The sequence below is a fragment of the Streptomyces sp. NPDC029164 genome (assembly GCF_055563995.1).
Map to the genome: position 1 here is coordinate 1 of NZ_JBVHWW010000042.1, position 54,898 is coordinate 54,898.

The 54,898-nt window shown below is 71.9% G+C and carries 53 protein-coding genes, 2 tRNA genes and 1 pseudogene (1 of these 56 cut by a window edge); 33 read left to right on the forward strand and 23 right to left on the reverse strand.

All coding sequences use genetic code 11. From position 1 onward, the window contains the following. The 9 genes from ACZ4VT_RS32005 to ACZ4VT_RS32045 all read left to right on the forward strand — a co-directional run. A partial coding sequence (locus ACZ4VT_RS32005) for an acyl-CoA carboxylase biotin carboxyl carrier protein subunit (RefSeq protein WP_467954922.1) occupies positions 1–504 on the forward strand: 504 nt, incomplete at its 5' end. Positions 505–515: 11 nt separating this feature from the next. Then, complete coding sequence (locus ACZ4VT_RS32010) at positions 516–1,436, forward strand: hydroxymethylglutaryl-CoA lyase (RefSeq protein ID WP_467954978.1); 921 nt, start codon at positions 516–518, stop codon at positions 1,434–1,436. A gap of 7 nt (positions 1,437–1,443) precedes the next feature. Continuing rightward, positions 1,444–2,604, forward strand: coding sequence for an acyl-CoA dehydrogenase family protein (locus tag ACZ4VT_RS32015; RefSeq protein ID WP_467954923.1), 1,161 nt, complete (start codon positions 1,444–1,446; stop codon positions 2,602–2,604). 141 nt (positions 2,605–2,745) lie between these two features. Then, positions 2,746–3,783, forward strand: a complete 1,038-nt coding sequence (locus tag ACZ4VT_RS32020) for an ABC transporter substrate-binding protein (protein ID WP_467954924.1) — start codon at positions 2,746–2,748, stop codon at positions 3,781–3,783. Between the two features lie 72 nt (positions 3,784–3,855). Further along, complete coding sequence (locus tag ACZ4VT_RS32025; RefSeq protein WP_467954925.1) at positions 3,856–4,761, forward strand: siderophore-interacting protein; 906 nt, start codon at positions 3,856–3,858, stop codon at positions 4,759–4,761. A 145-nt stretch (positions 4,762–4,906) separates the two neighbouring features. After that, positions 4,907–6,397 (forward strand): pyridoxal phosphate-dependent decarboxylase family protein, encoded by a 1,491-nt coding sequence (locus ACZ4VT_RS32030; RefSeq protein WP_467954926.1) that lies wholly within the window; start codon positions 4,907–4,909, stop codon positions 6,395–6,397. Beyond that, entirely contained in the window at positions 6,381–7,682 is a 1,302-nt protein-coding gene (locus tag ACZ4VT_RS32035) for a lysine N(6)-hydroxylase/L-ornithine N(5)-oxygenase family protein (RefSeq protein WP_467954927.1), read from the forward strand. Before ACZ4VT_RS32030 ends, ACZ4VT_RS32035 begins: the two co-directional genes overlap by 17 nt. Further along, positions 7,679–8,266 carry a GNAT family N-acetyltransferase gene (locus tag ACZ4VT_RS32040; protein WP_467954928.1) on the forward strand — a complete coding sequence of 196 codons (588 nt, stop codon included), beginning with the start codon at positions 7,679–7,681 and terminating at the stop codon, positions 8,264–8,266. Before ACZ4VT_RS32035 ends, ACZ4VT_RS32040 begins: the two co-directional genes overlap by 4 nt. After that, positions 8,263–10,044 carry an IucA/IucC family protein gene (locus ACZ4VT_RS32045; RefSeq protein ID WP_467954929.1) on the forward strand — a complete coding sequence of 594 codons (1,782 nt, stop codon included), beginning with the start codon at positions 8,263–8,265 and terminating at the stop codon, positions 10,042–10,044. The genes ACZ4VT_RS32040 and ACZ4VT_RS32045 overlap by 4 nt, the downstream gene beginning before the upstream one ends. A gap of 263 nt (positions 10,045–10,307) precedes the next feature. On the opposite strand, the gene ACZ4VT_RS32050 is transcribed toward ACZ4VT_RS32045, so the two are convergent. Continuing rightward, the gene (locus tag ACZ4VT_RS32050) at positions 10,308–11,906 is read right to left on the reverse strand and encodes a beta-N-acetylhexosaminidase (protein WP_467954930.1); all 1,599 of its coding nucleotides are present in this window, start codon (positions 11,904–11,906) and stop codon (positions 10,308–10,310) included. Positions 11,907–11,957: 51 nt separating this feature from the next. Between ACZ4VT_RS32050 and ACZ4VT_RS32055 the strand changes: the two genes are divergently transcribed. The 3 genes from ACZ4VT_RS32055 (at position 11,958) to glmS (ending at position 15,100) form a co-directional block, all read left to right on the forward strand. Beyond that, positions 11,958–12,842, forward strand: coding sequence for a DUF4429 domain-containing protein (locus tag ACZ4VT_RS32055; protein ID WP_467954931.1), 885 nt, complete (start codon positions 11,958–11,960; stop codon positions 12,840–12,842). Between the two features lie 96 nt (positions 12,843–12,938). Further along, positions 12,939–13,214 (forward strand): hypothetical protein, encoded by a 276-nt coding sequence (locus tag ACZ4VT_RS32060; protein ID WP_467954932.1) that lies wholly within the window; start codon positions 12,939–12,941, stop codon positions 13,212–13,214. A 68-nt stretch (positions 13,215–13,282) separates the two neighbouring features. Continuing rightward, positions 13,283–15,100: a glutamine--fructose-6-phosphate transaminase (isomerizing) gene (gene glmS, locus ACZ4VT_RS32065; RefSeq protein WP_030388548.1), complete on the forward strand. Its 1,818-nt coding sequence runs from the start codon at positions 13,283–13,285 to the stop codon at positions 15,098–15,100. A 98-nt stretch (positions 15,101–15,198) separates the two neighbouring features. On the opposite strand, the gene ACZ4VT_RS32070 is transcribed toward glmS, so the two are convergent. Both ACZ4VT_RS32070 and ACZ4VT_RS32075 read right to left on the reverse strand, forming a co-directional pair. Further along, a complete protein-coding gene (locus ACZ4VT_RS32070) occupies positions 15,199–15,765 on the reverse strand; it encodes an acetate uptake transporter (RefSeq protein ID WP_467954933.1) in 567 nt (188 codons plus the stop codon). A gap of 98 nt (positions 15,766–15,863) precedes the next feature. Continuing rightward, the gene (locus ACZ4VT_RS32075) at positions 15,864–16,397 is read right to left on the reverse strand and encodes a universal stress protein (protein ID WP_319722977.1); all 534 of its coding nucleotides are present in this window, start codon (positions 16,395–16,397) and stop codon (positions 15,864–15,866) included. Positions 16,398–16,719: 322 nt separating this feature from the next. Between ACZ4VT_RS32075 and ACZ4VT_RS32080 the strand changes: the two genes are divergently transcribed. The 4 genes from ACZ4VT_RS32080 to ACZ4VT_RS32095 all read left to right on the forward strand — a co-directional run bounded on the left by ACZ4VT_RS32080 (position 16,720) and on the right by ACZ4VT_RS32095 (position 19,596). Beyond that, positions 16,720–17,175 (forward strand): hypothetical protein, encoded by a 456-nt coding sequence (locus tag ACZ4VT_RS32080; RefSeq protein ID WP_467954934.1) that lies wholly within the window; start codon positions 16,720–16,722, stop codon positions 17,173–17,175. Positions 17,176–17,551: 376 nt separating this feature from the next. Further along, the gene (locus ACZ4VT_RS32085; protein ID WP_030718170.1) at positions 17,552–18,721 is read left to right on the forward strand and encodes a helix-turn-helix domain-containing protein; all 1,170 of its coding nucleotides are present in this window, start codon (positions 17,552–17,554) and stop codon (positions 18,719–18,721) included. 105 nt (positions 18,722–18,826) lie between these two features. Then, positions 18,827–19,429, forward strand: coding sequence for an oligoribonuclease (orn, locus tag ACZ4VT_RS32090; RefSeq protein ID WP_351588178.1), 603 nt, complete (start codon positions 18,827–18,829; stop codon positions 19,427–19,429). 94 nt (positions 19,430–19,523) lie between these two features. Further along, positions 19,524–19,596 (forward strand) — tRNA-His (locus ACZ4VT_RS32095). Between the two features lie 52 nt (positions 19,597–19,648). Here the strand turns inward: ACZ4VT_RS32095 and ACZ4VT_RS32100 are convergent. After that, positions 19,649–20,674 carry a LacI family DNA-binding transcriptional regulator gene (locus tag ACZ4VT_RS32100; protein ID WP_467954935.1) on the reverse strand — a complete coding sequence of 342 codons (1,026 nt, stop codon included), beginning with the start codon at positions 20,672–20,674 and terminating at the stop codon, positions 19,649–19,651. Positions 20,675–20,815: 141 nt separating this feature from the next. Here ACZ4VT_RS32100 and ACZ4VT_RS32105 point away from each other — a divergent pair, with 141 nt between their 5' ends. Genes ACZ4VT_RS32105 through ACZ4VT_RS32120 form a run of 4 tightly spaced genes read left to right on the forward strand, consistent with a single transcriptional unit; the run spans position 20,816 to position 25,269 of the window. Continuing rightward, a complete protein-coding gene (locus tag ACZ4VT_RS32105; protein ID WP_467954936.1) occupies positions 20,816–22,114 on the forward strand; it encodes an ABC transporter substrate-binding protein in 1,299 nt (432 codons plus the stop codon). A gap of 7 nt (positions 22,115–22,121) precedes the next feature. Then, positions 22,122–23,117: a carbohydrate ABC transporter permease gene (locus ACZ4VT_RS32110; protein ID WP_467954937.1), complete on the forward strand. Its 996-nt coding sequence runs from the start codon at positions 22,122–22,124 to the stop codon at positions 23,115–23,117. Beyond that, positions 23,114–23,938, forward strand: coding sequence for a carbohydrate ABC transporter permease (locus ACZ4VT_RS32115; RefSeq protein ID WP_362808446.1), 825 nt, complete (start codon positions 23,114–23,116; stop codon positions 23,936–23,938). The genes ACZ4VT_RS32110 and ACZ4VT_RS32115 overlap by 4 nt, the downstream gene beginning before the upstream one ends. Further along, positions 23,935–25,269, forward strand: coding sequence for a GH1 family beta-glucosidase (locus tag ACZ4VT_RS32120; protein WP_467954938.1), 1,335 nt, complete (start codon positions 23,935–23,937; stop codon positions 25,267–25,269). The genes ACZ4VT_RS32115 and ACZ4VT_RS32120 overlap by 4 nt, the downstream gene beginning before the upstream one ends. Before the next feature lie 21 nt (positions 25,270–25,290). On the opposite strand, the gene ACZ4VT_RS32125 is transcribed toward ACZ4VT_RS32120, so the two are convergent. Continuing rightward, a complete protein-coding gene (locus ACZ4VT_RS32125; protein ID WP_467954939.1) occupies positions 25,291–26,106 on the reverse strand; it encodes an SDR family oxidoreductase in 816 nt (271 codons plus the stop codon). Between the two features lie 80 nt (positions 26,107–26,186). Between ACZ4VT_RS32125 and ACZ4VT_RS32130 the strand changes: the two genes are divergently transcribed. Then, on the forward strand, positions 26,187–26,765 hold the full coding sequence (locus ACZ4VT_RS32130) for a TetR/AcrR family transcriptional regulator (protein WP_467954940.1): 579 nt from the start codon (positions 26,187–26,189) through the stop codon (positions 26,763–26,765). Between the two features lie 18 nt (positions 26,766–26,783). Here the strand turns inward: ACZ4VT_RS32130 and ACZ4VT_RS32135 are convergent, their stop codons facing one another. Further along, positions 26,784–27,605 carry an NAD(P)H-binding protein gene (locus ACZ4VT_RS32135; protein ID WP_467954941.1) on the reverse strand — a complete coding sequence of 274 codons (822 nt, stop codon included), beginning with the start codon at positions 27,603–27,605 and terminating at the stop codon, positions 26,784–26,786. Between the two features lie 109 nt (positions 27,606–27,714). Between ACZ4VT_RS32135 and ACZ4VT_RS32140 the strand changes: the two genes are divergently transcribed. Beyond that, positions 27,715–28,218, forward strand: a complete 504-nt coding sequence (locus ACZ4VT_RS32140) for a MarR family winged helix-turn-helix transcriptional regulator (protein WP_467954942.1) — start codon at positions 27,715–27,717, stop codon at positions 28,216–28,218. A gap of 919 nt (positions 28,219–29,137) precedes the next feature. On the opposite strand, the gene ACZ4VT_RS32145 is transcribed toward ACZ4VT_RS32140, so the two are convergent. From ACZ4VT_RS32145 to ACZ4VT_RS32160, 4 genes are all read right to left on the reverse strand, one after another. Continuing rightward, a complete protein-coding gene (locus tag ACZ4VT_RS32145) occupies positions 29,138–29,437 on the reverse strand; it encodes a DUF3303 family protein (protein WP_362852734.1) in 300 nt (99 codons plus the stop codon). Between the two features lie 100 nt (positions 29,438–29,537). Further along, complete coding sequence (locus ACZ4VT_RS32150) at positions 29,538–30,131, reverse strand: NADPH-dependent F420 reductase (RefSeq protein WP_467954943.1); 594 nt, start codon at positions 30,129–30,131, stop codon at positions 29,538–29,540. Positions 30,132–30,438: 307 nt separating this feature from the next. After that, the gene (locus tag ACZ4VT_RS32155) at positions 30,439–31,833 is read right to left on the reverse strand and encodes a sensor histidine kinase (protein WP_467954944.1); all 1,395 of its coding nucleotides are present in this window, start codon (positions 31,831–31,833) and stop codon (positions 30,439–30,441) included. Positions 31,834–31,840: 7 nt separating this feature from the next. Then, positions 31,841–32,530, reverse strand: a complete 690-nt coding sequence (locus ACZ4VT_RS32160) for a response regulator transcription factor (RefSeq protein WP_467954945.1) — start codon at positions 32,528–32,530, stop codon at positions 31,841–31,843. Between the two features lie 79 nt (positions 32,531–32,609). On the opposite strand from ACZ4VT_RS32160, the gene ACZ4VT_RS32165 reads away from it, so the two are divergent. Further along, positions 32,610–33,158 (forward strand): hypothetical protein, encoded by a 549-nt coding sequence (locus ACZ4VT_RS32165; RefSeq protein WP_467954946.1) that lies wholly within the window; start codon positions 32,610–32,612, stop codon positions 33,156–33,158. A 31-nt stretch (positions 33,159–33,189) separates the two neighbouring features. On the opposite strand, the gene ACZ4VT_RS32170 is transcribed toward ACZ4VT_RS32165, so the two are convergent. From ACZ4VT_RS32170 to ACZ4VT_RS32180, 3 genes are all read right to left on the reverse strand, one after another. Further along, positions 33,190–33,834: a class I SAM-dependent methyltransferase gene (locus ACZ4VT_RS32170; protein ID WP_467954947.1), complete on the reverse strand. Its 645-nt coding sequence runs from the start codon at positions 33,832–33,834 to the stop codon at positions 33,190–33,192. Between the two features lie 176 nt (positions 33,835–34,010). After that, positions 34,011–34,889 (reverse strand): spermidine synthase, encoded by an 879-nt coding sequence (locus ACZ4VT_RS32175; protein WP_467954948.1) that lies wholly within the window; start codon positions 34,887–34,889, stop codon positions 34,011–34,013. A gap of 34 nt (positions 34,890–34,923) precedes the next feature. Beyond that, positions 34,924–35,325, reverse strand: a complete 402-nt coding sequence (locus ACZ4VT_RS32180) for a hypothetical protein (protein ID WP_467954949.1) — start codon at positions 35,323–35,325, stop codon at positions 34,924–34,926. A 241-nt stretch (positions 35,326–35,566) separates the two neighbouring features. On the opposite strand from ACZ4VT_RS32180, the gene ACZ4VT_RS32185 reads away from it, so the two are divergent. After that, complete coding sequence (locus ACZ4VT_RS32185; RefSeq protein ID WP_467954950.1) at positions 35,567–36,886, forward strand: tetratricopeptide repeat protein; 1,320 nt, start codon at positions 35,567–35,569, stop codon at positions 36,884–36,886. A gap of 9 nt (positions 36,887–36,895) precedes the next feature. Here ACZ4VT_RS32185 and ACZ4VT_RS32190 read toward each other — a convergent pair whose 3' ends face one another. Together ACZ4VT_RS32190 and ACZ4VT_RS32195 are read right to left on the reverse strand one after the other, a co-directional pair. After that, positions 36,896–37,237 carry a VOC family protein gene (locus ACZ4VT_RS32190; protein WP_362808487.1) on the reverse strand — a complete coding sequence of 114 codons (342 nt, stop codon included), beginning with the start codon at positions 37,235–37,237 and terminating at the stop codon, positions 36,896–36,898. 538 nt (positions 37,238–37,775) lie between these two features. Continuing rightward, positions 37,776–38,372: a histidine phosphatase family protein gene (locus tag ACZ4VT_RS32195; RefSeq protein WP_467954951.1), complete on the reverse strand. Its 597-nt coding sequence runs from the start codon at positions 38,370–38,372 to the stop codon at positions 37,776–37,778. A 221-nt stretch (positions 38,373–38,593) separates the two neighbouring features. Here ACZ4VT_RS32195 and ACZ4VT_RS32200 point away from each other — a divergent pair, with 221 nt between their 5' ends. Genes ACZ4VT_RS32200 through ACZ4VT_RS32210 form a run of 3 tightly spaced genes read left to right on the forward strand, consistent with a single transcriptional unit; the run spans position 38,594 to position 42,698 of the window. Beyond that, positions 38,594–39,733, forward strand: a complete 1,140-nt coding sequence (locus ACZ4VT_RS32200) for a hypothetical protein (protein ID WP_467954952.1) — start codon at positions 38,594–38,596, stop codon at positions 39,731–39,733. Next, positions 39,730–41,361 carry a hypothetical protein gene (locus ACZ4VT_RS32205; RefSeq protein WP_467954953.1) on the forward strand — a complete coding sequence of 544 codons (1,632 nt, stop codon included), beginning with the start codon at positions 39,730–39,732 and terminating at the stop codon, positions 41,359–41,361. The genes ACZ4VT_RS32200 and ACZ4VT_RS32205 overlap by 4 nt, the downstream gene beginning before the upstream one ends. Further along, positions 41,358–42,698, forward strand: coding sequence for an AAA domain-containing protein (locus tag ACZ4VT_RS32210; protein ID WP_467954954.1), 1,341 nt, complete (start codon positions 41,358–41,360; stop codon positions 42,696–42,698). The genes ACZ4VT_RS32205 and ACZ4VT_RS32210 overlap by 4 nt, the downstream gene beginning before the upstream one ends. Positions 42,699–42,875: 177 nt before the next feature. Here the strand turns inward: ACZ4VT_RS32210 and ACZ4VT_RS32215 are convergent, their stop codons facing one another. Next, positions 42,876–43,355 (reverse strand): MarR family winged helix-turn-helix transcriptional regulator, encoded by a 480-nt coding sequence (locus ACZ4VT_RS32215; RefSeq protein ID WP_467954955.1) that lies wholly within the window; start codon positions 43,353–43,355, stop codon positions 42,876–42,878. 113 nt (positions 43,356–43,468) lie between these two features. Between ACZ4VT_RS32215 and ACZ4VT_RS32220 the strand changes: the two genes are divergently transcribed. The 4 genes and pseudogenes from ACZ4VT_RS32220 to ACZ4VT_RS32235 all read left to right on the forward strand — a co-directional run bounded on the left by ACZ4VT_RS32220 (position 43,469) and on the right by ACZ4VT_RS32235 (position 45,463). Continuing rightward, a complete protein-coding gene (locus tag ACZ4VT_RS32220; RefSeq protein WP_467954956.1) occupies positions 43,469–44,038 on the forward strand; it encodes an NADPH-dependent FMN reductase in 570 nt (189 codons plus the stop codon). Between the two features lie 224 nt (positions 44,039–44,262). Next, positions 44,263–44,604, forward strand: a complete 342-nt coding sequence (locus ACZ4VT_RS32225; RefSeq protein WP_362808519.1) for a hypothetical protein — start codon at positions 44,263–44,265, stop codon at positions 44,602–44,604. Positions 44,605–44,789: 185 nt separating this feature from the next. After that, positions 44,790–45,399 (forward strand): annotated as a pseudogene (locus tag ACZ4VT_RS32230) (bifunctional DNA primase/polymerase). Next, positions 45,390–45,463, forward strand: a tRNA-Lys gene (locus ACZ4VT_RS32235). Before ACZ4VT_RS32230 ends, ACZ4VT_RS32235 begins: the two are co-directional and overlap by 10 nt. A gap of 78 nt (positions 45,464–45,541) precedes the next feature. Here ACZ4VT_RS32235 and ACZ4VT_RS32240 read toward each other — a convergent pair. Continuing rightward, entirely contained in the window at positions 45,542–46,777 is a 1,236-nt protein-coding gene (locus ACZ4VT_RS32240; RefSeq protein WP_467954957.1) for a M6 family metalloprotease domain-containing protein, read from the reverse strand. Between the two features lie 346 nt (positions 46,778–47,123). Between ACZ4VT_RS32240 and ACZ4VT_RS32245 the strand changes: the two genes are divergently transcribed. Then, entirely contained in the window at positions 47,124–49,043 is a 1,920-nt protein-coding gene (locus ACZ4VT_RS32245; RefSeq protein WP_467954958.1) for a putative bifunctional diguanylate cyclase/phosphodiesterase, read from the forward strand. 68 nt (positions 49,044–49,111) lie between these two features. Here ACZ4VT_RS32245 and ACZ4VT_RS32250 read toward each other — a convergent pair whose 3' ends face one another. The 3 genes from ACZ4VT_RS32250 to ACZ4VT_RS32260 all read right to left on the reverse strand — a co-directional run bounded on the left by ACZ4VT_RS32250 (position 49,112) and on the right by ACZ4VT_RS32260 (position 50,955). Continuing rightward, complete coding sequence (locus tag ACZ4VT_RS32250) at positions 49,112–50,422, reverse strand: tachylectin-related carbohydrate-binding protein (RefSeq protein WP_467954959.1); 1,311 nt, start codon at positions 50,420–50,422, stop codon at positions 49,112–49,114. 69 nt (positions 50,423–50,491) lie between these two features. Next, positions 50,492–50,767, reverse strand: coding sequence for a hypothetical protein (locus tag ACZ4VT_RS32255; RefSeq protein WP_467954960.1), 276 nt, complete (start codon positions 50,765–50,767; stop codon positions 50,492–50,494). A 5-nt stretch (positions 50,768–50,772) separates the two neighbouring features. Continuing rightward, entirely contained in the window at positions 50,773–50,955 is a 183-nt protein-coding gene (locus ACZ4VT_RS32260) for a hypothetical protein (protein WP_467954961.1), read from the reverse strand. A gap of 265 nt (positions 50,956–51,220) precedes the next feature. Between ACZ4VT_RS32260 and ACZ4VT_RS32265 the strand changes: the two genes are divergently transcribed. Next, the gene (locus ACZ4VT_RS32265; RefSeq protein WP_467954962.1) at positions 51,221–52,207 is read left to right on the forward strand and encodes a helix-turn-helix transcriptional regulator; all 987 of its coding nucleotides are present in this window, start codon (positions 51,221–51,223) and stop codon (positions 52,205–52,207) included. Here the strand turns inward: ACZ4VT_RS32265 and ACZ4VT_RS32270 are convergent. From ACZ4VT_RS32270 to ACZ4VT_RS32280, 3 genes are all read right to left on the reverse strand, one after another. Beyond that, positions 52,204–52,440 (reverse strand): DUF397 domain-containing protein, encoded by a 237-nt coding sequence (locus ACZ4VT_RS32270; protein ID WP_467954963.1) that lies wholly within the window; start codon positions 52,438–52,440, stop codon positions 52,204–52,206. The genes ACZ4VT_RS32265 and ACZ4VT_RS32270 overlap by 4 nt on opposite strands. Further along, complete coding sequence (locus ACZ4VT_RS32275; RefSeq protein WP_467954979.1) at positions 52,388–53,248, reverse strand: helix-turn-helix domain-containing protein; 861 nt, start codon at positions 53,246–53,248, stop codon at positions 52,388–52,390. Before ACZ4VT_RS32275 ends, ACZ4VT_RS32270 begins: the two co-directional genes overlap by 53 nt. A 155-nt stretch (positions 53,249–53,403) precedes the next feature. After that, on the reverse strand, positions 53,404–54,898 hold the 3' portion of the coding sequence (locus ACZ4VT_RS32280) for a glycosyl hydrolase family 18 protein (protein WP_467954964.1). The gene runs 203 nt beyond the window's last position; the window shows 1,495 of its 1,698 coding nt (coding positions 204–1,698); its start codon lies off the right edge, out of view; the stop codon is at positions 53,404–53,406.

Sequence of the window (54,898 nt, forward strand, 5' to 3'; positions counted from 1 at the left end):
CCTCTTCTCTCCCTTCCTGCCCCCCCCCTCCCCCGTGTGTTTGGGCCTCTCCCCCCCCCCCCCCCCCCCCCCCCCCCCCCCCCCCCGGCCCGCGGCCGGATCCTCAACCGCACCCCCGACACCGTCACGGTCGAACTCGACGGCGTCACGCACCGCTTCAGCCACGCCACCTCACCGGAGGGGACCTGGCTCGGCCGCGACGGCGACAGCTGGCACGTCCAGCACCACGACCCCGTATCCGCCCAAGGCGCGGCGAGCGGAGGGGCTGACACCCTCGCCGCCCCCATGCCCGGCACCGTCACCGTCGTCAAGGTGGCCGTCGGCGACAAGGTGGCGGCCGGGCAGAGCCTGCTCGTCGTCGAGGCCATGAAGATGGAGCACGTCATCTCCGCCCCGCACGCCGGCACCGTCACCGAGCTCGACGTGACCCCCGGCACCACGGTCGCGATGGACCAGGTCCTGGCCGTCGTCACCCCCGACGAGGACGAGGAGGGGGCCGCGTGAACAGGCTGCCCATGACCGTCCCGGTCCCCGGCCTCCCGGCCCGGGTCCGGATCCACGAGGTCGGCGCGCGCGACGGGCTCCAGAACGAGAAGGGCGCCGTACCCACCGAGGTCAAGGCGGAGTTCATCCACCGCCTGGCCGCCGCCGGGCTCACCACCGTCGAGGCCACCAGCTTCGTGCACCCCAAGTGGGTGCCGCAGCTGGCCGACGCCGAGGCGCTGTTCCCGCGGCTCGCGGACCTCGACGGGGTGGCCCTGCCCGTCCTCGTCCCCAACGAGCGCGGCCTGGACCGGGCGCTCGCGCTCGGGGCCACCCGCATCGCCGTCTTCGGCTCGGCCACCGAGACCTTCGCCTCCCGCAACCTCAACCGGACCGTCGCCGAGTCCCTCGCGATGTTCGAGCCGGTGGTGGCCCGCGCGAAGCAGGAGAAGGCGCACGTCCGCGGCTACCTCTCGATGTGCTTCGGCGACCCCTGGGAGGGCCCCGTCCCGGTCCACCAGGTCGTACGGGTCGCGAAGTCCCTGCTCGACCTCGGCTGCGACGAGCTGAGCCTCGGCGACACCATCGGCGTCGCCACTCCCGGCCACGTCCAGGAACTGCTCGGCGGCCTGAACGAGGCGGGCGTCGGCACCGACCGCATCGGCGTGCACTTCCACGACACCTACGGCCAGGCCCTCTCCAACACCCTCGCCGCGCTCCAGCACGGCGTGACCACCGTCGACGCCTCCGCAGGCGGCCTCGGCGGATGCCCGTACGCGAAGAGCGCCACCGGCAATCTCGCGACCGAGGACCTGGTGTGGATGCTCGACGGCCTCGGCATCGAGACCGGGGTCGATCTGGCCGCCCTCACCGCCACGAGCGTGTGGATGGCCGAACAGCTGGGGCGTCCCAGCCCCTCACGAACCGTCCGCGCCCTCTCCCACAAGGAGTAGTCACACCATGTCCCTCGACCACCGGCTCACCCCTGAGCACGAGGAACTCCGCCGCACCGTCGAGGCGTTCGCGCACGACGTCATCGCCCCGAAGATCGGCGACCTGTACGAGCGGCACGAGTTCCCGTACGAGATCGTCGCCGAGATGGGCCGCATGGGCCTGTTCGGCCTGCCCTTCCCGGAGGAGTACGGCGGCATGGGCGGGGACTACCTCGCCCTCGGCATCGCCCTGGAGGAGCTGGCCCGCGTCGACTCCTCGGTCGCCATCACCCTGGAGGCGGGCGTCTCCCTGGGCGCCATGCCCCTCTATCTCTTCGGCTCGGAGGAGCAGAAGAGGGAGTGGCTGCCGAAGATGTGCTCCGGCGAGATCCTCGGTGCCTTCGGTCTGACCGAGCCCGGCGCGGGCTCCGACGCCGGCGGCACCCGCACCACGGCCGTCAAGGACGGCGACGAGTGGGTCATCAACGGCTCGAAGTGCTTCATCACCAACTCCGGCACGGACATCACCGGTCTGGTCACGGTCACCGCCGTGACGGGCCGCACGGCGGACGGCCGCCCGGAGATCTCCTCGATCATCGTCCCGTCCGGCACCCCGGGCTTCACGGTGGCCGCGCCCTACTCCAAGGTGGGCTGGAACTCCTCGGACACCCGCGAGCTGTCCTTCGACAACGTACGGGTGCCCCTGGCCAACCTGGTGGGCGCGGAGGGCCGCGGCTACGCCCAGTTCCTGCGGATCCTCGACGAGGGCCGGATCGCCATCTCGGCGCTCGCGACCGGGCTCGCGCAGGGCTGTGTGGACGAGTCGGTGAAGTACGCCAAGGAGCGGCACGCCTTCGGCAAGGCGATCGGTGACAACCAGGCCATCCAGTTCAAGCTGGCCGACATGGAGATGCGCGCCCACATGGCCCGCATCGGCTGGCGCGACGCGGCCTCCCGGCTGGTGGCGGGCGAGCCCTTCAAGAAGGAGGCGGCGATCGCGAAGCTGTACTCCTCGACGGTCGCCGTCGACAACGCCCGTGAGGCGACCCAGATCCACGGCGGCTACGGGTTCATGAACGAGTACCCGGTGGCCCGCATGTGGCGGGATTCCAAGATCCTGGAGATCGGCGAGGGCACGAGCGAGGTCCAGCGCATGCTGATCGCCCGTGAACTGGGCTTCTCCGCCTAGTCGCAGGGATCGTCCAGGTCCGGGTGGAACGAGGGGGCCCGAAAACTTAGGGCCCCCTTATCGTTTTCGGCCAAGGTTAGGCTAACCTTCCTCACGAACGGCTCAGTGGCCGCCCGGATACGCACGAAAACGGACATCGACATGCCCAAGTCCCGAACCTCCTCCTTCACCCGCCGCGGTTTCATCGCGGCAGGCGGCGCCCTCGGCCTCGTCGCGGCGCTCGCCGCGTGCGGTGGCACCGACTCGGCGAAGGGCGACGGCGGCAAGGACAACGGCGCTGCGGCCTCCGGCCCCTGGACCTTCAAGGACGACCTCGGCAAGGAGGTCAGCACCAAGTCGAAGCCGAAGAACATCGTCGCCTTCACCGGCACCGCCGCCGCGCTGTACGACTACGGCGTCCAGGTCAAGGGCGTCTTCGGCCCGACGAAGACCGCGGACGGCAAGCCCGACGTCCAGGCCGGCTCCATGGACATCTCCAAGGTCGAGATCCTCGGCAACGTCTACGACGAGTTCAACGTCGAGAAGTACGCGGCCCTCCAGCCCGAGCTGCTCGTCACCAACACCTGGGACGGCACGTACTGGTACGTCCCGGAGGCCTCCAAGGACAAGATCCTGAAGCTGGCCCCGGCCGCCGCGGTCTCCGTGGGCGGCGACGCCACCCTCGACAAGGCGCTGGAGCGCACCGCGGACCTCGCCAAGTCCCTGGGCGCCGACATGAACGCCAAGACCGCCGTCGACGCGAAGGCCCGCTTCGAGGCCGCCGCCGCGAAGGTGCGCGAGGCCACCAAGGCCAACCCGGGCGTCAAGGTGCTCGTGGGCTCCGGCTCCGCCGACCTGTTCTACGTCTCCACCCCGGACACCTCGGCCGACCTGAAGTACTTCAAGCAGCTCGGCGTCGAGTTCGTCACCCCGGAGAAGCTGGACGAGGGCGGCTTCTTCGAGAGCCTCAGCTGGGAGAACGCCGGCAAGTACAAGGCCGACGTCGTCCTGCTCGACAACCGCACCGGCACCCTGCAGCCGGAGGAGCTGAAGGCGAAGGCCACCTGGGCCGAGCTCCCGGCGGTCAAGGCCGGCCAGATCACCCCGCGCGTCACCGAGCCGATCTACTCGTACGCCAAGTGCGCCCAGATCCTCGAGGACCTCGCGAAGTCCATCCAGAACGCCAAGAAGGTCAGCTGACCCGGTCGACCCGCGGCGCCCGGTGACCCCGGGCGCCCGTAGGCCGTTCCGACTTCCAGGGGGATCCTCCGCATGACCGTCACCGCGTCCGGCGACACCGCTCCGGCCGTCGCCCACTTCAGGTTCTTCGCACTCGAAGTGGTCCGCACGCGCCGCCTCGGCCACTCGTTCCTGCGGGTCACGTTCGGCGGGGAGTCCCTCGCGGGCTTCCGCTCGGGCGGCTTCGACCAGAGCCTGTCGCTCTTCCTGCCCCCGTCCGGACGGGAGCACACCGTGCTCCCGTCCACGGACGAGGACACCTGGTTCGCCGCCTGGCGCGGGATGCCGGACGAGGAGCGGCCGGTGATGCGCTCCTACACCGTGCGCGAGCAGCGCCGTACGCCCGAGGGGGCGGTCGAGGTCGACATCGACTTCGTCCTGCACGGCGATGCCTCGCCGGCCTCCCGCTGGGCCGGGCGCGCGGTCGCCGGCCGCCGGATCCTGGCCATCGGCCCGGCCGTCGCGGAGAACAAGTCCGTTCGCTTCCAGCCGCCGGCCGCCACGGACGCGATCTGGATGTACGCGGACGAGACCGCCCTGCCGGCCGCGGCCGCGATCCTGGACCGGCTGGGCGCCGGGACCCGGGTCCGGGCCTGGTTCGAGGTCCCGCACGAGGACGACCGGATCGCGCCGGCCACGCTCGCCGACGCGGACATCACCTGGATCGTGCGCGAGGGCCACGGCCGGGAGCGGACCGAGCAGGTGCTGAGCGTGCTGCGCTCGGCCGAACCGCCCGCCGCCGAGGTCCCGTACGTCTGGCTCGCGGGCGAGGCCGGCACCATTCGCGCGGTGCGCCGCCACTTCGTGCAGGAACGATCCGTCGACCGCCGCGCGGTGCGTTTCACCGGCTACTGGCGGCTCGGCGCGAGCGAGGAGCAGCTTCTCGCCGAGGCGTACGCCGGCAAGGCGCCGAGCGAGGACCCGGCGTCCGAGCTGTAGTCGACTCCCGTACTCCGTGAGGCCGTTGAAGAGGGGCCCTGGCTTTCAGTCAGGGCCCCTCTTCATTTGGCCTATTAGTTTAGGTTAGGCTAACCTAAACATCACACCCCACCCTCCCCTTCTCCCCCTGCCCGGAGGAAAGTTGATGCGCTCGCATCTGCTGAACGAGACGACCGCGGACCTCTACCGGCGTTCCGTCACCGAGGGCGTCGACCGCGTCGCCGCCAAACTCGCGACCACGGAACGGCCCCACACCGGTATATCCGTCGGCGAACTCGCCCCGGTCATCAACGGGATCGACCTCGACAAGCCGCTCGCGGACGCGGCGGCCGTCCTGGACGAGCTGGAAGACGTCTACCTGCGCGACGCGGTGTACTTCCACCACCCGCGCTACCTCGGGCACCTCAATTGCCCCGTCGTGATCCCCGCGGTGCTGGGCGAGGCCGTCCTCTCGGCCGTCAACTCCTCCCTCGACACCTGGGACCAGTCCATCGGCGGCACGCTGATCGAGCGCCGCCTCATCGACTGGACCGCCCAGCGCATCGGCCTCGGCCCCGCCGCGGACGGCATCTTCACCTCCGGTGGCAGCCAGTCCAACTTCCACGCGCTGCTCCTCGCCCGTGACGAGGCCTGCCGGATCGTCATGAAGCGGGCCCTGGACGAGGGCACCGAGCTCACCAAGGCCGAACTCCTCCCCAAGCTGCGCATCTTCACCTCCGAGGCCAGCCACTTCAGCGTGCAGAAGTCGGCCGCCATGCTCGGCCTCGGCTACGAGGCCGTCATCTCGGTGCCCGTCGACCGCAACCGCCGGATGGACACCGCGGTGCTCGCCCTGGAACTGGAGGAGTGCGCCGCCGAAGGCCTCTTCCCGATGGCCGTCGTCGCCACCGCCGGCACCACCGACTTCGGGTCCATCGACCCGCTCCCCGAGATCGCCCGCCTGACCGCCGAGCACGCCGCGTGGATGCACGTGGACGCCGCGTACGGCTGCGGACTGCTGGTCTCCCCCACCCGCCGGCACCTCCTCGACGGCATCGAGCACGCCGACTCGGTCACGGTCGACTACCACAAGTCGTTCTTCCAGCCGGTCAGCTCCAGCGCGATGCTGGTCCGCGACCGCGACACCCTCAAGCACGCCACGTACCACGCGGACTACCTCAACCCGCGCCGCATGGCCGAGGAGCGCATCCCCAACCAGGTCGACAAGTCCATCCAGACCACGCGCCGGTTCGACGCGCTCAAGCTCTGGATGACCCTGCGCGTCATGGGCGCCGACGGCGTCGGCTCGCTCTTCGACGAGGTCATCGACCTGGCCGCGACCGGCTGGGACCTCATCGACGCCGACCCGCGCTTCGAGGTCGTCGTCAAGCCGCAGATCTCCACCCTCGTCTTCCGCTTCCTGCCCGGCCGGGAGGTCCCCGCCGACCTCCTCGACGAGGCCCAGCTCCACGCCCGCAAGGCGCTCTTCGCCTCCGGCGAGGCCGTCGTCGCCGGGACGAAGGTGGACGGGAAGCAGTACCTGAAGTTCACCCTCCTCAACCCGCAGACCACGACGGCCGACATCGCTGCCGTCCTCGACCTCCTCGCCGCACACGCCGAGCAGTTCCTGGGAGAATCCCTTGCCGTCCACCACTGAGACCCACGACTTCATCGGTATCGGCCTCGGTCCCTTCAACCTGGGACTCGCCTGCCTCACCGCGCCGATCGACGAGCTGAACGGCCTGTTCATCGAGTCGAAGCCGCACTTCGAGTGGCACGCGGGGATGTTCCTGGACGGCGCGCACCTGCAGACGCCGTTCATGTCGGACCTGGTCACCCTCGCCGACCCGACCTCGCCCTTCTCCTTCCTGAACTACCTGAAGGACCAGGACCGGCTGTACTCGTTCTACATCCGGGAGAACTTCTACCCGCTGCGCGCCGAGTACAACGACTACTGCCGCTGGGCCGCCGACCGGCTCGACAACGTCCGGTGGTCCACCTCCGTCACCGAGGTCACCTACGACGAGCGGGCCGGCCTCTACGAGGTCCACACGGACCAGGGCGAGACCCACCGGGCCCGCCGCCTGGTCCTGGGCACCGGCACCCCGCCGCACGTCCCCCCGTCCTGCGAGGGCCTCGGCGGCGACTTCCTGCACAACTCCGCCTACATGCGGAACAAGGCGGAGCTGCAGAAGAAGAAGTCCATCACGCTGATCGGCTCCGGCCAGAGCGCGGCCGAGATCTACTACGACCTGCTCGCCGAGATCGACGCGTACGGCTACCAGCTCAACTGGGTGACCCGCTCCCCGCGGTTCTTCCCGCTGGAGTACACGAAGCTGACGCTGGAGATGACCTCCCCGGAGTACGTGGACTACTTCCACGCCCTCCCCGAGGACACCCGCTACCGGCTGGAGACCCAGCAGAAGAACCTCTTCAAGGGCATCGACGGCGACCTGATCAACGCCATCTTCGACCTGCTCTACCAGAAGAGGATCACCATGCCGGGGCAGGTGCCGACCACCCTGCTGACGAACACCTCCCTGAACAGCACGGCGTACGACACCACCACGGGCACCTACACCCTGGGGCTGCGCCAGGAGGAGCAGGAGCGCGACTTCACCCTCGCCTCCGAGGGCCTGGTCCTGGCCACCGGCTACAAGTACCAGGTGCCCGAGTTCCTCGCCCCGGTGCGCGAGCGGCTGAACTTCGACGGCCGCGGCCGCCTCGACGCCGGCCGCAACTACAGCGTCGACACCACGGGCCGCGGGGTGTACCTGCAGAACGGCACCACCCACAACCACTCCCTGACCTCGCCCGACCTGGGCATGGCCGCGTACCGCAACGCCTACATCGTGGGCGAACTCCTCGGCCGCGAGTACTACAAGGTCGAGAAGTCCATCGCGTTCCAGCAGTTCGCAGCCCCGGAAGGCACGCACGCATGAGCACCACCGACATCCTCTTCAGCCGGACGGACGCGGCCCTCGGGACCTTCGCCGTCCGCCCGCTGGACCCCTTCGCCGACGCGGAGCTGCTGCACGGGTGGGTCACGCACCCCAAGGCCTCGTTCTGGATGATGCAGGACGCCTCGCTCCCGGACGTCGAGCGCGAGTACATGCGGATCGCCGCACACGAGCACCACGACGCCTTCATCGGCCTCCACGAGGGCCGCCCGGCCTTCCTGATGGAGAGCTACGACCCGAGCGAGCTGGAACTGGTCGGCCTGTACGACGCCCAGCCCGGCGACGTCGGCATGCACTTCCTCGTCGCGCCGAGCGACCAGCCCCTCAGCGGCTTCACCCGCGCCGTGATCACCACGGTGATGGCCGCCCTCTTCGCCGACGCGGAGACGGAGCGCGTCGTCGTCGAGCCCGACGTCCGCAACACGGCGGTGCACGCCCTCAACGCGGTGGTCGGTTTCGTCCCCGAGCGCGAGATCCGGAAGCCGGAGAAGGAAGCCCTCCTCAGCTTCTGCACCCGCGCCCGGTTCGAGGCCGCCACCGGCATCACCCAGGAAGTGTCGATATGAGCCTGGCCGACGCCGTCTCCCACCTCTCCCCCGAGCTGTGGGCCCGCGCGAACCGCGCGCTGGTCCGCAAGGCCCTCGCGGAGTTCTCCCACGAACGCCTCCTGACGCCGAAGCCGCTGGGCGACTCCTGGTACTCGGTCCTGAGCGACGACTCCACGGTGGAGTACCGGTTCAAGGCCGTCCTGCACGCCCTCGACCACTGGTCGGTGGACGAGTCCTCGGTCACCCGCCTGCAGGACGGCGCGGAGCTCCCGCTGGACGCGCTCGACTTCCACATCGAGCTGCGCGAGGCGCTGGGCCTGAGCCCGGAGGTCCTGCCCGTCTACCTGGAGGAGATCTCCTCCACCCTGGCCGGCACGGGCTTCAAGTACACGAAGCCGCAGGTCTCCTCCGACGTCCTCGCGAAGTCCTCCTTCCAGGACATCGAGACGGGCATGACCGAGGGCCACCCCTGCTTCGTGGCGAACAACGGCCGTCTCGGCTTCGGCGTGCACGAGTACCTCTCGTACGCCCCGGAGACGGCGAGCCCGGTCCACCTGGTGTGGCTGGCGGCCCACAAGGACGTCTCCACCTTCACGGCGGGCGCGGGCCTGGACCACGACTCCTTCGTCCGCGCCGAGCTGGGCGAGGAGGCCGTCGCCGGCTTCGCCGCGCAGCTGGAGGCCCTGGGCCTGGACCCGGCCGACTACCACCTGCTGCCGGTCCACCCCTGGCAGTGGTGGAACAAGACCACGGTCACCTTCGCCGCCGAGATCGCCAACCGGCGCCTCGTGCTGCTGGGCGAGGGCTCGGACGCGTACCTGGCGCAGCAGTCGATCCGTACGTTCTTCAACCGGAGCGCGCCGGAGAAGCACTACGTCAAGACGGCCATCTCGGTCCTCAACATGGGCTTCATGCGCGGTCTCTCGGCCGCCTACATGGAGGCCACGCCGGCCATCAACGACTGGCTGCACCAGCTGATCGAGGGCGACGAGGTCCTGCAGTCGGTGGACTTCTCGATCATCCGCGAGCGCGCGGCGATCGGCTACCACCACCGCCAGTACGAGCGCGCCACCGACCGCTACTCGCCGTACCGCAAGATGCTGGCCGCGCTGTGGCGCGAGTCCCCGGTGAACTCCCTCAAGGGCGACGAGCGCCTCGCCACCATGGCCTCGCTCCTGCACGTCGACGCCGAGGGCAAGTCCTTCGTCGGCGCCCTGATCGAGGAGTCGGGCCTGACGCCGGCGCAGTGGCTGCGCCACTACCTGCGGGCCTACCTGGTGCCGCTGCTGCACTGCTTCTACCAGTACGACCTCGCGTACATGCCGCACGGCGAGAACACGATCCTCGTGATCGAGGGCGGCGTGGTGAAGCGGGCGATCTTCAAGGACATCGCCGAGGAGATCGTGATCATGGACCCGGACGCGGTGCTGCCGCCCGCGGTCGAGCGGATCCGCGCGGACGTCCCGGAGGACATGAAGCTGCTGTCCGTCTTCACGGACGTGTTCGACTGCTTCTTCCGTTTCCTGGGCCCGATCCTGGCGACGGAGGGCATCTGCGAGGAGGACACCTTCTGGCGGGCGGTGGCCGACTGCGGTCACGCGTACCAGGAGTCGATGCCTCAGCTCGCGGAGCGCTTCGCGCGGTACGACCTGTTCGCGGAGGAGTTCCAGCTGTCCTGCCTGAACCGCCTCCAGCTGCGGAACAACAAGCAGATGGTCGACCTGTCCGACCCGTCCGCCGCCCTGCAGCTGATCGGCACCCTCAAGAACCCCGTCGCGGCCTTCGCCCGGCGGTGACCCACGGGGCGGGGGCGGTATCGACACGGTCCCTCGGTACCGCCCCCTCCCCCACGGCGCGACGGCGTGGCCGCGAAGCCCGGACTGGCCCTCTTCGCGGCCGCGCCCTCGCGTGGGCGTTCCCCGAACCGCCGGAGGCGGCGTCCGCGGCACCCCCGTTGCCGCGGAAGCCGCCTCCGGCTTTCGGTTCCCCGGCCCCCTCCGCGCCAAGTGTGCGCCCGCAGGCAGGCGTTGTGGAGTCGATTTCTAGAAATGTTTTCTAGTTATCTCGCCCAGGGAACGTCCGGGGCCCGGTAGAAGCCGATGCCCTGTGCGTCGAGGCGGGGCTGCTGGGCCGCCAGCCGGCGGCTGTACGAGGTCCAGTCCAGCGAGCCCGCAGGGGACCAGCCGAGCTCCGCCAGGCCCAGGACCCGCGGGAACGCCATCAGCTCCCAGTCCGCGCGCGTCGCGACGTTCTCCGTCCACAGCGGGGCCTCCACCCCCAGGACGGCGGACTCCGGGACCCCGGCCAGGTAGGCCCCCGGGTTCCAGGAGTACGACCGCCGCACCGGTACGTACCCGGCCCACGCCAGCCCCGGCTTGGTCGCCGCCTCGTACTTCATGTCCAGATACAGCCGGTCCGCCGGCGACAGCACCAGCGGGTGGCCCGCCTTCGCCGCCGCCACCACGGCCGCCCGGTCCGCGGCCGGGGTCTTGTCGTGGCCCCAGTACTGGAGCACCGCCCCCTGCGCCGGCCGCGCCGTCGCCAGCTGGTGCCAGGCCATCACCGTCTTCCCGTACCGGCCCACCACCGCCTGCGCCCGGTCCATGAAGGCCGCGTAGTCCGCCGCCGGCGTCACGTGCGCCTCGTCGCCGCCGATGTGCAGGTACCGGCCGGGGGTCAGCTCCGCCAGCTCGCCGAGCACCTCGTCGATGAACTCGTACGTCCGCTCCTTGGCCACGCACAGGGAGCTGAAGCCCACCTTGGTCCCGGTGTACCGGGCCGGGGCCTTCCCGTCGCAGTTCAGCTCCGCGTAGGAGGCGAGCGCCGCGTTCACGTGCCCCGGCATGTCGATCTCGGGGACCACGTCCACGTACCGCGCCCCCGCGTAGGCCACCAGCTCCCGGTACTCGTCCTTCGTCCAGTGCCCGCCGGGCCCGCCGCCGACCTCGCTGCCGCCCCCGTACTCCGCCAGCCGCGGCCAGGTGTCGACCGCGAGCCGCCAGCCCTGGTCGTCGGTCAGGTGCAGGTGCAGCGTGTTCACCTTGTACTGGGCGAGCTGGTCCACGTACCTCTTGACCTGCTCCACCGAGAAGAAGTGCCGCGCGATGTCGACCATCGCCCCCCGGTACGCGAAGCGCGGCCGGTCGGTGACCGTCCCGCCCGGCACCGTCCCGGGTCCGGCCACCGGCACCAGCTGGCGCAGCGTCTGCCCCGCGCGGAAGAGGCCGGCCGGGGTCCGCGCGGTGAGGGTGATCCCGTCGGGGCCGGACTCCAGCCGGTACCCCTCGTCGCCCAGGCCCCCGGCCTCCTCGTCGATCCTGAGCCGGATCCCGTCCCCCTGCGCCCCGTCGACCACCGGCAGCGGCAGTCCGCTCGGGCCGCGCAGCTGCTCGGCGAGGAGCTCGCCCACCCGGCGGACCTCCTCGTCCGCTCCCCGGCCGGTACGGATGACCGTGCCCGCCCCGAAGGAGTACCCGGGCCCCTCCGCGCGCACGGAGACCGGCGCGGGCAGCAGCCGCTCGAAGGGGGCGAGGGCCGCGGGCGGATCGTCGCCGGGTCTGGCGTCGTCGCCGTGGGCGGCGGTGCAGGAGACGGAACCGCCCACGAGGCCGAGGGCCAGCAGGGCGCCGAGCGTGCGTCGCAGTCGCAGGACTCTCATGGCCCAGGTATAGGCCAACTGGCCCGTCCGTGACGGTGGGAGAATCGCCGGATGGCGGAAATCATCCAGAAGGACGGCACTTGGAGCTTCGACGGGGACGCGGTGCGCATCGTGCCGGGCCGCGACAAGGGGGTGGCGCTGTTGCGGCAGACCCTCGGCGAGGTGGTCGTACCGCTGCGCGCGCTCGCGGGGATCTCGTACGAGCCCAGCCGCAAGGCGGGCCGGCTGCGGCTGCGGCTGCGTGACGGCGCGGACCCCCTGCTCCAGGTGACGGGCGGACGCCTGCCGGAGGCCTCCGACCCGTACCGGCTGACCGTGGAGTCGGACCGCAGCGGGGTCGCGGAGTACTTCGTGGACGAGGTGCGCAACGCCCTGCTGCTGGACCAGGTGGACACCGGCCCGGTGGACACCTACCTGCTGCCGGGGCCGGCCGTGCCGATCGCGGTGGGCGCGGGAGACGGGACGGCGGCCTTCGACGGCGACCGGGTGGCCCTGGACTGGAACTGGACGACGGAAGAGGCCAAGCGCTCCGCCGGGCCGCGGGAATTCCGGATCGCCGACCTGCGCACGGTGGAGTGGTCCCCGTCGAAGGGGCTGGAGAACGGCTGGCTGCGCTTCACCCTGACGGGCGCCCCGCCGGCCCCGGCACCCAAGTACGACCCGCACACCGTGGAGCTCTTCGGTTTCAAGAAGGACCCGCTGATGGCCCTGGTCGCGGCGGCCGTGGCCGTACGGATGCCCCACCCGGCGGCGCCGCAGGAGGGCCCGGCCGACGCGGTCGCCGCGCCCGCGGAGCTCTCCCCGGCGGCCGCCCCCGCCGAGGACCACGACGCCCTGCTGCGGCGGCTGCGCGAGCTGGGCGATCTGCACCAGGCCGGGGTTCTGACGGCCGAGGAGTTCGCTGCGGCGAAACAGGCTGTTTTGCGGCGTTTCTAACCGGAGTCACGCATTCGCTGGTCCAGACCAGGGGGATCCTGCCCGGATTCGGGCAGGATCTTTGCGTTCGGCGCCGTTAGCCGCCAATATCTACGAGTGCTCGATCGCCGCTCGTCGCATGACGACCTCGTCGACCACCTGGTGCGCAGCACCGCGCTGCAGCGCGGTGAAGCCGCCCGGGTGGTACTCGACGTGCTCGCCTACTTCGACGAGACGACCGAGGAGTTCGTCCGCCGCCGCCACCGGGAACTGCAGTCCGGCGGAGCGGTGAACGCGGAGATCTTCGAGCGGATCGCGGCCGAGCTGCCGCACCGCGCCGTGGCGCCTCCGGAGCTCTCGCTCCGGCAGCTGCGCCGCATCGTCTACGGCTGAGCCGCCGGCGGCCGCGGGCGCGGCTGCGGGCGAGCACACGAACCGAACTTCAGGAGGGGCAAAACCGTATGTGCGGAATCGTCGGTTACATCGGCAAGCGTGACGTGGCACCGCTGCTGCTGGAGGGCCTGCAGCGGCTGGAGTACCGCGGATACGACTCCGCCGGCATCGTCGTGAACAGCCCGAAGGCGTCCACCCTGAAGGTGGTCAAGGCCAAGGGCCGCGTCCGCGAGCTGGAGTCCCGCGTCCCCAAGCGCTTCGCCGGCACCACCGGCATCGCCCACACCCGCTGGGCCACGCACGGCGCCCCGAGCGACATCAACTCGCACCCGCACCTGGACGCCGAGAACAAGGTCGCCGTCGTCCACAACGGCATCGTCGACAACGCCTCCGAGCTGCGCGCCAAGCTCGAGGCCGAGGGCGTCGTCTTCGTCTCGGAGACCGACACCGAGGTGATCGTCCACCTGATCGCCCGCTCCGAGGCCGAGTCCCTGGAGGACAAGGTCCGCGAGGCCGTCAAGGCGATCGAGGGCACCTACGGCATCGCCGTCATGCACGCCGACTTCGCCGACCGCATCGTCGTCGCCCGCAACGGCTCCCCGGTCGTCCTCGGCATCGGCGAGAAGGAGATGTTCGTCGCCTCGGACGTCGCCGCCCTGGTCGCGCACACCCGCCAGGTCGTCACCCTCGACGACGGCGAGATGGCCACCCTGAAGGCCGACGACTTCCGGACCTACACCACCAGCGGTGCCACCACCACCGCCACGCCGGAGACCGTGGAGTGGGAGGCCGCCTCCTACGACATGGGCGGCCACGACACGTACATGCACAAGGAGATCTCCGAGCAGCCCGACGCGGTCGACCGCGTGCTGCGCGGGCGGATCGACGACCGCTTCAACACCGTGCACCTGGGCGGCCTGAACCTGGACCCGCGCGAGGCGCGCGGCATCCGCCGGGTCAAGATCCTCGGCTGCGGCACCTCGTACCACGCGGGCCTCATCGGCGCCGGCCTCATCGAGGGCATGGCCCGCATCCCCGCGGACGCCGAGCCGGCCTCCGAGTTCCGCTACCGCAACCCGGTCGTGGACCCCGACACCCTCTACATCGCGGTGTCGCAGTCCGGTGAGACCTACGACGTGCTCGCGGCCGTGCAGGAGCTCAAGCGCAAGGGCGCCCGCGTCCTCGGCGTGGTCAACGTGGTCGGCTCCGCGATCGCCCGCGAGGCCGACGGCGGCGTGTACGTGCACGCCGGCCCCGAGGTCTGCGTCGTCTCCACCAAGTGCTTCACCAACACGGTCGTGGCCTTCGCGCTGCTCGCCGTGCACCTGGGCCGCATCCGGGACCTGTCGGTCACCGACGGCAAGCGGATCATCGAGGGCCTGCGCAAGCTGCCCGCGCAGATCCAGGAGATCCTCGACGGCGAAGAGGACATCAAGAAGCTCGCGGCCGAGTTCGCCGAGGCCAAGTCGATGATGTTCATCGGCCGGGTGCGCGGCTACCCGGTGGCCCTGGAGGCCTCCCTCAAGCTGAAGGAGATCTCCTACATCCACGCCGAGGCCTACCCGGCCTCCGAGCTCAAGCACGGCCCCCTCGCCCTGATCGAGCCCTCGCTGCCGACGGTCGCGATCGTTCCGGACGACGACCTGCTGGAGAAGAACCGCGCGGCGCTGGAGGAGATCAAGGCCCGCAGCGGCCGGATCCTGGCGGTCGCCCACCGCGAGCAGGAGAAGGCGGACCACACCATCGTGGTCCCGAAGAACGAGGACGAGCTGGACCCGATCCTGATGGGCATCCCGCTCCAGCTGCTGGCGTACCACACGGCCCTGGCCATGGGCCGGGACATCGACAAGCCGCGCAACCTGGCGAAGTCGGTCACCGTCGAGTAGCCGACGGCCCCCGTCACATGAGTCGGCCCCCGTGCGCGGTGCGCACGGGGGCCGATCTCATGGGGTCCCTGCGGATCCCCCGCGGATCCCGGTGGTGCTCAGCTCGCGGCGACCGCGCCGCGCCGGGACTTGCCGACGGCCATCGGCCAGTGCGCCAAGGCCGCGGTGGCCCCGTACCAGGCCAGCAGACCGGACACGGCGGCGACCCAGCCGCCCGCCTTGGCGAGCCCGCCACCTTCCATGAAGGAACCTATCGCCAGCAGGACGAGCGACAGGGTCAGCAGGCCGTAGACGCCCTGGCTGAACAGACCGCTCGCGGCGGCGACCGTGAGGGTCAGCGCGAGCATCGCGAACAGGACAAGAAACGTTCCGGCGGCTTCGTCGGAGACCGAAGCCCCCGCGCCCTTGGCCCAGGTGAACCAGAAGATGCCGAGGCCCGCGAACGCGGTGCCGTTGAACCCGTTGCCGCCGCGGTACTCCAGGAGCCCGAGGAGGAACAGGGCCGCGCCGCCGACGTACATCGCGAGCGACACGGAGTTGGCAGCGGACACACCGTCGATGACACCGGTGTGTCCGATACCGAACGCGAGAAGGGTGAGACCCAGGGCGATGTTCCCGAGGGTCGAAGTCGAGGCCGTGCTTCCCGCAGAGACACCATTGTCCACGGCGGGCTCCCTTCGATCTGCAGTTGTTTGCTGCGTCCCAGCAGCATTTATCTACCCTTTACACGAGGGCACAACCGCACAATCGGCTTAACAGAGGGTCACGGAATGACAACAACGGGTCGCTGCGCGCGCTTCGCGAGACGGCCGGCCACCGACCCGAAGATCCGGCCCACGATCCCGTGCGTGGAGCCGACCACGATGGCGTCCGCCGAATACTCCCGGCCGACCTCCTCCAGCTCATGGCAGATGTCACCACCCCGCTCGACCAGGATCCACGGCACTTCGGCCAGATAGTCCGCGCAGGCGAGCTCCAGCCCGAGCACCTCGGTGCGGTGGTCCGGCACGTCCACGAAGACGGGCGGCTCACACCCCGCCCACACGGTGGTGGGCAGCCGGTTGGCGACGTGGACGATGATCAGACCCGATCCGGAGCGCCGCGCCATCCCGATCGCGTACGCGAGGGCGCGCTCACTGGACGTGGATCCGTCGAATCCCACAACGACCCCGTGCCGGAAGGCCGGATCGCAGGGCAGGCGTGTCTGTTCCACCGCGCGCAGATCGGCGGCCGACGCGGGGTCGGCGAGGCGTTTGCGCTTGCGGTCCGCGGGTTCGGAGAATTCGTGACCGGCCATGGGTGTCTCGGCGAAGAGGTCCTTGGAGGAAGGAACAGGGGCGAAATCGGCGACGCAGGGTGACGGAGCTCTGTCCGGGAAGCATCTTCCCAAGCCCATACCCACCAGGGTACGGCGACACTCCTGTCCTGCACAGGGCTTGCCGCCCTTGGAGAGCGTCCCAGGGAGCATGCCGGAGCGAGCGCTCCTTGGCAATGACCACTGTCCCCTACAGCCAGTGACGAGACGGGGCGTCGCCACCCGTGCGCGCAGTGACCGAGCCGCGCCGCGCGGCGTTGGACACGAGTCCGACCGTCCAGGAAGAGCCCGCAGGGAGCACGCCGTGCCCGGTCATCCGGTTCACCCCGTCCAGCCAGCTCAGCCGACGCAGTCCGTCCGGTCCCTCCAGCCCGCCGACCCGGGCCCGCACTTCACCTCGTCGCCGCGTCCGGGACGCCACTCGCCCCTTCACCCGTCCGTGCAGTCCGCCGGGCGCGCCCATGACGACCCCGCGGGTGACGTGGTGCGCTGGGCCGCCTTCAGCTGCCTGCTCGTCCCCGTGGTCCTGGTCGTCTACGGAACCTCCTTCGGCGGGGCGGCCGTCGCGACCCTCGGCCTGCTGGCCGTGACGGCCGCGTGCCGGGTCCTGCTGCGCCACTCGGAGAAGGCGGAGCGGGCCGCGGCGCGGGTCCTGGCGGAGGAGCGGCCTCCGCCGTCCCGGCACCGCCGGCACTCGCGCGGCGGGGCCGGGAACCGCCGCGGCTGCCACGGCTCCGGCGCCGGGTCCCCGCACGACTGACTCATTCGCACACCCACACACGCATGTTTTCAGCCAACTTCCCGGCAGGGTGCCCTCCTTGCCGGAATGTCCCCCCACCCCCCTCACCACCAGCGACTACGAAGCCCTGGGGGCGTAGAGGCCCTACGGGTACTGGCCACAGCCGGGTCGCGGACTTCCCATTCGGGTAGCGGAGCGGAACGCTTACTGATCGAATGCTTTTCGCCAAGTTGAGAAGTCGACATAGCGCTGCGTGCTGAACTTGTCACGCCGACACCACGGGACGCAGTAGATTCGATCATGTATTTACGGCGGGGGATCCACGTGCAAGGCCGAGGGGAAACGTGCAGGTGCGACCAGACCAAGGAGTCGCGACACCCAAGGGGGGCTTAGCGCCATGAGCCAGGATTCCACCGCCGTCGTCACAGACGCCGGCCGGAAGCTCGCGGGGCGTCGCCGCAGGGAGATCGTCGCGGTGCTGCTCTTCAGCGGCGGACCGATCTTCGAGAGCTCCATTCCACTTTCCGTGTTCGGCATTGACCGGCAGGACGCGGGAGTTCCACGCTATCGACTGCTCGTGTGCGCCGGTGAGGACGGTCCGCTCAGGACCACCGGCGGACTCGAACTGACCGCGCCATACGGGTTGGAGGCGATCGCCCGGGCAGGCACGGTCGTCGTTCCCGCCTGGCGCTCCATCACCTCACCGCCGCCTCCCGAGGCGCTGGACGCACTGCGTCTGGCGCACGAGGAGGGGGCCCGGATCGTCGGACTGTGCACGGGAGCCTTCGTGCTCGCCGCCGCCGGTCTGCTGGACGGCCGGCCCGCGACGACGCACTGGATGTACGCGCCGACGCTGGCCAAGCGGTACCCGTCCGTCCATGTCGATCCGCGCGAACTGTTCGTCGACGACGGCGACGTGCTCACGTCCGCGGGCACCGCGGCCGGAATCGACCTGTGCCTGCACATCGTGCGCACGGACCACGGCAGCGAGGCGGCCGGGGCCCTGGCCCGCAGGCTCGTCGTGCCGCCGCGCCGCACGGGCGGACAGGAGCGCTATCTCGACCGGTCGCTGCCGGAGGAGATCGGCGCCGACCCGCTGGCCGAGGTCGTCGCCTGGGCGCTGGAGCACCTCCACGAGCAGTTCGACGTGGAGACCCTGGCGGCCCGCGCCTACATGAGCAGGCGCACCTTCGACCGCCGGTTCCGCTCGCTCACCGGCAGTGCGCCGCTGCAGTGGCTGATCACCCAGCGGGTGCTCCAGGCACAGCGGCTGCTGGAGACCTCCGACTACTCGGTCGACGAGGTCGCCGGGCGCTGCGGGTTCCGCTCGCCGGTCGCCCTGCGGGGTCACTTCCGGCGGCAGCTGGGGTCCTCCCCGGCCGCCTACCGCTCCGCCTACCGGGCACGCCGGCCGCAGGCCGACGTCGCGCAGGTGGCCGAGATCTCGGGGCCGGTTCCGCACCAGCGCACTCCGCAGCCCCACCGGGCGGCGGCGGCCCTGGCCGCGGCTGGCCCGACGGTGACGGAGCTCTACGCCCCGGGCCGGGTCCTGCGGGAACACGCGTAACCCCACTACGGGTACGACGAACGGGAGTCCCCCATCGGTCACCGCCGATGGGGGACCTTCCGCATATGCGATCCGCTCCGCAGGGGACCGCATAAGGTGGGACACATGAACGATCGCATGGTGTGGATCGACTGCGAGATGACCGGGCTCTCGTTGACGGACGACGCACTTATCGAGGTGGCCGCACTGGTCACCGACTCGGAGCTCAACGTGCTCGGCGAAGGCGTGGACATCGTGATCCGCCCGCCGGACGCGGCCCTGGAGACCATGCCCGACGTGGTGCGCGAGATGCACACCGCCTCGGGGCTGCTCGACGAGCTGGCCGGCGGGACCACCCTCGCGGATGCCGAGGCACAGGTCCTGGCGTACGTGCGCGAGCACGTGAAGGAGCCCCGCAAGGCGCCCCTCTGCGGGAACTCGGTCGGCACCGACCGCGGCTTCCTGCTGCGCGACATGGCCGCGCTGGAGAGCTACCTGCACTACCGGATCGTGGACGTGTCCTCGGTCAAGGAGCTGGCACGCCGCTGGTACCCGCGGGCGTACTTCAACAGCCCGCCGAAGAACGGCAACCACCGGGCGCTGGCGGACATCAAGGACTCCATCACCGAGCTGCGCTACTACCGGGAGGCGGTCTTCGTGCCGCAGCCAGGGCCCGACTCGGACACGGCCCGGACCATCGCCGCCAAGCACGCCGCGCCGGGCGCGTAGGACCACCCGGAGGGGGCGCGGGAAAGGGTGGAGCGAGCACCCTCCCGGACCCTGTACCCTTTTCTTCGGCCGGTCGGTTTTCCGACCGGACATGGTGGGTGTAGCTCAGTTGGTAGAGCACCTGGTTGTGGTCCAGGTGGCCGCGGGTTCAAGTCCCGTCACTCACCCTGTGGGAAGGCCCCGATCGCGAAGGCGATCGGGGCCTTCTGCGTTCCTGCCTTACGAGGACTCGCGGACCACCAGCCGGTTCGGCAGGACGACGGACGCCTCGGCCGTCTCCCCGGCGATCCTCGCCAGCAGCACCTGCGCCATGGTGCGGCCCATCTCCTCGATCGGCTGCCGGACGCTGGTCAGCGGCGGGTCCATGTGCCGGGCCACCACCGAGTCGTCGAAACCGACCAGGGCCACGTCCTGCGGTGTCCGGCGGCCGGCCGCGCGCAGCTCCCGCAGGGCGCCCGCCGCCATGACGTCCGAGGCGGCGAAGACCGCGTCGAGGCCGGGGCGGCGTTCCAGCAGCTCGCGCATGGCCCGGCGGCCGCCGTCCTCGGTGAAGTCGCCGACCGCGATCAGCAGCTCGTCGACGGGGCGGCCGTCGGCGGCCAGGGCCTGCCGGTAGCCGTCGAGGCGGCACTGGGCCCCGTACACGTCCAGCGGTCCGGTGATCGTGGCGATCGTGCGGCGGCCCCGCGCGAGGAGGTGGCGTACGGCCTCGGCCGCGCCCGCCAGGTTGTCGGAGTCCACGGACGGCAGCGTCTCGGCGGCGGAGCGCCGGCCGCTGATCACCGTCGGGATGCCGAGCTCGGCCAGCAGCTCCGGCAGCGGGTCCCCGGCGTGGACGGAGACGAGCAGGACGCCGTCCACGCGGTGCCCGGACAGGTACTGGGCGAGGCGGCGGCGCTCGCGGTCGCTGCCGGCCAGGGTCAGGACGAGCTGGACGTCGGTCTCGGCGAGGGCGGCGCCGACCCCGCGGACCACTTCGGAGAAGTAGGGCTCGGCGAAGAAGCGGGCCTCGGGCTCCGGGATGACGAGGGCGATGGCGTCGTTCCGGTTGGCCGCCAGCGCCCGCGCGGCGCGGTTCGGTACGTACCCCAGCTCCGCCACCGCGGCCTCGACGGCGGCCCGGGTATGCTCGCTGACCTTGGGGGATCCGTTGATCACCCGGGAGACCGTGCCGCGCCCTACCCTGGCGCGCGCCGCGACCTCCTCCAGCGTGGGCCGTCCCCCGCTGCGCCCGTGCCCGTTCATGACTTCCTCCCGGTGGTGAATCTACCTCTTGACGACTATGGGAGCGCTCCCACACTGTGTCACAGAACACCCGGCACGTTCCGTCCTTCAGGGAGGATGCACATGCGAGCCCAAGCCCGAGTGCGAAGAAACCTCGTCACGGTGGTCACCACGGTAGGAGCGGCCGCCCTGCTGCTCGCGGGTTGCGCGCAGGACCCGGCCGAGAAGCCCGACGCCGGCGCCCCGGCCGGTGACAAGGCGAAGACCACCCTCACCGTCGGGGTCTTCGGGGCCTTCGGCCTCAAGGAAGCCGGGCTCTACGACGAGTACATGGCGCAGAATCCCGGGATCCGGATCGAGCAGACCTCCATCGAGCGCAACGAGAACTACTACCCCCAGCTCCTCACCCACCTGGGAACGGGCAGCGGGCTCGCGGACATCCAGGCCGTCGAGGTCAACAACATCGCCGAGATCACCGCCACCCAGGCCGACAAGCTCGTCGACCTCGGCAAGGCGCCGGGCGTCGACAAGGCCGCGTACCTGCCGTGGAAGTGGGCGCAGGGCACGGCGAGCGCGGCGAAGGGCGGGGCCACGGTCGGCCTCGGCACCGACATAGGCCCGCAGGGCATCTGCTACCGCAAGGACCTCTTCGAGGCGGCCGGGCTGCCCACGGACCGGGCCGCGGTCGGGGCGCTGTGGGCGGGCGACTGGAACAAGTACCTGGAGACGGGCCGGGCGTACAAGGCGAAGGCCGGCGACGGGAAGGCCTTCGTGGACTCGGCGTCGGGCGTGATGGCGGCGGTGACCGGGAGCAGCGCCCAGCGGTTCTACGACGAGCAGGGCAAGGTCGTCTACAAGACCAACCCGGCGGTGCGCGGGGCCTTCGACCTGGCGGCCTCCTTCGCCACCGACGGGCTGAGCGCCAAGCTCCAGCAGTTCACCCCGGGCTGGGACCAGGGCTTCGCGAACGGCTCCTTCGCGACGGTCTCCTGCCCGGCCTGGATGCTCGGCTACATCCAGGACAAGGCGGGACCGGCGGGCAAGGACAAGTGGGACGTGGCGCAGGCGCCGAAGCCCAGCAACTGGGGCGGCTCCTTCCTCGTGGTGCCGAAGGCCGGCAAGCGCGCCCAGGAGGCGGCGAAGCTGGCGGCCTGGCTGACGGCCCCGGAGCAGCAGGCGAAGCTCTTCGAGAAGCGGGGCAGCTTCCCGAGCGCGAGCGCCGCGTACAGGCTGCCGTCGGTGTCGGGCGCGCAGCACGCGTACTTCGGCGGCGCCCCCATCGGCGAGATCTTCGCGAAGGCGGCGCAGGGCGTGCCGGTGACGGTGGTCGGCCCGAAGGACCTGGTGATCTCGCAGAACCTGGCGGACATCGGCATGCTCCAGGTCGACCAGAAGGGCCGTTCGCCGCAGGAGGGCTGGGAGGCCGCCGTGAAGGCGATCGACAACGCCCTGGACCAGTGAGGCGCCGGTGACGGACGAGACCGCTGTCCTGTCCCCCTCCGCCGTCGGCCCGAAGCGGCCGACGGCGGAGGGGGGCGGCCGGGGCCGGCCGGGCCAGGTGTGGCGCTCGCGCCGCTACCGCTGGGACCTGCGCTTCAGCCCCTACGCCTTCGTGGCGCCCTTCTTCCTCTTCTTCGCCGCCTTCGGGCTGTTCCCGCTGCTCTACACGGGCTGGGCGGCGCTGCACCAGGTGGAGCTGACCGATCCGGACAGCATGACGTGGGTGGGGCTGAAGAACTTCACCCGGCTGTGGGACGACGAGTTCTTCTGGAACGCGCTGCGCAACACCTTCACCATCGGGCTGCTGTCCACGGTTCCGCAGCTGGCGATCGCGCTCGGCCTGGCCCATCTGCTCAACTACAAGCTGCGCGGCTCCGCCTTCTTCCGGGTCGCGCTGCTCACCCCGTACGCGACCTCGGTGGCGGCCGCGACCCTCGTCTTCGTGCTGCTCTTCGGCCGGGACTACGGGATGGTCAACTGGGCGCTCTCGGCGGTCGGTTTCGGGGCGGTCGACTGGCAGAACGGCACCTTCGCCTCACAGTTGGCGGTGTCCACCATCGTGATCTGGCGGTGGACCGGCTACAACGCGCTGATCTACCTGGCCGCCATGCAGGCCGTGCCGGGCGAGCTGTACGAGTCCGCCGCGCTGGACGGGGCCTCGCGCTGGCAGCAGTTCCGGCACGTCACGGTGCCCTCGCTGCGCCCGACGATCTTCTTCACCTGTGTCGTGTCGACGATCGGGGCGACGCAGCTGTTCGGGGAGCCGCTGCTGTTCAACGGCGGCGGGGCTGCGACGGGAGGTTCGGACCATCAGTTCCAGACGCTCGGCCTGTACCTGTACGAGCAGGGCTGGGTGAACCTGCACCTCGGCCGGGCCTCGGCGATCGCGTGGGCGATGTTCCTGATCCTGCTGCTGATCGCCGGGGCGGCGCGGCTGCTGCGCGGACGGAAGGACTCCCGATGAGATCACTGCGCGCGGGCCGGCTCACGTACCTGGTGCTCGGACTGTTCACGGCGGGCTCGCTCTTCCCGCTCGTGTGGACGGCGATCGCGGCCTCCCGCAACAGCACGCGGCTGGCGCAGACCCCGCCGCCGTTCTGGTTCGGCGGGAACCTGGGGCGCAACCTCCAGGTCGCCTGGACCGACGCCAACATGGGCACCGCCCTGCTGAACACGGTGATCGTGGCGGGCACGGTCACCGCGGGCACCGTGCTGTTCTCCACCCTGGCGGGCTTCGCCTTCGCCAAACTCCGCTTCCGCGGCCGCCGGACGCTGATGACGCTGGTGGTCGGGACGATGCTGATCCCGCCGCAGCTGAGCGTGGTGCCGCTCTACATGCTGATCGCGAAGCTGTCGTGGACCGACCAGCTCCAGGCGGTGATCCTGCCGACCCTGGTGGGCGCCTTCGGGGTGTTCTTCATGCGCCAGTACCTGGTGCACGCGCTGCCGATCGAGCTGGTGGAGGCGGCGCGCACCGACGGGGCGAGTTCCCTGCGGGTCATGTGGCACGTGGTGTTCCCGGCGGCCCGGCCGGCGATGGCGGTGCTGGGGATGCTGACCTTCGTCATGGCCTGGAACGACTTCTTCTGGCCGATCGTCGCGCTGACCCAGAACGGCAGCCCGACGGTGCAGGTGGCCCTCACCGGGCTCGGCCGGGGCTACATACCGGACCAGTCGGTCATCATGGCGGGCGCGCTGCTGGGCACGCTCCCGCTGCTGCTGGTGTTCATCGTCTTCGGCCGCCAGATCGTCGGCGGCATCATGCAGGGAGCGGTCAAGGGATGACGGACATGCGATTCCCCGAGGGGTTCCTCTGGGGCACGGCCACGGCGGCCTTCCAGATCGAGGGCGGGTCCGCCTCGCGGGGGCCCTCGATCTGGGACACCTTCTGTGCCACGCCGGGGAAGGTGCACGGCGGGCACACGGGCGACGTGGCGGCCGACCACCTGCGGCTGTGGCGCGAGGACGTCCGCCTGATGGCCGAACTCGGGCTGGGGGCGTACCGGTTCTCGGTGTCCTGGCCGCGCGTGCTGGCCGGCGGGATCGGCTTCTACGACGCGCTCGTCGACGAGCTGCTCGCCCACGGGATCACCCCCTGCGTGACCCTCTACCACTGGGACCTGCCGCAGGAGCTGGAGGCCGCGGGGGGCTGGCCCGAACGGGAGACGGCCTACGCCTTCGCCTCGTACGCCTCCCAGGTCGCGGAGGTACTGGCCGACCGGGTGGAGCTCTGGACCACGCTCAACGAGCCCTGGTGCAGCGCCTTCCTCGGCTACGCCTCCGGGGTGCACGCCCCGGGCCGCACCTCCCCCGCCGACTCGCTGCGCGCCGCCCACCACCTGAACGTGGCCCACGGCCTGGCCGCCGCCGCGCTGCCCGCCCGGTCCCGGGTCGGCATCGCCCTCAACCCCAGCGCGGTGCGGCCGCTGACCCCCTCGGCGGCCGACGCGGACGCCGCGCGCCGTATCGACGCGCTCGCCAACCGGATCTTCACCGGGCCGCTGCTGCACGGCGCCTATCCGCAGGACCTGCTGGCGGACACCGCCGCGGTGACGGACTGGTCCTTCGTCCGCGCCGGCGACGAGGCGCTGATCCACCAGCCGCTGGACTTCCTCGGCGTGAACTACTACACCCCGGCGGTGGTGTCGGCGGCGCCCGACGGGGACGGCCCGCGCGCCGACGGCCACGGCGGTACGGCCCACTCCCCCTGGCCCGCGGCGGACACGGTGGCCTTCCACCAACCGCCGGGCGAGCGCACCGACATGGGCTGGTCGATCGACCCGAGCGGCCTGTACGACCTGCTGATGCGCTTCACCCGCGAGGCGCCCGGCCTTCCGCTGCTGGTCACCGAGAACGGTGCCGCGTACGCCGCGGACGTGCACGACCCGCTCCGCATCGCGTACCTGGAGGCCCATCTCGCCACCATCCACCGCGCCTTGGCGGACGGCGCCCCCGTCGAGGGCTACTTCCTGTGGTCGCTGCTGGACAACTTCGAATGGTCCTACGGCTACAGCAAGCGCTTCGGCATCGTGCACGTGGACTACGAGACCCAGGCCCGCACCCCGCGCTCCAGCGCCCACTGGTACGCCCGGCTGGCCCGCGAGGGGGCCTTCTGACAGCCGGGCGCGGGGCACCGGTCAGCGGAAGGCCGGTGCGGAGCGGGCTGCCCAGTCGGCGAAGGGACGGGGAGCCCGGCCGAGGATCCGCTCGACGGCGGGGCTCGGTATCAGCTCGGCCGGCAGCGGTTCGCCGAGGATCCCCAGGGTGCCCTCCACTACAGGCTCGGGCATGAAGGTCAGCATCTGGGCGCGGGCCTCCTCCCGGGTCTGCTCGACGAACCGAACGGGCTCGCCCAGGGCCGCGGCTATCGCCTCGGCCCTTTCCCTCGGGGTCACCAGGGCGGGCCCGTTGAGCTCGTAGCTCCGCCCCGTGTGGCCGGGCTCGCGCAGGACCGCGGCGGCGACCTCGGCGACATCCGCCGGGTCGACGGTCGGGAGCCCGACGTCGCCGAACGGCGCGGCGGCCGTGCGCCGCGTACGTATCGTCTCGGCCCAGGCGAAGGCGTTGGAGTTGAGGCCGCCCGAGCGCAGGATCGTCCACTCCAGGCCGCTGCGGCGGACGGCTTCCTCGAACCGCGCGGGGTGGCGGTAGACCTCCGGGCGTGTCCCGGCGCCCTGGGAGGAGAGCAGTACGACCCGCCGTACCCCGGCTGCCCCGGCCCGGTCGAGGATGCCCTGCGGATCCTCGCCGGCGATGAGCAGGAACAGCGCGTCGGCCCCGTCCAGCGCGGGGCGCAGGCTCTCCGGTTCGGCGAGGTCGCCCTGGTGGTGGCGGACCCCGTCGGGCATCCGCGCCGACCGCCGGGAGACTGCGGTCACCTGCTCGCTGCCCTCGGCGAGGATCCGCACGAGTTCCCCTCCGACGTTCCCCGTCGCGCCCGTCACTACGATCATGGCGATCCTCCATGTGAGTTAGTTGACTGACTTAGTTACGACCATAGCCCCTCTCCTATCACTCGTCTACAGTTAGTCAGGTGACTGACTCAAAGAAGGCCTCGCGGGCGTCCGGCAAGCGCGAGCGGCTGGCGTCCGCCGCGGCCCAGGTGCTCCACGCGCAGGGCATCGCCCAGACCACGCTCGCGGACATCGCCCAGGCGGCGGAGGTCCCGGTGGGCAACGTCTACTACTACTTCAAGACCAAGGACCAGCTGGTCGAGGCCGCGATCGACGCGCACGCCCAAACCCTGCGGGGGCTGATCGCCGCCCTCGGCGAACTCCCCACCCCCCAGGACCGCCTGAAGGCCCTGCTGAACGGCTGGGTCGAACAGCGCGAGCTCACCGCCCAGCACGGCTGCCCCACCGGCACCCTCGCCTCCGAACTCGACAAGCGCGCCGACGGACTGGACCGGTCGATCGCCGCCGTCATGCAGACCCTGCTCGACTGGACCGAGCGGCAGTTCCGGGAGATGGGCCGCACCGACTCCCGCGAACTCGCGGTCGCCCTGATCGCCGCGTACCAGGGAATCTCCCTGCTCACCAACACCTTCCGCGACCCGGACCTCATGACCACCGAGGTCCGCCGCCTGGAGCGCTGGATCGACTCCCTCACCTGAGGTCACGCGCCGTGGCGCTCAGGCCGCGAAAGCGTCGGCGTGGTCCTTCGCCCAGGTCTCGAAGGTGCGCGCCGGATGGCCGGTGAGGCACTTGACGCTGTCGGTGATCTCGGCCGGGAGGCCGTCCGCGGAGGCCCAGAAGTCGAGCAGGGCATCGGCGTAGGGGCCGGGTATGTAGCCCTCGACCTCGGACTTCCACTGCTCGGCGGAGACGGCTTCGAAGGGTATGGACCGTCCGAGCACCTCGCCGAGTATCGCGAGCTGGGTCGCGAAGGTCAGCGACTGCGGGCCGGTCAGGGTGTAGGCGCGGCCGGCGAGGGCGGGGTCGGTGAGGACGGCGAAGGCCGCCTCGGCCAGGTCGGCCTCGTGAAGGGGGTCGCAGTAGGCGCCGGGGTAGGGCAGATGGACCGGACGGCCGGACTTCAGCGACCAGGCCCAGCCCTGGGCATTGCTCGCGAAGGAGCCCGGGCGCAGCAGGGTGGTGCGCAGCGGGGAGGCCGACAGGGCCTGTTCGACGGCGAGATGGGACGCGGACAACGGGCTGCCGGCGGCGTCGGGGGCGAGCACCGAGGAGGAGGACAGGAGCACGACATGCTCGACCCCCGCGGTGCCGGCCTCCTTGACGAAGGCGTCGATCGCGGAGGCCTCCGCGTAGAGGAAGACGGAGCCGACGCCGGCGAGGGCGCCGGGGAAGGTCGACGGATCGGTGAGATCGCAGTGGACCGCATCGGGGGTGGCCCGCTCGCGGGAGCCGAGACGGTACGGGACGCCGTGGGCATCGAGAAGAGCGCGGAGACCGCGGGCGACGGCGCCGCGGCCGCCGGTGACGAGAATCGACATGGCTGACTGGTTCCTCATCTGGAGTTGGGGATAGAATCCACATGTGACGCAGATTCTGTGCGACACATTCTCTGCGTCACACAGTTAAATTTGAAGCACGGAGGAGCCGATGTCAACCGATCCCACTCGTACGAGTGGTGCGGACTGGAGCCGCGCCGAGCTGCTCGCGCGCATCGTCACCGAGAGCCAGCGGCACTACGCCGACTACTCCCTCTTCAACCAGGCCATGGCCGACCACGTCGGCCTCCACCCCACCGACATGCAGTGCGTCGCCCTCCTCGACATGGAGCCCGAACCCGTCAGCACCGGCGACATCGCCCGCCTGACCGGCCTGACCTCCGGTTCCGCCACCCGCCTCGTCGACCGCATGGTCAAGGCGGGCATCGTCGAGCGGCATGCCGACCCGAACGACCGCCGCCGCTCCCTCGTCTCCCTCTCGCCCGAGGCCCGCGAGCGCATCGGCGCGGCCTGGGACACCCCCGGCCGCGCCTTCGGCGCCGTACTCGAGAGCTACACCGACACCGAGCTCGCCGTCATCGCCGACTACCTGCACCGCGCCGCCGAGGTCGGCCGGGCCCAGGCCAAGCGGCTCAACTCGGGGGAAACCGGCTGACGGTGACCTGACCGTGCGGCTGCGGCTGCGGCTGCGGCTGCCGCTGCCGCTGCCGCTGCCGCTGCCGGCGGTGTCCGGCCTGTGGGGAGCGGTCTTCGCCGTCGCGGGCATCGGACTGGCCGTCGCACCCCACCCGATCGCGCTGTTCGGGCTGGTGGAACGGGCCGGTCCGGGGGAGCGGATGGGCGAGGCCATGACCGTGGTCGGCAGTGGCCTGATCCTCGGCCAGGCGCTGGCCGCGGCGGCCGCGGGGCCGCTGGCGAGCGCGTACGGCTCTCGGGCGGCCTTCGCCGTCTCGTGCGCCGCGGTGGCCGCCTCCGCGGTACTGGCGCGGGTCGGCTGCGCCGCTCTTGCGGGGCCTGGCTGCCCCGCTCGGGCAGGGGCCGGATGCGGCGGGGCCGGTGGTGACGGGGCAGGTTGCCTCCGGCGGGACGGCAGGAGCGGGGCCGGTTGGGACGGGGCCGGGCGCCGGGTGGCTGCGCCGCTCGGGCCGGGCTTTGGGCGGGGCCGGTTGGGACGGGGCTGCGCGCCGGGTGGCTGCGCCGCTCGGGCCGGGCGCGTGGGGGCCGGTTGTGCCGGGGTCGGGCGCGCGCCAGGGCGTCTCCTCGGGCGCCGAACGTGTCGAGGGGTCGGAGCGTCTGGGCACCTTGCGTTCGACGCCCTGCGGGGATCACCCCGACACACACCCGACCCCGGCCCAACCGGCCCGGCTGCTACTCCAGGCCCTGCGACCTTGCCGCACAAATGCAGCCCCGCCGGCGTTTGAGTGGGGGTCCCCCCGGACGAAGTCTGGGGGAGGGTCCCGGCGGAGCCCCGGCGACGGCGCCGTGCGTCGGGACTGCTGCGGTACGGCCGGCCAGGCCAAAAGCACACACCCGGCCCCGGCCCAGTCGGCGGGCACCCGGGCTGAGGCACCCCGTCAGGGCGAGGATTGCATCGCCGCCAGGCCCTTCGCCAGGTCCTCGGCGTTCATGACGGGGGCCACCTCCAGCTCGGCGTTGAACTGCAGGAACATGTCCTCCATCAGCGCCGGCATCCGCGAGCTGTCGTCCAGGTCGAAGACCATCCAGCAGGAGCGGACGCCCTCGTGCAGACCAAAGTAGGCCGCCTCCGGCTTCACCGTGTCCATCAGCTTCTTGACCGCCTGGGGCAGCGAGCCGGTCTTGACGCCCTCGTTGGTGGCGGCCGTGTCAAAGTGCGCCCTGAGCATGACTCTCATGCGTGGCTCCTTCCGTCACGCCCACCCTCGGCGCGGCCCGGAGGCGCGGCAACATATGCGCCCCCGTCCGTGCGGGGCCTGCCTGACGGTTCAGCGGCCGTCAGGCGGAAGGCGCCCCCTGGAGGTGGAAGTTGAAGTCCGTGTGCCCGAGGGAGCCCATCAGCCGGAGCCAGACGGGCAGCATCTCGGCGCCCCGCGCCGTCTCGATCCCGCCCAGGTCCAGGATGCTCCGCTCCGGCCAGCCGAAGGAGCCGAGCAGCTCCCGTACGGCCTTCTTCGCGTCCGCGTCCTCACCCGAGAGGAAGACGTGCTGCTCGCCGGCGACCCGGCCGGGATCGACCATGACCAGGCAGTTCATCGTATTCAGCGTCTTGACGACCCGCAGTCCCGGGAAGGTGCGCTGGATCAGCTCGCCCAGGCTGTCGGTGTCCACCGGGTCCAGGCGCGGCGGGAAACCCCGCGAGAAGTCCAGCGGGTTCGCGACGTCGATCAGGATCTTGCCGTCCAGGTGCGCGACGTCCCCCGCCGTCAGCGCGGCGATGCCGACCTGCCCGCCGGTGACGATGACCAGGGTGTCGCCGTCCCGCGCGGCCTCCGCGAAGCCGGCGAGCCGCACCCCGGGCCGCCCCGCCTGCCAGTCGGCGTACTCGGCGCGCCCGGCGGTCGCCCCGGGGTCCCGGGTGCCGATGACCACCTGATTCCTTCCGATCGGCCGGAGAATCCCGGCTGGTCCAGGATCCCCACGTCGTGGAAGAACCGGTAGCGGGGCGAGGAGACCGCCGAAGACGCGGGTGTCCATGGCGCGGACCGTACCGAGACGGGCAGGGGCAGCCCGCTGGGTCCTGTCCGGGTGATCTTCGTGGATCAGGCCGCGGGGTCCGGTGCGGTGCATCGCAAGGCGGAGGGGCGCAGCTCGTACGTGGCCGTACTCGCGCGCTCCGACGACGCGGCGCGGTGCCGTGCCAGGCTCCGTGGGCCCGCGAAGACCGCCCGGACAGGGCCTAGCCGCGCCCCCGGTTGCGTCGGTTGCCGCGCCGGCCGCGGACCGCCCGCCCGCCGCCCGGGCCGCCGAGGGTCCGGCCGTCCAGGCCGATCCACACCCGCACCTCGGTACCGCCGAGCACCGAGCGCCCCAGCCGTACGTCGCCGCCCGTCGACTCCGCGACGCGGCGCACGATGTCCAGGCCCAGGCCGGTCGATCCGTCGCGGCCGCCGTCGTTGCCGCGGCGCAGGGCCGCCTCCGGGTCGGCGATGCCGGGTCCCGCGTCCGACACGAGCACGATCACCGCGTCACCGGCGTCGTGGACGTCCACGGAGAAGGGCGTGCCCTCGGGGGTGTGCCGGAAGACGTTGCCGAGCATGGCGTCGAGGGCGGCGGCGAGCTCGGGCCGGGCCACGGGGATCCGTACCGTACGGTCCACTCCCGCGAGCCGCACCTCGCGGCCCTCGTCCTCCGCGAGCGCCGACCAGAAGTCCATCCGGTCGCGGATCACCTCGGAGGCGTCACAGCCGGCGCCCGCCCCGACCAGGCCGGTGGCCGGGCGCTGCTCGCGCGCCGTACGGATGATCGTGTCGACCTCGCGCTCCAGTTGCTCCACCGCGGCCCGGGTCTGCTCGGCGGCCGGGCCGTCCCCGAGCGAGGCCGTGTTGAGCCGCAGCACCGTCAGCGGCGTCCGCAGCCGGTGCGAGAGGTCCGCGGCCAGCTCCCGCTCGTTGGCGAGGAGTTCCACCACCTGGTCCGCCATCGCGTTGAACGCGACGGCCGCCGAGCGGAGTTCCTTCGGCCCCACCTCCGGGACCCGCGCCCCGAGCCGGCCCTCGCCCAGCTGGTGCGCGGCGTCCGCGAGCCGCTCGGCCGGCCGCACCAGCCGGGCGCCGAGCCGGTCGGCGACCCCCACCGAGCCCACGATCAGCGCGAGCCCGACGCCCGCGAGCACCACCCAGGCCGTCGCGACGCCGTTGCTGACCTCGCTCTCCGGTACGAAGATCTCCACCACCGCGATGTCCCCGGAGCCGAGCGCGGTCGGCTGGAGCAGCGCGGAACCCCCACCCGCCACCGAGGCCGTCGTGGCCCGCCCGATCCGCCGGGTCTCGGCGACGGCGTGCTCGCCCGCCCGGCCCCGGCCGATCTCCACCGGCGCGCTGTCGCCGATGGCGGGCACGTGGACGGCCATCCGCCGGGCGGCGCCCGTCTGCGTGGACTCCACGGCCTTCTGCAGCTGGACCGGGTCGGTGGTGATGGACAGGGTCGGCCCGATGGTGGCGGCCTGCCGTTCGGCGTTGGAGAAGGCCCGGTCGCTGGCCATCTCCTGGACGACGAGCCCGAGCGGCACGGCGAAGGCCACGACCACCATGGCCGTGACCGCGAGGCACACCTTGACGAGCGCCCATCTCATCGCGGCATCACTGCGGCGGCTCCAGCTTGACGCCCACACCCCGCAGCGTGTGCAGGTACCGCGGGCGGGCGGCGGTCTCGCCGAGTTTGCGGCGCAGCCAGGACAGGTGGACGTCGATGGTCTGGTCGTCCCCGTACGACTGCTGCCAGACCTCGGCGAGCAGTTCGCGCCGGGCCACGACCACCCCGGGCCGCCCGGCGAGGAAGGCCAGCAGGTCGAACTCCCGCCGGGTGAGGTCCAGTACGGTCCCGTCGAGCTCGGCCTGGCGGCGCAGCGGGTCGATGGCGAGCCCGCCGACGCGCAGGACGCGCGAGGGGGGTTCGGCGCCGGTGGCGGCCCGGGAGCGGCGCAGGACGGCGGCCATGCGGGCGGAGAGGTGCTCCACGGAGAACGGTTTGGTCAGGTAGTCGTCGGCGCCGTCGTTGAGCAGCCGGACGATCTCGGCCTCGTCGTCGCGCGCGGTGGCGATGATCACGGGCACGTCGGTGATGCCGCGCAGCATCTTGAGCGCTTCCGACCCGTCCAGGTCGGGCAGTCCGAGGTCGAGGATGACCACGTCGAAGCGGTGGTGCGCGACCTCGCGCAGGGCCTCCAGGGCCGTGCCGACGCTCCGCACGGTGTGCGAGGCCTCGGTCAGGTGCCGGATGAGGGCGGAACGTACGAACTGGTCGTCCTCGACCACGAGCACACTTGCCATGGCTCGCACCGTAGTCCATTCGAGGGACCCAGCGGGGTGTCGGGCTGCTCTTGTGACGGGTGGTGCAGTATGTGCCCTGATGCGACGAGGACTTCTTCATGCCATGGCTTGGACGCTGGCGACCGGGGCGGCGGTGACGCTGTCCTGGTGGGGCGTGCACAGCGTCATGTCGGGGACGGCCTACGATCCGCCGCTCGCGGTGCCGCTCGCCACCCAGCCGCTGTCCTCTTCGACGCAGCGCGCGCAGCCGCCGGACACCCCGGCGCAGTCCGCGTCCGCCTCGCCGTCGCCCTCCGCCTCGCCGGCCCCGGCCGCGCCGTCGTCCGCGGGGGCCTCCCCCGGCAAGCCGTCCCAGACGCCCGCGGCCACCCCGTCCCCCTACGGACGGGGGGAGGGGCAGGATCCGGGCAAGGTGAAGGCGTATCCGGTCTCCGGCGGCCGGGTCGTCTTCTCCCTGGGCGCGTCCTCCGCCGAGCTGGTCTCGGCGACGCCGGCGGCCGGCTGGCGGATGCAGGTGTGGAAGCAGGACTTCTGGATCCGGGTCACCTTCACCCGTGACGGCCGCGAGGTGTCGGTGTTCTGCACCTGGCACGACCACCCGCCGCTGGTGGAGATCGTCGACCCCTGAGCCGGACCCCGGACCGTTCCGGGCGGGAGCCTCAGGCCGGGACCGTGCCCACCAGCACGAACTCGTTGTAAGGGAAGACCTTGCCCATCGGGCGGGGGAAGGGGAAGGAGTAGGTCCGCCGGACCGCTATCCCGGCCTTGGCGGCGTGGCTGCGCAGCTCCTCGAAGCCGACCCAGCGGATGTGGGTGGCGTCGGACCGGAAACCGACCTCCTGCGGGGTGATCATGACGACCGCCCCGCCCGGCTTGACCAGCGGAAGGTACTGCTCCAGCAGCGTCGCCGCCGTGCCCTCCTCCACGTGCTCCAGCACGTGCGCGACCAGCAGGCTGTCGAAGGACCCGGGACCGCAGTCCGGCGCGGCGGCCAGCCCGTCGGGGGTGTAGGCGTTCAGTCCGCGCTCGCGGCAGGTCTGCACCGAGTGCGGGTTGTGGTCGACGCCGACGCTGTCCGGGCCGCAGTTGAGCAGGTTCCGCCCCAGCCCGCAGCCGATGTCGAGGACCCGGCCCAGCTGCAGTCGCTGCAGGTTCCAGCGGTACGGCGCCTGCGTGGGCAGCAGCCGCTTGATTCCGGACTGCTCGAGACGCGCCAGCCGCTGGGTGTAGTCGGAGCCGGCGGTGCTCGGGGTACTCGGGGTGCCGGGGGTGGGGGCACCGGGGGTTGCGGGGAAATCAGACATTGCCTTGCCGTCTCCTGAACGCGTCGTAGGAGGGCAAGCCCTCCCAGGGGTTCACAGGCTACGCAGGGCGGCCGTCCGCCGGGAGTACTCCGGGGATCTTTGTAGGTAACTGCGCCATCCGCATGCGTCACCGGTCCGCCACCGCGCGGGAATCCCGCGCCGGGAGACCCGCGCGGCTACCGGAAGACCGAGGGGGGCGGCTGCGGCGAGGCCACCGCGGAGGCGTCGGCGACCGGGGCCGCGCCACCCGCGAAGTCCGCCAGCGCCCGGCCGTGCTCGACCCGGCCCGGGTACGGGTCGCTCGCGACCCGGCGGGTGAATTCCGCGACGGGCAGCTCGCGGTCGGCCGCCACCAGGACGGCATTGCCGAAACGTTTCCCTCGCCACACCACCGGGTCCGCGGCCAGCGCCAGCTCCGTGAACCGGGACGCGGCCGTCGCGATCTGGCTCCGCAGATGAGTCAGCGGCGGACCGTCCGCGAGATTGGCCACGTACCACCCGGTGGGCGCGAGGGCACGTCGTACGTCGTCCAGGAACTCGGTGCTCGTCAGGTGCGCCGGGGTGCGCGCCCCGCTGAACACGTCCGCGATCACCAGGTCCGCCCAGCCGTCCGGCACCTTCGCCAAGCCTGCCCGGGCGTCCACCGCCCGGACCCGGACCCGCGCCTGCGGGTCCAGCGGCAGGTGTTCCCGTACGAAGGCCACCAGCGCGGCGTCGATCTCCACGATCTGCTGGGTCGAGCGGGGGCGGGAGGCGGCCGTGTAGCGGGCGAGCGTGAAGGCGCCGCCGCCCAGGTGCACCACGTTCAGCGGCTGGCGGGCGGGCGCGACGAGGTCGATGAGGTGGCCGATCCGCCGCTGGTAGGCGAAGTCCAGGTACGTGGGGTCGTCCAGGGCCACATGCGACTGCGGGGCCCCGTCGATCAGCAGGGTCCAGGCCCCGGCGCGCTCGCGGTCCGGCTCCAGCTCCGCCCGGCCGCCGTCCACCTGCCCGGTGACCGCCTCGGCGGTGCCGCGACCGCGCTGCCTGCCCTTGTTCCTGTCCTTGCCTGCCACCACCCCATTGTGCCGGGCGGCCGGCGGGGAGGGGTCAGCGGCAGTTGTCCGCGGCCTCGATCAGCCGGGCCGCCTCGCCGAGGGCCGCGCGCAGCACCTCGGGGTCGGTGACCGGCCCGACGGCCTCCGGCGGGAGCAGCCAGCCGGTGACGCCCGCGACGGGCGAGGCGGCGTCGCCGAAGCGCATCCCGCGCCCGTTGGTCTGCGTACAGGCACTGCCCGGCAGGTCCCACGCATCGGCGGTGCCGGGCGGTACGAGGAAGCCGAGGGTGTCGCCGGATCCGTCGTGCAGGACGGGTCCGACCCCGCCGGCCTGGCTGGCGGCGCGGCGGATGATGTCCACCGCCTCGAGGCCCTGCCGCGTGGGCACCGTCACCAGATCCAGGTCCGGGGCCGTGCCGGGCTCGGGTGCGGTGTTCGTTCCAGTGCTCTCCATGCCGCCCTCCACCAAGGGAACCCCTCCTCGATCCGTATCCGCATGGGTTCAACGCACGGGAACGTCAACGGGTGCGGCGGCAAGACGCTGCAAAGGATGGCAGTTCATGGCGGATCGCGGGTGAGATATCCGTTTTGTAACCAAACATCGCTTGAACACCCTGTCACTGGCGGTACGTTCATGCGCGCCGGACCCACGTCACAGCACCGGTGCTGGATTCCTCGCCAGAGAGGTCACGTCCATGGCGGCGTCCCCCCACTCACCCAACTCCACCTTCCGGCGGCTGCGCGGGCAGCACTCCCCGGCCGAGTTCGCGGCCCTGGTGCGCCGGGCGGCGAAGGAGATCGGAGAAACGGTTTCCTGCGACGCGCGCTACATCGGCCGGGTCGAGTCCGGCGAGATCCGCTGCCCCAACTACGCGTACGAGCGGGTCTTCCTCCATATGTTCCCCGGCCGCGCCCTGGCCGACCTGGGCTTCTCCCCCCGCGAGAGCGTCCGCGGGCGCTCGGGCCGGCGCGACCCCTCCCCCGTCCCCATCCACCGTTCCCCTTCCAGTGCCAAGGAGAGCGACGTGCTGCGTCGCGCGTTCATGGCGGGCGGCTCCGCGACCGTGGCGGCCGCGACGCTCAGCCTCACCCTGCTCGGCGACACCCGCCGGCTCCCCTCCCGCGCCGGCGAGTCCGAGGCGGCCGCCGTCGAGGACGCCGTACGCCAGATCCGCCTGCTGGACGACCGGCACGGGGCCGACGCCCTGTACCGCAGGGCCGCCGAGCCCCTGCGCACCGCCTACGCCCTCCTCGACGCGGGGGCCACCCGGCAGTCCACCGAGGACCGGCTGCACGCGGGCGCCGGCGAACTGGCCGTCTCGGTCGGCTGGCTGGCCCACGACTCCGGCCGCTTCGACGACGCCCGCTCGCACTACGCGGAGGCCCTGGCGACGGCCCGGGTCGCCCGGGACGCGGGCCTGGAGGCGCACGCCTTCAGCAACATGGCCTTCCTGGCCCGGGACTGCGGCCGCTCCCGCGAGGCGGTACGGGCCGCCCAGGCGGGCCGCCGGGCCGCGCGCTCCCTCGGTTCCCCGCGGCTGCTGTCGCTGCTCGCCCTGCGGGAAGCCGGCGGCTGGGCGGGGCTGGCCGACCGCAAGGCCTGCGAGGAGGCGCTGACCCGGGCCCACACGGAGTTCTCCCGGGGCGAGGCCGACGCCGACCCCGAGTGGATGTCCTTCTTCGGCGAAGCGGAGCTGGAGTCCCTGGAGGCACGGTGCTGGGCGGCCCTCGGGGAGCACGCCCGCGCGGCCCGGCACGCCCGCCGCGCCGCCGACCTCCAGGACCCGCACTTCGCCCGGAACGTCGCCCTCTACACCGCCGAGCTGGCCGGGAACCTGGCCCGCGCGGGCGCCCCCGACGAGGCCGCCTGGGCGGGCGGCCGGGTACTGGACCTGCTGGCCGAGGTGCAGTCCACGCGGGTCCGGTCGATGCTCTCGGAAACGGCGGGCGCGCTGGTTCCGCACCAGCGCTCTCCTCGGGTGGGGGCCTTCCTGACGAGGCACGCGGCGGTCTGACCCCGCGGATCAGCCGCCGACGTACTCGTAGACCCCGCCGTCGGGGTGGCGCACCACCGCGCGGCGGCCGTTGGGCGTGGCGGCGGGGGCGGCGATCACCTCGCCCCCGGACGCGGCGCAGTGCGCGACGGCCGCGTCCAGGTCCGCCACGGAGAGGGTGGCGGCCACTCCCGCGAACCGCTCGGCGATCGCGTCGGGCCCGCTGAACAGCAGGAACGGGCCGACGCTCGCCAGGTCCAGGCCGGCGAACCCGAACCGGGTCGCGGGCTGGCCGGTGAGGCGTACGTAGAAGTCCAGGGCCGGACCGAGATCGTCCACGCGCCGCCGCAACACCACGGAGGTAATCGTCATGCCGCTATCCTCCCCGGGGCCCGTGCCTCCCAACTCCCGTGCGGTGAACGTCTTTTAGCGGGTGTGCTCCACCCCGGACCCCGCGCCTCAAACGCCGGCGAGGCTGAAGTCGGTGCGGCGCGGCCGAAGTAGTCCGGCGAGGCTGGAAGGAGTAGCGGACGCTGGAGTGGTGCGGTGGGGTTGGACGGTGCGGCTCAAAGATCGGGGCTCCGCCCCGGACCCCGCGCCTCAAACGCCGGCGGGGCTGGATTTGGTGCGGCGCGGCTGGAAATTGTGCGGCCAGGCTGGATGGTGCGGCGAGGCCGCAGGCACTGGGGTAGCAGCCGGGCCGGTTGGGACGGGGTCGGGTGTGTGTCGGGGTGTCCCCGCAGGGCGCCGAACACAACAAGGCCGATCAATCCGACCCCCCGACACGTTCGGCGCCCGAGGAGACGCCCCGGCGCGCGCCCGACCCCGGCACAACCGGCCCCCACCCCGGCCCCGCCCAAGCGGCGCAGCCAACCGGCAGCCAACCCGCAGCCAACGGCCCGAAGGGGCCCTAGGCGTCGAGGTGTCCCGTGTCGTTCCAGCGTTCCAGCGCGGGGGCGCCGTAGGCCCAGCCGAGGACCGAGAGGGAGGTGGGCTCCAGGCGGATGCGGGCACCGAAGGAGGCTTCGAAGCCGAGCCAGCGGGCGGCGAGGGTGCGCAGGATGTGGCCGTGGGCGAAGACCAGCACGTCACGTTCCGCCGAGCGCGCCCACGTGACCACCTCGTCCGCGCGCGCCGCGACATCGGCGACGGACTCGCCCCCCGGCACCCCGTCGCGCCAGATCAGCCAGCCGGGCCGGATCGCCTGGATCTCGGCCGGGGTCATGCCCTCGTAGTCCCCGTAGTCCCACTCCATCAGGGCGTCCCACGGCTCCGCCCGCACACCGAAGCCCGCCAGCTCGCAGCTCTCGTTCGCGCGGACCAGCGGGCTGGTGCGGACCTCGACGCCCGGCAGGTTCTTCCACGGGTCGCGGGCCAGCCGCTCGCCGAGCAGTTTCGCCCCCCGCTTGCCCTCCTCCAGCAGGGGCACGTCCGTGCGTCCCGTGTGCTTGCCGAGCTGGGACCACGCCGTCTGGCCGTGGCGGGCCAGCAGGATGCGGGGGGCCATGGGGTTCTCCCGTTTCATACGAGTTTGTGCGCGCTCATGCGTTTTTCCGGTCATTCAGCCGTCCGCCCATCATCCAACAACACGCGGACGTGGCGGACTCCACCCGGCCCGCCCCGTCCCGCCCCCGCACCCGCCCCGCCCACCCCGCGCCCGCCCCGCGCCCACCGCCGGTTTCCGCGCTAAGTCCACGATTGTCAGTGGCGGATGGGACACTTCCGCCCGTGAGCTCCTACCCGCCCAGCAGCCCCGCGCAGCCGACCACGCTGCGGCAGCGGCTCGCCGGCCTGCGCGGCCCGGCCGTGCCGCCCCGTCCGCTCGACGCCCGGGCGCTGGCGGCCCTCGCCGCCAATCCCGGCTGCGGCAGACGGGCCCTGCTCGACGGCGCCGGCGTGGACAAGAACGCCCTCGCCACGGCCCTCGGCTCGCCCGCCGCGTTCGGGCAGTCGCAGTTCGCCATAGTCCGCGGGAACTCCTTCGAGGCCAAGGTCAAGGGCGACGGCGGCGCCGAGCTGCTGCGTCTGGTCCACGCGCACCTCGACCCGGGCGCCGAGCCCCCCGGCGCGGGCACCCACGTCCCCGACCTCACCGCCGCCGGGCCCGAGGGCCGCTCCGCGCGGACCGCCCTCGCCCTGCGCGAGGCCACCGCGGCGCAGGCGTGGACCCTGCTGGACCACCCGATGCTGGCTCTGGAGGTGGCCGGCTCCCCGGCCTACCTGGAGCCGGACGCCGTGGTCGTGCATCCCGACGGCCGGTGGACCGTCGTGGAGATCAAGTCGTTCCCGATGATCGACGGTGCCGCCGACGCCGCGAAGGTGGGCGCCGCCGCCCGCCAGGCCGCCGTGTACGTGCTGGCGCTGGAGAAGACCGCCGGGAAGCTGGCGGGCGCCGAGGTCGGGCACACCGTGCTGCTGGTCTGCCCGAAGGACTTCTCCAACCTGCCCACCGCCTCACCCGTCGACATCCGCCGCGAGCGCTCGGTGACCCGGCGCCAGCTGGACCGGCTGACCCGGGTCGAGGAACTGGCCGCGGCGCTGCCCGAGGGGATCAGCTTCGACCCGGCGACCCGGACCGCCGAGGAGCTCGCCGAGGCGGTGTCCGCCGTCGACGCCGCCTACGCACCCGAGTGCCTGGCCGCCTGCGAGCTGGCCTTCCACTGCCGGGACCGGGCCCGCACCACGGGCGCGGTGACCGCGCTCGGCCGTTCCGTACGGGGCGAGCTGGGCGCGCTGACCACCGTCGAGGAGGCCCTCGCGGCGGCCTCCGGGGCCGGCTGCGCCGAGGATCCGACCGCCGCCGCCCTGCACCGCGCGGCCCGGCTGCGCGCCGAGGCCCTGGGGTCGGCGGCGGGGGTCGGCGCATGAGCCTGCTGAACACGCTGGCCCGGCTGCAGGCCGTACGGGCGGGCCGCGCCCAGCCGCTCGCGACCGTACGGCACCGGCACCTGAGCGAGACCCCGATGGTCTTCGTGCCGCTGACCACGGCCGGTGAGGCCGGTGCTCCGCTGGGCGCGCTGGTCGGCACGGACCGGCACGAGCCGCGGGTGTTCGTGATACCCCAGCCGCGCGACCGGGACCTGCGCTGGGCGTTCCTGGCGGACCTGGCGGTCCCCGTGCTGGCCCACATCGACGCGTACGCGGACGTCGTGGAGCCGGCCGAGCGCAGCGAGACCGACCCGGAGACGGGCAAGCGGGTCAAGGTGGAGACCGAGCTGTGCGTGGACGCGCCGCAGCTGATCGTGCCGAGCCGGGCGGGTATCGAGTACGTACGGCTGCTGGGGCGGTCGATGCGGTTCCGGCGCACCGCCGAGGAGGAGCCGGAGAATCCGTATCCGGCGCCCTCGCACGTGCCGATGCTGGGCCGCTGGTTCACCCATCTCGCCGAGCGCTCGCGGGTGCCCGGCTCCTCGATGCTGCTGTCGGCGACGGATCTGCTGTCCCGGCACTGGGCGACCGGCCAGAGCAATCTGGAGGACCAGCACCTGGGCGCGCTGCTGGGCTGGATCGACCCGCCCGAGGGCCTCTCGGGGGCCGAGGCGGCGCTGCGGGCGGAGCTGGGCCGCGACGCGGAGGGCCGGCTGCTGTGCCCGCCGGCCGGTCCGGCCACCGACCCGGCCTTCGACAACACGCTGCTGGCCCCGGCCATCGCCCGCTACGACGCGGCGCGCACGGCCCTGGCGGCCGGGCCCGGGGACGACGACCGCGGGGACGACGGCCGCGGGGACGACGGCCGCGGGGCGCGGCGGGCCGAAGAGGTCCGGAAGGCCGAGGAGGCCGTGCGCCGGCTGGTCGTGGACCAGATGTCGAACACCTGGTGGGCGACGTGGGAGGCGATCGACCTGCTGCGCGCCCTGCCGCCGGGCGAGCGCGCGGAGGAGCGCTGGACGCGGGACCGCTGGTCGTACACCGGCCACCGGGACCGTGTACGGGCGGGCGAGCCGCCGCAGCCGCGCCGCGACGACGCGGTGACGGCCGCCCAGAAGCTGGCCACGCGGGAGACCGAGCAGGTGCGGCTCGACGCGCAGGAGGCGCTGGACGACCCCCTCGTCATGGCGGGCCGGCGCCTCGCGGGCGAGGCCTTCGCCGGTGAGGTCACCGAGGTGGTGATGGAGTGGACGGAGTCGAAGCGGCCGAGTCCGCGCCCGCTGGTGACGGTGGCCACGGAGGACCGGCCGCAGCTCGCGGACGGGGGCGGCGGGAAGGTGTTCCGTTCGCTGGACGGTCGCCCGCAGAGCGCGCAGTTCGTACGCTTCGAGGAGGACGGGCGGCTGGTGCTGCGGCTCCTGGACAAGATGGGCCGCGGCCGGGACCCGGAGCCGGGGTCCGTCCCGGAGAAGGGTGACCGGGTCTGCTGGACGCTCTTCGAGCACGACGCGCGCGGCGGCCCGAAGCTCCCGGAACCGGAGCAGACGCCGTGGACCCACGGCGGCCCGCCGGGGCACCTGAGCGCCGTCCCCCTGCCCGACGCCGTGACCGACGAGGACCTGCTGTGACCGCGACCACATCCTTCGATCCCGGGGCCGCTGCCGCCGAGGCGACCGCCGCGATCCTGCGCGACACCCTGCACGGGGCGGAGCGGGGCGTGGTCGTCGACTCCCCGCCGGGGGCCGGCAAGTCCACGCTCGTGGTCCGGGCGGCCCGGGAGCTGGCGGCGGCCGGGCGCCGGCTGATGGTGGTCGCGCAGACGAACGCGCAGGTCGACGACCTGGTGCTGCGGCTCGCCGACAAGGACCCGGAGCTGAAGGTGGGCCGGCTGCACAGCAGCGAGGGGGACGCCTACGATCCGGCGCTGCGCGAACTGCCCTCGGTCACCCTGTCGGCCAAGCCGAAGGACCTGGCAGAGTTGCCGATCACCATCTCGACGGCGGCGAAGTGGGCGTTCGTCAAGGACGTCGAGCCCTGGCAGCACGCCATCGTCGACGAGGCGTACCAGATGCGCTCGGACGCGCTGCTGGCCGTGGCCGGGCTGTTCGAACGGGCGCTGTTCGTGGGCGACCCGGGGCAGCTGGACCCCTTCAGCGTGGTCGGCGCGGAGCAGTGGGCGGGCCTGTCCTACGACCCCTCCGCGTCGGCGGTGAGCACCCTGCTCGCGCACAATCCGCAGCTGCCGCAGCACCGGCTGCCGGTGTCCTGGCGGCTCCCGGCGACGGCGGCTCCGCTGGTGTCCCGCGCGTTCTACCCGTACACGCAGTTCCGCAGCGGTACGGGCCCGGGCGAGCGGCGGCTGTCGTACGGGGTCCCCTCGGACGGGTCGGGCCCGGACCGGGTGCTGGACGAGGCCGCCGAGGCGGGCTGGGGCCTGCTGGAGCTGCCGGCGCGGCACACCCCGCGCACCGACCCGGAGGCGGTCGGGGCGGTGGCGCGGGTGGTCCGCCGCGCCCTGGACCGCGGGGCGGTGACCTCCGACGAGCGGTCCGAGGGCCCGTCCCCGCTGACGGCGGACCGGATCGCGGTCGGCACCGCCCACCGCGACCAGGCGGCCGCGGTCCGCGCGGCGCTGGCCGCGCTCGGGGTCACGGGGGTCACGGTGGACACCGCGAACCGCCTCCAGGGCCGTGAGTACGACCTCACGGTGGTCCTGCACCCCCTGTCGGGCCGCCCGGACGCGACGGCCTTCCACCTGGAGACGGGCCGCCTGTGCGTCCTGGCCTCCCGGCACCGGCACGCGTGCGTGGTGGTGGCCCGTGCGGGCATAGCGGAACTCCTGGACGACCACCCCTCGACGGAACCGGTCCAACTGGGCGTGACGGTGAAGTTCCCGGATGGCTGGGAGGCGAACCACTCGGTCCTGGCCCACCTGGCAGAACACCGCGTCCCCTGGCGCCCGTAGCGGCACCTGCCGCACGCGAAGCCGCCCCACTCGCCGGACGGAGTCCGGCACGCCGCCGGAGGCGGCAGACGAACACAGTCCGGATGGCTGGGAGGCGAACCACTCGGTCCTGGCCCACCTGGCAGAACACCGCGTCCCCTGGCGCCCGTAGCGGCGGCCGGGCCCGCCACCTGGGGCTCAGGCCTTGCGCTGGGCGCCCAGGCGTTCGCGGAGGACTTCGCCGACTTCGGCGAGGGTGTGGAGCTGGGCCGGGGTCAGGATGTCGATCAGGTGGCGGCGGACGGATTCGACGTGGAGGGGTGCAGCCGCCGTGATGGTGGCCACGCCCGTCCCGGTGAGGACGACCTCCGCGCCCCGGCCGTCCGTGGCCACCTCCTCGCGGCGGACGATGCCGCGCTTCTCCATGCGGGTGAGCTGGTGGGACAGCCGGCTGCGCGACCACTGCATCAGTTCGGCCAGCGCGGTGATCCGCATGCGGTGGCCGTCCGTGGAGCCGAGCACCGACAGGACGTCGTAGTCGGCTTCGGAGAGCCCGCTGTCCTGGCTGAGGTCCCGCGCGATCTCCGCGTCGACCAGCGGGAACATCCGCCGCCACGCGTACCAGGCGTCCTGTTCGGGCTCCGTGAGCCAGCGGGGCGGCTCGGATGCGGGGGTCATGTCTTCCACTTTAGCCAGGTCGGTGACACATCATCTATCTCGTTGACATGTCATACACCCTGCGGGTTTTATAGGTGACACATCAACAACCGCATCGACCGGGAGCTCCTTCCATGACCCGCCTGCACGTCATCTCCGCCGCCACCCGCCCCACATCCTCCGGCCGCCCCCTCGCCCGCTGGGTCACCGAGCAGGCCCGCGACCGCGGCGGCTTCGAGGTCACCCCCGTCGACCTCGGCGAGATCGCGCTGCCCTTCCTCGACGAACCCGAATACGCCTCGACCGGGAACTACACCCACCAGCACACCCGCGACTGGAGCGCCCTGGTCGACTCGGCCGACGCCTTCCTCTTCGTCCTGCCGATGTACAACGGCGGCTTCTCCGCCCCCTTCAAGAACGCCATCGACTTCCTCTACAACGAGTGGAAGGGCAAGCCCGTCGGCCTCATCAGCTACAGCGCCGGCCCCACCGGCGGCATCGCCGCCGCCGAGATGCTGCTGCCGGTGCTCACCCGCCTCGGCATGCTGCCCGCCGAGCGGTCCGTCGCGATCCCGGCCATCCCGAAGCTGATCGGCCCCGAGGGCTTCGAGGCGCCCGAGACGCTCGTCGGCGAGCTGGCCGGCGTACTGGACGACGTGGCCGAGCTGGCCGCGCGGCGCGCCGCGGAGTCCGTCACGGTCTGAGCAGACTCACGACGAGGCGGGTGGCCGTACGTGGCGTGCGCGTACGGCCCGCGCGCCGGCTCCGGCCGATCGCCCGTGCGACTCCCCCGCCCCTGAGACGGCAGGCCTGCTCGTGCGCCTCGCCAGCCGTACAGGTGTTCCAGCCCATCGCGTGGGGTCTTGCGTGGCGTTGGACAATGGACGGTGGCCCGGAAGCATTTCGCACGCGCAGCAGGAGGACACGGATGGCAGAGCCCGAGCGGACCGAGCGACGGCTGCGGCCGGCGCCTCTGCTCTTCGAGCCCTCGGAGGCCGCGGGGGATCCGGAGCACTTCTTCGACCTGGAATCGATCGAGGACCCCCGGGAGCTGCTGACCCGGGCGACCGAGCTGGCCCTCGCCTTCCGGGCGGCACAGGACCGGGCCGTGGAGTTCCAGGCGCTCGCGGCGGCGCAGCTGGCGGACCCCCGGCGCTTCGACCGGCTCGCGCCCGCGGTGATCGCCGAGCAGGCGGAGTGGACCGAGGACTACGCCCTCAAGATGATCGAGTTCGGCGAAACCCTCCAGCGCGGAGCCGGTACGCCGTAGCGGGAGCCGCCTTCAAGCCCCGCCGGCGTTCGAGGCGCTGGGGGTGGGTGGCCCAGGACGCAAGCTGAGGCCAAGCGCAGCGGACTGGCATATGCGGGGCGCAACATACCGCAGTGACAGCCACCGCGTCCCGATTTCCGGTGACTCCCGGAAACCGGGTCGCTACGGCCGGTAGACCTTTGCATATGACGACGCTGACGATGGCTCCCGCTTGCCCCACCCGCACCACACGGTCCGCGCACGCCACCCACGTCACCCCGCAGGGCGCCGCCTGGCTCGCCTCCGCCTCCGCCCACCCCCGGAGCACCCTCGCGCTCTGGCAGGCCCGGCCCGGCCTGCCCGCCACGCTGCCCTGCGGGAGCGCCTTCGACGTCGTCAACGTCCCGCTCGTCCTCGGGCGTCGCGTCCTGGACCTGCTCTGGGCCGAGGGGCCCGGCTCCGGCCCGGTCGCCGTGCACCGCGGCCGGATGCTCCTCTTCACCTCCCCCGGCACCGCCCACCGGCTGCCCGCCCTGCTCGCGTGGGAGGAATGGGGCGCCTCCCGTACCGCCCCGGCGCCCCTGTGCCACGGCCCCGGCGACGCCGTCACCGTGCCGCCGCTGGCCCCCTCCCCCGGCCCCTCCCGGTGGCTGGTCGCCCCCGATGCGCGGACGCCGTGGCTTCCCGGGCCCGAGGCCCTGCTCTGGGCCTTCGTACGGGCGGCCCGCAGCCCCGCACCGACCGGACCTGGGGATATCGATTTTTCGTTCCGCGGATCCTCCTGCTAATGTCTTCCTCGTCAGCAAGCGCCGCTAGCTCAGTTGGTTAGAGCAGCTGACTCTTAATCAGCGGGTCCGGGGTTCGAGTCCCTGGCGGCGCACAGACAAGAAGAAGGCCCCCACGCGAATGGGGGCCTTCTTCGTCGTGCCACAGCCGCACCACGACGGCCGCACGACCGTCAGGTCGTGATCTTCACCGTGTACGCGCCCGACCTGGTCCGGTCCGCCACCTCGATGGTGATCCGCTCCCCCGGCACGGTGTACGCCTCGCCCACCTCCAGCGGCGCGTCCGCCAGCGGCGGGTAGACCGAACGGTCCCAGCACGCCTCCGTGTCCGGATGTGCGTCCATCACCTCGATGGGACCGCCCCCGGACGCCGCCTCGTTGCGCACCCGGTAGACCAGGACCCCTTCCGTGCAGGTGTCCCCGTCGTTGCCGGCGGAGCCCCGCGCCTCGACGGCGATGGCGCTGCCGGGGCCCGTACGGATCACCGCGAGCCGGGTCCCGCCGGTGCCGCCGCTCGGCGGGGCCTGCGCCAGCGGCTGGAGCGTGTGCAGGGAGGAGCCCGACTGCACGCAGTCCACCTGGGAGGCGTCCAGCCAGCCCAGCTTCCACTTGTGCCAGGCGAAGAGGTCCGGGGCCATCCCGAACTGGCTGCCCATGACGTCCCAGTCGCCCACGTACGTGTCCCAGTCGCCCTTGCCGTCCGTGGGCCGGTGGTAGAGGTCGGGCAGGTCGAAGACGTGGCCGGTCTCGTGCGCCAGTACGTTGCGGTCCGGCGGGTGGCGCTCGAAGACGGTGACGATCCGCCGCAGTTCGGTGCCGTCCGCGGCGATCGGGCGGTCGAAGTTGACGACCTTGGTGGCGTCGGAGTCCACTCCGGGCGCGTCCGGGTCGGCGACGAAGTAGACGATGTCGTACTTGGCGAAGTCCACCTCGGCGTCGGCCGCCTTGACCGCGTCCCGCAGGTAGGCGGCCCGGTCCCCGGGGGCCCAGTCCCGCTTTATCCCGTACGCGGTGGACGGCTTGGGCATCCGGATCCACTGCTTCTGCGGGTGCGGGGTCAGCCGGAACCGGCCGTACGAGGCCTGCTCGAAGAACTCGCTGGTGGCGGGGAAGTGGTCGCGGGCGAGCTCCGTGGTCGTGAGGGTGGTGCGGTGGTCGGGGAAGGAGAGGAAGACCATGACCGCATCGAGCGTGCGCTCGGGCTTGGGGTAGGCGCCGTTCCAGCTGTCCAGGCCCAGCGAGTGGTGCGCGCCCGTCCGGGTCAGCGCGCAGGGGCCGGCGCCGGAATCGGCCACCGCGGGTCCCGCGACGAGCGACATGGCGGCGAGCGCGGTGAGGGAGGTGAGCGCCGCGGCGGTACTTCGGATGCGGGAACGGTCCACTCGCCCGGGTGTCTGCTGTCGCGCCACATCGACCTCCGGTGGTGGATTCGTGCCTGTTTAGCCACCTTGAGGCGATTGTCTTACTAATGCCCTGTTCCGCTGCCCCACACGAGTGAGCAATGGGGCAAGTCGGTGACCCCCGGACTTCACGCACCTGCCTACAGAACGTCACGACCGATCACCCGAGATCAGTCAGGGCCTTCGCATGTTCACAGCCGCGCAGAAACGATCAAGCGATCTTGGTCCGGCGATCCGTCATCACGCCGAACTCCCGGAGCTCACGCGGCGACGCCGCTGGATAGGGCCTCCCGGCAGCCTCTATGATCGGCACACTTTCCTGCACGGACACTCACGAACACTGCGGGAGCCAACGGTGAGCGGAACCTCAGAGGGAACCGGTTCGGCGGCCGACAGCATCCGATCGGCCATTACGGAGCGTCACACGGCAGTTCCGGCCGTGCCGGCAGCGCCTTCGCGCGCCGAGTCGGAGCGGCGCGACTACCGGGCCGCCTTCAACGCGGCCCACCTCGCCATGGCGGTCGTGGACCGCGACGGCTACGTGGTCGCCGCCAACGAGGCCTTCGCCGGGCTGCTGGGCAGCGAGCCGCACGCGCTCGTCCACCAGTGCGCCGCGGACCTGGTGGACCTGGCCGCGGAGGCCCGCACCTGGGCCGCGTACCAGGAGGTGCTCCGCGGCCGGCAGGCCCGGCTGCGCTGCACCCGCCGCCTCAAGCACCCCGACGGGCACTCGCTGTGGACCGAGGTCACCCTGGGGCCCGTACCCGGGACCGGGGACGTCCTGCTGTCCGTCTCCGACATCAGCGACCGCCGCGACCTCCAGGCCCGGCTGCGGCACTTGCAGATGCACGACCCGGTGACGCGGCTGCCCAACCGGGCGCTGTTCTTCGAGCGGCTCTCCGCCGCCCTGGAGGCCTCCTCGTACGATCACGGCGGCACCGGCCGGATCGGCCTGTGTTACCTGGACCTCGACGGGTTCAAGGCCGTCAACGACACCCTCGGCCACCGTGTCGGGGACCGGCTGCTGACCGCCGTCGCGGCCCGGCTGACCCAGTGCGCCGACCAGTCCGGGTACGGGCGCACCGGCGGGCACCTCGTCGCACGGCTCGGCGGCGACGAGTTCGCCCTGCTGGTCGAGGACTCCACCGGCACCGAGCAGCTCGCGGACCTGGCGCGGAGCGTACTGGCCGCCGTACAGGAGCCGTTCGACCTGGCCGGGCAGCGGCTGTCGGTCTCCGCGTCGATCGGGGTGGTGGAACGGACCACGGCCGGCACCTCGGCGACCGGGCTGATGCAGGCCGCCGACACGACCCTGTACTGGGCCAAGGCGGACGGCAAGGCCCGCTGGACCCTCTTCGACCCGGAGCGCAACGCCCACCGCATGACCCGGCAGGCGCTCTCCTCCACGCTGCGGCCGGCGGTGGAGCGCGGGGAGTTCGAGCTGGAGTACCAGCCGCTGGTCGACCTGGAGAGCGGAGTGGTGCGCGGGGTCGAGGCCCTGGTGCGCTGGAACCACCCGCAGTTCGGCACGCTCACGCCGAATCGGTTCATCGGAATTGCGGAAGAGGACGGCTCCATCGTCCAGTTGGGGCAGTGGGTCCTGCGGACGGCCTGCCGGCAGGCGCGGCGCTGGCAGATCGAGCAGCCCAGCGACGCACCGGTCTTCGTGTCGGTCAACGTGGCCGTGCGCCAGGTGTGGGACTCCGACCTGGTGGGCGACGTCGCGGAGATCCTGGCCGAGACGGGCCTGGCGCCGCAGCTGCTCCAGCTGGAGCTGACCGAGTCGGCCGTGATGGGCTCGGCGGGACGGCCGTTGCAGGCCCTGCAGGCGCTCAGCGACATGGGCGTGCGGATCGCGATCGACGACTTCGGCACCGGGTACTCGAACCTCGCCTACCTCAGCCGGCTGCCGGTCTCGGTGCTGAAGCTGGACGGCTCCTTCGTACGGGGCTTCCGCTACGAGGAGGGCACGCACCCGAACCCGGCCGACGAGACCATCGTCGAGGCCCTGGTCCAGCTCGCGCACCGGCTGGGCCTGACGGTGACCGCGGAGTGCGTGGAGACCGCCGGGCAGGCGGCCCGGCTGCGCCGCGTCGGCTGCGACACCGGGCAGGGCTGGCTGTTCTCGCGCGCGGTGGCCCCGGACGTGATCGCCGGCATGATCGGCCGCCAGACGCAGGCCGCCGAGGCTTCCGCGGCCTCCGCCGCCGCCTCCGAGGCGGCCGCCGCACGGCCCGACGGACCCGCCCCGCACCGGCCCGGCCCGGGACTGTGACCAACGGGCCGGCCCGTACGAGAAGGCCGGACCGCCCGACGGGGGTCCGGCCTTCTCTCGCGCGGGGGCTAGCCGTTGACGACCTTGTCGTAGCGCAGGGCGACGTAGCCGGAGGCGGCGTGGCCTGCGATGCGTCCGTCGCTGCCTCCGTTGAGGTAGTCCTGACCGCGCATCATGTCGTCGTTGGTGTTGGCCTCGTGGATGTACGAGAACTTCCCGGCGGCCTTGTCGACCCACTTCTCGAAGAGCACCACGTGCCCGTCCAGCGTGTTCAGCGCGTCGCCGGGCTGGAGGTCGGACTTGGAGATGGTGGCGGCGACGCCCGGCAGGCTCTGGGTCGTGTAGCTGGTACTGGCGTGCCAGACCATGGAGACGAAGCCGGAGCAGTCGGTGCGGTACGTGTGGTCGCCGTCCGGGTCGGAGGCGTATGCGCCCTGGTTGTAGGGGATGTCGCGGCTCAGCCAGTTCGCGGCGCGGCTCATGATCTCGCTGCGGGCGATCTGCCCGCCCTTGGTGGACGGGGTGGGGGTCGGGGGCGCCGGCGGCCGGTAGGTGCAGTCGTTGGCGAAGGCGGACAGCAGGGTCTGGGTCCAGCCGCTCGCGTCGACCGGGTCGGCGGGGTGGTAGGCGATGTCGTCGCCCTTGCCGTCGGTGGGGTCGGCGTCGTGGTACCAGTACATCCCGCCGTTCGTACGGCCGTAGTAGAGGCCGCCGCCGGGCGAGACGAGGCTGTCGACCGCCGACCAGCCGGAGCTCTTGAGCTCCGAGCTCTCCCAGTCTCCGACGCCGTTGATCTGGTACGAGAGCAGCCTGCCGTCGGCGGTGCCGGCGATGAGGACGTCGTCGCCGGCGGCGGCGAGCGTCTTGAGGACGAAGCCCGTGTCGATCACCGCGTGCTTGGCGATGTGGGCGGATCCGCTGGGCTTGGCCTGGGAGACGTTGTAGCGGTGGAGCTGGCCGGCGACCGTGCCGTAGAGGTGGCCGGCGCCGTCGTAGGTCAGCTTGTCGAAGGTCCAGCCGCCGTCCCAGATCTTGGTGACTCCGGCCAGGGCCAGCGCGTTGTCGTTGGTCTGGATGTCGACGCGGTACAGGTCGCCGGCCGTCGAGGTCACGAGGACGGTGTTGAAGTTGAGGGTGGCCATCGCCTTCGGCGTGAAGCCGAGGTTCGAGCCGATCAGGGTCTTCACCCGGTCCCCGGTGTTGGGGGATATCGCCGTGTAGGTGAGGCGGCCGTCGGCGAGCGTGCCGTAGATCGAGACGTCGCCGCCGCAGATGGCGGCGGCCTGGGCCGGCGCCGAGGTGAGGGTGACCATGCCGAGGGTGGTGGCAGAGACGGCCAGGGTGGCGGCGAAGCGGCGCTTGAGGGACGACGAGGACATGGGTGTCTCCGGATTCTGGGCAGCCCTGAGGTACGGGTGGCGGGGCGGGGCAGGGGCGGAGCCCGCGCGTCAGCGGCGCGGCTCGGGGGTGCGGTAGCCGTGCGCCCGCAGCGGGGCGCGGGCGCCGTCGAGGATGGCGCGGGCCTGGGTGAGGGCCGCGGCTTCGGAGGCGGCCCGCAGGAAGAGGTAGACGTCCACGCCGTCGGCCGCGGCTTTGGCCCGCAGGTGTTCGAGGCCGTGGGCGGCGGGCGTGTGGGCCCAGATCAGATCGGAGACGAGCGCGAGCACGCCCTCCTGGTCCGGATCGGTACGAGGCCCTGAAAGGGAGGCTCGGATGACGCGCATCCCGGCTAGTCCCAGTTGACGCTGTCCTCGGCGGACGCGGGCGCCGTGTCCCAGTTGATGCTGCCGTCGGCGGAGGCGCTGACGCGGTGGTTCCCGGCGGAGGCGGTCACCGGGGCGGTGGTGACCGCGCCGGCGCACAGGGCGGTGAAGAGGGTGGCGACAGCGGCGAAGCGGGCGGTGCGGGACATGGTTTCCCCCAGGTCACAGGCTCGGAAGCGAAGCGGTCGGTGCGGTGTGCTGCGCGCTGGTCCGGATCGTCCTTGCGGCTCTGGCCTGAGTCGGGGAGTTCCCTCCCCGCCGTCCCGGTGAACACCATGTTGCTGCCCGCGGGACCTGCGAAGAAGAGGTTCCGGCTGTCACCAACAGGCCTGGCACCTTGGTGACAGACTTCGCCTACGATCGCGGGGGCGACGCTCGCCGGGGGCGGCCCAACTACAGCCGGGGGGCTGGGAGATGCTGCAATCGCTGGGGCTCGGAGCCGACGTGGAAGCCGTGTACCGGGGCATGCTGGCCGACCCCTCGGGAGGCATCACCGAGCTCAGCACCCGCCTCGGCCTCACCCCGGCCCAGGTCCGCGAAGGCCTGGACCGGCTCGTCGACCTCGACCTGCTCAGACCGTCACGGGACTGCCCGGGCGGCCTGCGCGCGGTCCGCCCCGAACTGGGCCTGGAACTGCTGCTGCGCCGCCAGGAGGAGGAGCTGGCCCGGCAGCAGCAGGAGCTGGCCCGCGGCAAGGCGGCCGCGGCGCAGGTGGTCTCCGAATTCGCGGAACTCAGCCCGAACACCGAAGTCGACGGCGCGGAACGGCTCGTGGGGATGGACGCCATCCAGGGCCGCCTGGAACAGCTCGCCCACGGCCTGACCCGCGAATGCCTGGCGATCCTGCCGGGCGGCGCCCTGTCCGAGGCGAGCCTGGAGGCCTCCCGGCCGCTGGACCAGCGTGCGCTGGGCCGCGGCATCGAGATGCGCTCGGTCTACCAGGACAGCGCGCGCAACGACCCGACGACCCTGGCCTATGCGCGATGGCTGACGGAACAGGGCGGCCAGGTGCGGACGAGCCCGCTCCTGCCGCCGCGCCTCCTGATATTCGACCGCGCGGTGGCGGTCGTCCCGATCGACCCGGACCACTCCCGCCTGGGCGCCCTGTGCACCAGCGCGCCCGGGATCGTGGCCTCCCTCACCACCCTGTTCGAGCAGACGTGGAACTCCGCCGTACCCCTCGGCGCGGACCGCCCCCGCCCCAGCGACAGCCGCCCCACCGCGACCGAGCTCGAACTGCTGAAGCTCCTGGCCTCGGGCATGACCGACGAGGCCGCCGCCAAGCGCCTCGGGGTGTCCCTGCGCACCGTACGCCGCCAGATGTCCGCCCTCATGGAACGCCTCCACGCGACGAGCCGCTTCGAAGCCGGCCTCAAAGCGGCCCAGCAGGGCTGGCTTTAGAGGCTGCGGACGAAGGTGGTGAACGCCTTCGGCGCGACCGTGAAGACCGGCCCGCCGGGGTTCTTGGAGTCCCGGACTGCCACCGTGCCGTTTCCTCCGGTGGTTCCGCTGTACGAGGCCTTGTCCCAGGCGGCTCCGCCGAGGGGGGCGCACTCGACGCACTCGCCACCGGTGTTTCCGCTATAGCTCGACTTGCGCCACACCGCGTTGGTCAGGTTCTGGCTGGTGCCCATAACGTTCCTCCATTACGCGGATGATCAATGCCGCCGAGTCCTCCACCGAGAGAGCAGCGGCCTGCAAGTGAGCGTAACGAAGGGCGCCTTCCTTGACCGTGTCAGGGTTGGCCGTCATGTGTCCGGAGATCAGGTCCTCCGAGTAGACGATGTCCGGGTCGTCATCGAACCGCATGGTTGTGAACGAACCAATCAGGCTGGCGTGTTCACCGGCTGAGAACGGGAGCACCTGGATCCTGACCCACCGCCTGTCACGGAAGCTCAAGAGGTGAGCAAGCTGATTCCGCATGGTCTCCCGACCACCGATCGGCCGGTACAGGGCGGCTTCGTCCAGCACCACCCACACCATAGGCGGATTGCCCCGGCCCAGGAGTCGCTGACGGTCCAGGCGGGCCGCTACCAGATCATCCACGCTGTCCGGCAGTCCTGTCGCCAGCACCGCGCGCGCATAGGCCTCTGTCTGGAGGAGTCCGTACACCAGCTGGGCCTGGTACGTAGAGATGTATGCCGCCCGGGCCTCCATCTCCGCGAACGGCTGGAACCACGTCGGCAAGACGCTCCGCAGGACCAGCCCCACCAGGCGGGAGAAGTGCCCGTCCGTGACGAGCGCCGCGTCCACCCGTTCCGAGAAGTCGCGCGTGGGGACCCTACGGCCGTTCTCGACCATGCCGATCAGGGAGCCCGTGCAGTAGATGACGTCGCCCAGCTGCGACTGCTTCAGCCCGGCGCCTTCTCTCAGGCGTCGCAGCTCATAGCCGTAGTAGTCCAGCGGCGAGGCACTGGGATCGATTTCACGGGCCTGAACCATGCGACGGCACCCCCAAGCGGAATTGAGCTTGTCGCCGAGCGTAGCGGCACGAATACACACCGGTGGCGCGAATCCGGCAACCATGTCACACACCTCCGCCCCGCCCCCGGAGAGGGGACAGGGCGGGGTGTCGCTCGGCGCGGGGTGGGGGGAGATCAGCAGGCGCCGAGGTCCTTCCAGACACCCCATTCACCGGTGGTGCCCGGCGTCTCGTTCTGCGTCCACCACTGGGCCTTGTACTTGCGGCCGTTGTGGGAGACCTCGTTGCCGGCGGTGTAGACGGTGCCCGCGACGTACGCCGGGGTCGAGCCGCAGCCCGTGGTCGGCGGGGTCGTCGGCGGCGTGGTCGGCGGCGTCGTGGGCGGAGTCGTCGGAGGCGTGGTCGGCGGGGTGGTCGGCGGGACCGTGGCGGAGCCGAGCGCGTCCGAGATCTGGTTCAGCAGCGTGGTGTTGTTGTCCAGGCCGAGCAGGGAGTACATCATCGCGCCGGCCAGGCCGCGCTGCTTGCCGTAGTCGACCCGGGCCTGGATGGCCTTCTGGTTCAGGCCGGTGAAGAACTCGCCGTCCTTGTAGAAGTACGAGGCCTTGGCCTGGTCGTCCCAGAAGGTGGTCGCCGGGTTGTCGACGAGCCCGCCGAGCTCCTTGTAGTTGGCGATGCCCGCCTGCTGACTGGTGGGCCGGGCGGCCGAGGCGCCGGTGGCGGACTGGGCGAGGCCGTTGGTGGTCCCGGCGGGGACGCCCTTCCAGCCGCGGTAGTAGAACTCGTAGCCCAGGGTCAGCTTGTTGGCGGGGAAGCCGCCGGTGATGCCGTAGGCCGGGTTGCCGTCGATCCAGGAGTCGATGGCGTTGTCGATGCTGTACTTCTGGGTGCCCGGCGCGATCGGGTCGGTCGGGTCGTTGGCGCCGGAGTACAGCGGGGACTGGTGGTACGTCGGCCCGTCGCCGTCCCAGGCGCCGTGCATGTCGTACGTCATGATGTTGGCGTAGTCCAAGTACTGGCCGATCTTGTCGGTCTCGATGTACTTGATCTTGTCCTGGCCGGCCGGGAGGGCGGAGGTCAGGAGGTACTTCTTGCCGCCGTTGGCCGCGCCGTAGGCGTCGAGCTGGGTGCGGAACTCCTTGAGCAGGAGCGTGAAGTTCTGCTTGTCCTCGGGGGCGTAGTGGTTGCCGAGGTGGCCGCCGGACGAGCCCGGGTACTCCCAGTCGATGTCGATGCCGTCGAAGATCCCGGCCGCGACGCCCTGCCCGCCGTAGCCGCCCTCGACCGGCAGGTTGCCCTTGATGTACTGGTCGACGCAGGAGGACACGAGCTTCTTGCGGGAGGCGTCGGTCTTGGCCGCGTCGCTGAAGTACTTCGAGTAGGTCCAGCCGCCCAGCGAGATGTTGATCTTCAGGTGCGGGTACTTGGCCTTCAGCTGCTTGAACTGGTTGAAGACGCCGACGATCGGCTGGTCCCACTTGTCGGCGACCCCGCTGACGCTGTCCGCCGCGCTGAAGGACTTCTGGTAGTCGGCGTACGAGTCACCCGCGCCGTCACCGGCGTTGGGGTTGTTGTCGTCGCCCGCCGCCTTGTTCGCCTCGAAACAGGTGAGGTCGGTGGGGTGGATGTTGCCGAACGAGTAGTTGATGACGTCCAGCTTGCCCGCTATG

Coding starts and splice junctions, on each gene's coding strand:
- ACZ4VT_RS32010 (WP_467954978.1), top strand. CDS start 516: ATGACCGTCCCGGTCCCCGGCCTCCCGGCCCGGGTCCGGATCCACGAG.
- ACZ4VT_RS32015 (WP_467954923.1), top strand. CDS start 1,444: ATGTCCCTCGACCACCGGCTCACCCCTGAGCACGAGGAACTCCGCCGC.
- ACZ4VT_RS32020 (WP_467954924.1), top strand. CDS start 2,746: ATGCCCAAGTCCCGAACCTCCTCCTTCACCCGCCGCGGTTTCATCGCG.
- ACZ4VT_RS32025 (WP_467954925.1), top strand. CDS start 3,856: ATGACCGTCACCGCGTCCGGCGACACCGCTCCGGCCGTCGCCCACTTC.
- ACZ4VT_RS32030 (WP_467954926.1), top strand. CDS start 4,907: ATGCGCTCGCATCTGCTGAACGAGACGACCGCGGACCTCTACCGGCGT.
- ACZ4VT_RS32040 (WP_467954928.1), top strand. CDS start 7,679: ATGAGCACCACCGACATCCTCTTCAGCCGGACGGACGCGGCCCTCGGG.
- ACZ4VT_RS32045 (WP_467954929.1), top strand. CDS start 8,263: ATGAGCCTGGCCGACGCCGTCTCCCACCTCTCCCCCGAGCTGTGGGCC.
- ACZ4VT_RS32050 (WP_467954930.1), bottom strand. CDS start 11,906: ATGAGAGTCCTGCGACTGCGACGCACGCTCGGCGCCCTGCTGGCCCTC.
- ACZ4VT_RS32055 (WP_467954931.1), top strand. CDS start 11,958: ATGGCGGAAATCATCCAGAAGGACGGCACTTGGAGCTTCGACGGGGAC.
- glmS (WP_030388548.1), top strand. CDS start 13,283: ATGTGCGGAATCGTCGGTTACATCGGCAAGCGTGACGTGGCACCGCTG.
- ACZ4VT_RS32075 (WP_319722977.1), bottom strand. CDS start 16,397: ATGGCCGGTCACGAATTCTCCGAACCCGCGGACCGCAAGCGCAAACGC.
- ACZ4VT_RS32085 (WP_030718170.1), top strand. CDS start 17,552: ATGAGCCAGGATTCCACCGCCGTCGTCACAGACGCCGGCCGGAAGCTC.
- orn (WP_351588178.1), top strand. CDS start 18,827: ATGAACGATCGCATGGTGTGGATCGACTGCGAGATGACCGGGCTCTCG.
- ACZ4VT_RS32100 (WP_467954935.1), bottom strand. CDS start 20,674: ATGAACGGGCACGGGCGCAGCGGGGGACGGCCCACGCTGGAGGAGGTC.
- ACZ4VT_RS32115 (WP_362808446.1), top strand. CDS start 23,114: ATGAGATCACTGCGCGCGGGCCGGCTCACGTACCTGGTGCTCGGACTG.
- ACZ4VT_RS32120 (WP_467954938.1), top strand. CDS start 23,935: ATGACGGACATGCGATTCCCCGAGGGGTTCCTCTGGGGCACGGCCACG.
- ACZ4VT_RS32125 (WP_467954939.1), bottom strand. CDS start 26,106: ATGATCGTAGTGACGGGCGCGACGGGGAACGTCGGAGGGGAACTCGTG.
- ACZ4VT_RS32135 (WP_467954941.1), bottom strand. CDS start 27,605: ATGTCGATTCTCGTCACCGGCGGCCGCGGCGCCGTCGCCCGCGGTCTC.
- ACZ4VT_RS32140 (WP_467954942.1), top strand. CDS start 27,715: ATGTCAACCGATCCCACTCGTACGAGTGGTGCGGACTGGAGCCGCGCC.
- ACZ4VT_RS32145 (WP_362852734.1), bottom strand. CDS start 29,437: ATGAGAGTCATGCTCAGGGCGCACTTTGACACGGCCGCCACCAACGAG.
- ACZ4VT_RS32155 (WP_467954944.1), bottom strand. CDS start 31,833: ATGAGATGGGCGCTCGTCAAGGTGTGCCTCGCGGTCACGGCCATGGTG.
- ACZ4VT_RS32160 (WP_467954945.1), bottom strand. CDS start 32,530: ATGGCAAGTGTGCTCGTGGTCGAGGACGACCAGTTCGTACGTTCCGCC.
- ACZ4VT_RS32165 (WP_467954946.1), top strand. CDS start 32,610: ATGCGACGAGGACTTCTTCATGCCATGGCTTGGACGCTGGCGACCGGG.
- ACZ4VT_RS32170 (WP_467954947.1), bottom strand. CDS start 33,834: ATGTCTGATTTCCCCGCAACCCCCGGTGCCCCCACCCCCGGCACCCCG.
- ACZ4VT_RS32180 (WP_467954949.1), bottom strand. CDS start 35,325: ATGGAGAGCACTGGAACGAACACCGCACCCGAGCCCGGCACGGCCCCG.
- ACZ4VT_RS32185 (WP_467954950.1), top strand. CDS start 35,567: ATGGCGGCGTCCCCCCACTCACCCAACTCCACCTTCCGGCGGCTGCGC.
- ACZ4VT_RS32190 (WP_362808487.1), bottom strand. CDS start 37,237: ATGACGATTACCTCCGTGGTGTTGCGGCGGCGCGTGGACGATCTCGGT.
- ACZ4VT_RS32195 (WP_467954951.1), bottom strand. CDS start 38,372: ATGGCCCCCCGCATCCTGCTGGCCCGCCACGGCCAGACGGCGTGGTCC.
- ACZ4VT_RS32205 (WP_467954953.1), top strand. CDS start 39,730: ATGAGCCTGCTGAACACGCTGGCCCGGCTGCAGGCCGTACGGGCGGGC.
- ACZ4VT_RS32215 (WP_467954955.1), bottom strand. CDS start 43,355: ATGACCCCCGCATCCGAGCCGCCCCGCTGGCTCACGGAGCCCGAACAG.
- ACZ4VT_RS32220 (WP_467954956.1), top strand. CDS start 43,469: ATGACCCGCCTGCACGTCATCTCCGCCGCCACCCGCCCCACATCCTCC.
- ACZ4VT_RS32225 (WP_362808519.1), top strand. CDS start 44,263: ATGGCAGAGCCCGAGCGGACCGAGCGACGGCTGCGGCCGGCGCCTCTG.
- ACZ4VT_RS32250 (WP_467954959.1), bottom strand. CDS start 50,422: ATGTCCTCGTCGTCCCTCAAGCGCCGCTTCGCCGCCACCCTGGCCGTC.
- ACZ4VT_RS32255 (WP_467954960.1), bottom strand. CDS start 50,767: ATGCGCGTCATCCGAGCCTCCCTTTCAGGGCCTCGTACCGATCCGGAC.
- ACZ4VT_RS32260 (WP_467954961.1), bottom strand. CDS start 50,955: ATGTCCCGCACCGCCCGCTTCGCCGCTGTCGCCACCCTCTTCACCGCC.
- ACZ4VT_RS32265 (WP_467954962.1), top strand. CDS start 51,221: ATGCTGCAATCGCTGGGGCTCGGAGCCGACGTGGAAGCCGTGTACCGG.
- ACZ4VT_RS32270 (WP_467954963.1), bottom strand. CDS start 52,440: ATGGGCACCAGCCAGAACCTGACCAACGCGGTGTGGCGCAAGTCGAGC.
- ACZ4VT_RS32275 (WP_467954979.1), bottom strand. CDS start 53,248: ATGGTTCAGGCCCGTGAAATCGATCCCAGTGCCTCGCCGCTGGACTAC.